54 protein-coding genes and 1 riboswitch (2 of these 55 running past the window's edge) are annotated in these 55,454 nt (G+C 68.1%); of the genes, 26 read left to right on the top strand and 28 right to left on the bottom strand.

Going from position 1 to position 55,454, the window contains the following annotated elements; genetic code table 11:
* Positions 1–52, top strand: partial view of a tripartite tricarboxylate transporter substrate binding protein BugD gene (locus tag ACVN9Z_RS12495; RefSeq protein ID WP_006389021.1) — the final stretch only. 926 nt of this gene lie to the left of the window's left edge; the window shows 52 of its 978 coding nt (coding positions 927–978); its start codon lies off the left edge, out of view; its stop codon occupies positions 50–52.
* A 128-nt stretch (positions 53–180) separates the two neighbouring features.
* On the opposite strand, the gene ACVN9Z_RS12490 is transcribed toward ACVN9Z_RS12495, so the two are convergent.
* The 3 genes from ACVN9Z_RS12490 to ACVN9Z_RS12480 form a co-directional block, all read right to left on the bottom strand.
* Positions 181–1,044 carry an IclR family transcriptional regulator gene (locus ACVN9Z_RS12490; RefSeq protein WP_006389020.1) on the bottom strand — a complete coding sequence of 288 codons (864 nt, stop codon included), beginning with the start codon at positions 1,042–1,044 and terminating at the stop codon, positions 181–183.
* Between the two features lie 157 nt (positions 1,045–1,201).
* Positions 1,202–2,014, bottom strand: coding sequence for a competence/damage-inducible protein A (locus ACVN9Z_RS12485; RefSeq protein WP_020924969.1), 813 nt, complete (start codon positions 2,012–2,014; stop codon positions 1,202–1,204).
* Positions 2,015–2,060: 46 nt separating this feature from the next.
* On the bottom strand, positions 2,061–2,864 hold the full coding sequence (locus ACVN9Z_RS12480) for an EI24 domain-containing protein (protein ID WP_026382629.1): 804 nt from the start codon (positions 2,862–2,864) through the stop codon (positions 2,061–2,063).
* Between the two features lie 63 nt (positions 2,865–2,927).
* Here ACVN9Z_RS12480 and ACVN9Z_RS12475 point away from each other — a divergent pair, with 63 nt between their 5' ends.
* Positions 2,928–3,311 carry a thioredoxin family protein gene (locus ACVN9Z_RS12475; protein WP_006389017.1) on the top strand — a complete coding sequence of 128 codons (384 nt, stop codon included), beginning with the start codon at positions 2,928–2,930 and terminating at the stop codon, positions 3,309–3,311.
* 88 nt (positions 3,312–3,399) lie between these two features.
* Here the strand turns inward: ACVN9Z_RS12475 and ACVN9Z_RS12470 are convergent, their stop codons facing one another.
* Together ACVN9Z_RS12470 and ACVN9Z_RS12465 are read right to left on the bottom strand one after the other, a co-directional pair.
* Complete coding sequence (locus ACVN9Z_RS12470; RefSeq protein WP_006389016.1) at positions 3,400–4,845, bottom strand: DEAD/DEAH box helicase; 1,446 nt, start codon at positions 4,843–4,845, stop codon at positions 3,400–3,402.
* A 244-nt stretch (positions 4,846–5,089) separates the two neighbouring features.
* Positions 5,090–6,040, bottom strand: coding sequence for a helix-turn-helix transcriptional regulator (locus tag ACVN9Z_RS12465; protein ID WP_006389015.1), 951 nt, complete (start codon positions 6,038–6,040; stop codon positions 5,090–5,092).
* A gap of 101 nt (positions 6,041–6,141) precedes the next feature.
* On the opposite strand from ACVN9Z_RS12465, the gene ACVN9Z_RS12460 reads away from it, so the two are divergent.
* From ACVN9Z_RS12460 to ACVN9Z_RS12450, 3 genes are read left to right on the top strand one after another with little or no spacing between them, the layout of a single operon-like run.
* Complete coding sequence (locus tag ACVN9Z_RS12460; RefSeq protein WP_458213427.1) at positions 6,142–8,259, top strand: TonB-dependent receptor; 2,118 nt, start codon at positions 6,142–6,144, stop codon at positions 8,257–8,259.
* 16 nt (positions 8,260–8,275) lie between these two features.
* The gene (locus tag ACVN9Z_RS12455; RefSeq protein ID WP_458213426.1) at positions 8,276–9,526 is read left to right on the top strand and encodes an MFS transporter; all 1,251 of its coding nucleotides are present in this window, start codon (positions 8,276–8,278) and stop codon (positions 9,524–9,526) included.
* A gap of 2 nt (positions 9,527–9,528) precedes the next feature.
* Positions 9,529–10,695, top strand: coding sequence for an FAD-dependent oxidoreductase (locus ACVN9Z_RS12450; RefSeq protein WP_458213425.1), 1,167 nt, complete (start codon positions 9,529–9,531; stop codon positions 10,693–10,695).
* A 6-nt stretch (positions 10,696–10,701) separates the two neighbouring features.
* Here the strand turns inward: ACVN9Z_RS12450 and ACVN9Z_RS12445 are convergent, their stop codons facing one another.
* The gene (locus ACVN9Z_RS12445) at positions 10,702–11,037 is read right to left on the bottom strand and encodes an AzlD domain-containing protein (RefSeq protein ID WP_006389010.1); all 336 of its coding nucleotides are present in this window, start codon (positions 11,035–11,037) and stop codon (positions 10,702–10,704) included.
* Positions 11,034–11,783, bottom strand: coding sequence for an AzlC family ABC transporter permease (locus ACVN9Z_RS12440; protein WP_006389009.1), 750 nt, complete (start codon positions 11,781–11,783; stop codon positions 11,034–11,036). The genes ACVN9Z_RS12445 and ACVN9Z_RS12440 overlap by 4 nt, the downstream gene beginning before the upstream one ends.
* A gap of 186 nt (positions 11,784–11,969) precedes the next feature.
* On the opposite strand from ACVN9Z_RS12440, the gene ACVN9Z_RS12435 reads away from it, so the two are divergent.
* The 4 genes from ACVN9Z_RS12435 to ACVN9Z_RS12420 all read left to right on the top strand — a co-directional run bounded on the left by ACVN9Z_RS12435 (position 11,970) and on the right by ACVN9Z_RS12420 (position 14,751).
* Positions 11,970–12,890 (top strand): branched-chain amino acid transaminase, encoded by a 921-nt coding sequence (locus tag ACVN9Z_RS12435; protein ID WP_006389008.1) that lies wholly within the window; start codon positions 11,970–11,972, stop codon positions 12,888–12,890.
* A 79-nt stretch (positions 12,891–12,969) separates the two neighbouring features.
* Complete coding sequence (locus tag ACVN9Z_RS12430) at positions 12,970–13,182, top strand: zinc-finger domain-containing protein (RefSeq protein WP_006389007.1); 213 nt, start codon at positions 12,970–12,972, stop codon at positions 13,180–13,182.
* Positions 13,183–13,216: 34 nt separating this feature from the next.
* Complete coding sequence (locus tag ACVN9Z_RS12425; RefSeq protein ID WP_006389006.1) at positions 13,217–13,639, top strand: YybH family protein; 423 nt, start codon at positions 13,217–13,219, stop codon at positions 13,637–13,639.
* A gap of 11 nt (positions 13,640–13,650) precedes the next feature.
* Positions 13,651–14,751, top strand: a complete 1,101-nt coding sequence (locus ACVN9Z_RS12420) for a YheT family hydrolase (protein WP_006389005.1) — start codon at positions 13,651–13,653, stop codon at positions 14,749–14,751.
* Between the two features lie 43 nt (positions 14,752–14,794).
* Here the strand turns inward: ACVN9Z_RS12420 and ACVN9Z_RS12415 are convergent, their stop codons facing one another.
* Positions 14,795–16,303: a M48 family metalloprotease gene (locus ACVN9Z_RS12415; RefSeq protein WP_162838330.1), complete on the bottom strand. Its 1,509-nt coding sequence runs from the start codon at positions 16,301–16,303 to the stop codon at positions 14,795–14,797.
* A 72-nt stretch (positions 16,304–16,375) separates the two neighbouring features.
* On the opposite strand from ACVN9Z_RS12415, the gene galU reads away from it, so the two are divergent.
* Positions 16,376–17,221 (top strand): UTP--glucose-1-phosphate uridylyltransferase GalU, encoded by an 846-nt coding sequence (galU, locus tag ACVN9Z_RS12410; protein WP_024067870.1) that lies wholly within the window; start codon positions 16,376–16,378, stop codon positions 17,219–17,221.
* Between the two features lie 28 nt (positions 17,222–17,249).
* Here galU and ACVN9Z_RS12405 read toward each other — a convergent pair whose 3' ends face one another.
* The 5 genes from ACVN9Z_RS12405 to ACVN9Z_RS12385 form a co-directional block, all read right to left on the bottom strand.
* Positions 17,250–18,137 carry a cytochrome c oxidase assembly protein gene (locus tag ACVN9Z_RS12405; RefSeq protein ID WP_458213424.1) on the bottom strand — a complete coding sequence of 296 codons (888 nt, stop codon included), beginning with the start codon at positions 18,135–18,137 and terminating at the stop codon, positions 17,250–17,252.
* Between the two features lie 87 nt (positions 18,138–18,224).
* Positions 18,225–19,331 carry a porin gene (locus tag ACVN9Z_RS12400; RefSeq protein ID WP_458213423.1) on the bottom strand — a complete coding sequence of 369 codons (1,107 nt, stop codon included), beginning with the start codon at positions 19,329–19,331 and terminating at the stop codon, positions 18,225–18,227.
* Positions 19,332–19,385: 54 nt separating this feature from the next.
* Positions 19,386–22,187, bottom strand: coding sequence for a magnesium-translocating P-type ATPase (gene mgtA, locus ACVN9Z_RS12395; RefSeq protein WP_458213422.1), 2,802 nt, complete (start codon positions 22,185–22,187; stop codon positions 19,386–19,388).
* Positions 22,188–22,606: 419 nt separating this feature from the next.
* The gene (locus tag ACVN9Z_RS12390; RefSeq protein WP_006388999.1) at positions 22,607–22,939 is read right to left on the bottom strand and encodes a hypothetical protein; all 333 of its coding nucleotides are present in this window, start codon (positions 22,937–22,939) and stop codon (positions 22,607–22,609) included.
* Positions 22,940–23,383: 444 nt separating this feature from the next.
* Positions 23,384–24,388, bottom strand: coding sequence for a sodium:calcium antiporter (locus tag ACVN9Z_RS12385; RefSeq protein WP_006388998.1), 1,005 nt, complete (start codon positions 24,386–24,388; stop codon positions 23,384–23,386).
* A 78-nt stretch (positions 24,389–24,466) separates the two neighbouring features.
* A riboswitch (yybP-ykoY riboswitch) is annotated at positions 24,467–24,629 on the bottom strand.
* A 134-nt stretch (positions 24,630–24,763) separates the two neighbouring features.
* Between ACVN9Z_RS12385 and ACVN9Z_RS12380 the strand changes: the two genes are divergently transcribed.
* Positions 24,764–26,107 carry an aminopeptidase P N-terminal domain-containing protein gene (locus ACVN9Z_RS12380; RefSeq protein ID WP_020924982.1) on the top strand — a complete coding sequence of 448 codons (1,344 nt, stop codon included), beginning with the start codon at positions 24,764–24,766 and terminating at the stop codon, positions 26,105–26,107.
* Positions 26,108–26,189: 82 nt separating this feature from the next.
* Here the strand turns inward: ACVN9Z_RS12380 and ACVN9Z_RS12375 are convergent, their stop codons facing one another.
* Positions 26,190–26,654: a TM2 domain-containing protein gene (locus ACVN9Z_RS12375; RefSeq protein WP_006384591.1), complete on the bottom strand. Its 465-nt coding sequence runs from the start codon at positions 26,652–26,654 to the stop codon at positions 26,190–26,192.
* A gap of 80 nt (positions 26,655–26,734) precedes the next feature.
* Here ACVN9Z_RS12375 and ACVN9Z_RS12370 point away from each other — a divergent pair, with 80 nt between their 5' ends.
* The 6 genes from ACVN9Z_RS12370 to ruvA all read left to right on the top strand — a co-directional run bounded on the left by ACVN9Z_RS12370 (position 26,735) and on the right by ruvA (position 32,202).
* Positions 26,735–27,904, top strand: a complete 1,170-nt coding sequence (locus tag ACVN9Z_RS12370) for a UbiH/UbiF/VisC/COQ6 family ubiquinone biosynthesis hydroxylase (protein ID WP_458213421.1) — start codon at positions 26,735–26,737, stop codon at positions 27,902–27,904.
* An 83-nt stretch (positions 27,905–27,987) separates the two neighbouring features.
* Positions 27,988–29,013, top strand: coding sequence for a tRNA dihydrouridine synthase DusB (gene dusB / locus ACVN9Z_RS12365; RefSeq protein ID WP_458213513.1), 1,026 nt, complete (start codon positions 27,988–27,990; stop codon positions 29,011–29,013).
* Between the two features lie 36 nt (positions 29,014–29,049).
* Positions 29,050–29,289 carry a helix-turn-helix domain-containing protein gene (locus ACVN9Z_RS12360; protein ID WP_006217670.1) on the top strand — a complete coding sequence of 80 codons (240 nt, stop codon included), beginning with the start codon at positions 29,050–29,052 and terminating at the stop codon, positions 29,287–29,289.
* Positions 29,290–29,392: 103 nt separating this feature from the next.
* A complete protein-coding gene (gene purH, locus ACVN9Z_RS12355; RefSeq protein ID WP_020924985.1) occupies positions 29,393–30,982 on the top strand; it encodes a bifunctional phosphoribosylaminoimidazolecarboxamide formyltransferase/IMP cyclohydrolase in 1,590 nt (529 codons plus the stop codon).
* Complete coding sequence (ruvC, locus tag ACVN9Z_RS12350; protein ID WP_006388993.1) at positions 30,982–31,530, top strand: crossover junction endodeoxyribonuclease RuvC; 549 nt, start codon at positions 30,982–30,984, stop codon at positions 31,528–31,530. Before purH ends, ruvC begins: the two co-directional genes overlap by 1 nt.
* Positions 31,531–31,629: 99 nt before the next feature.
* Positions 31,630–32,202, top strand: coding sequence for a Holliday junction branch migration protein RuvA (gene ruvA, locus ACVN9Z_RS12345; protein ID WP_006388992.1), 573 nt, complete (start codon positions 31,630–31,632; stop codon positions 32,200–32,202).
* A gap of 110 nt (positions 32,203–32,312) precedes the next feature.
* On the opposite strand, the gene ACVN9Z_RS12340 is transcribed toward ruvA, so the two are convergent.
* The 5 genes from ACVN9Z_RS12340 to ACVN9Z_RS12320 form a co-directional block, all read right to left on the bottom strand.
* Entirely contained in the window at positions 32,313–33,233 is a 921-nt protein-coding gene (locus ACVN9Z_RS12340; RefSeq protein WP_006388991.1) for a complex I NDUFA9 subunit family protein, read from the bottom strand.
* Between the two features lie 113 nt (positions 33,234–33,346).
* Positions 33,347–34,312, bottom strand: a complete 966-nt coding sequence (locus ACVN9Z_RS12335) for a threo-3-hydroxy-L-aspartate ammonia-lyase (protein ID WP_024067862.1) — start codon at positions 34,310–34,312, stop codon at positions 33,347–33,349.
* 94 nt (positions 34,313–34,406) lie between these two features.
* Entirely contained in the window at positions 34,407–35,480 is a 1,074-nt protein-coding gene (gene ruvB, locus ACVN9Z_RS12330; protein ID WP_026382640.1) for a Holliday junction branch migration DNA helicase RuvB, read from the bottom strand.
* Between the two features lie 101 nt (positions 35,481–35,581).
* Positions 35,582–37,132 carry a sensor histidine kinase RisK gene (gene risK / locus ACVN9Z_RS12325; RefSeq protein ID WP_020924987.1) on the bottom strand — a complete coding sequence of 517 codons (1,551 nt, stop codon included), beginning with the start codon at positions 37,130–37,132 and terminating at the stop codon, positions 35,582–35,584.
* On the bottom strand, positions 37,132–37,833 hold the full coding sequence (locus tag ACVN9Z_RS12320; protein WP_006388986.1) for a response regulator: 702 nt from the start codon (positions 37,831–37,833) through the stop codon (positions 37,132–37,134). Before ACVN9Z_RS12320 ends, risK begins: the two co-directional genes overlap by 1 nt.
* A gap of 222 nt (positions 37,834–38,055) precedes the next feature.
* Between ACVN9Z_RS12320 and ACVN9Z_RS12315 the strand changes: the two genes are divergently transcribed.
* The gene (locus tag ACVN9Z_RS12315) at positions 38,056–39,360 is read left to right on the top strand and encodes a fimbrial protein (protein WP_081004537.1); all 1,305 of its coding nucleotides are present in this window, start codon (positions 38,056–38,058) and stop codon (positions 39,358–39,360) included.
* A gap of 93 nt (positions 39,361–39,453) precedes the next feature.
* The gene (recQ, locus tag ACVN9Z_RS12310; protein ID WP_006388984.1) at positions 39,454–41,283 is read left to right on the top strand and encodes a DNA helicase RecQ; all 1,830 of its coding nucleotides are present in this window, start codon (positions 39,454–39,456) and stop codon (positions 41,281–41,283) included.
* A 111-nt stretch (positions 41,284–41,394) separates the two neighbouring features.
* Here the strand turns inward: recQ and ACVN9Z_RS12305 are convergent, their stop codons facing one another.
* Positions 41,395–42,450, bottom strand: coding sequence for a cytochrome d ubiquinol oxidase subunit II (locus tag ACVN9Z_RS12305; protein ID WP_006388983.1), 1,056 nt, complete (start codon positions 42,448–42,450; stop codon positions 41,395–41,397).
* Positions 42,447–43,790, bottom strand: coding sequence for a cytochrome ubiquinol oxidase subunit I (locus tag ACVN9Z_RS12300; RefSeq protein ID WP_026382643.1), 1,344 nt, complete (start codon positions 43,788–43,790; stop codon positions 42,447–42,449). Before ACVN9Z_RS12300 ends, ACVN9Z_RS12305 begins: the two co-directional genes overlap by 4 nt.
* Positions 43,791–43,926: 136 nt before the next feature.
* Between ACVN9Z_RS12300 and ACVN9Z_RS12295 the strand changes: the two genes are divergently transcribed.
* The 4 genes from ACVN9Z_RS12295 (at position 43,927) to minE (ending at position 48,094) form a co-directional block, all read left to right on the top strand.
* Positions 43,927–45,693, top strand: coding sequence for a glutamine--tRNA ligase/YqeY domain fusion protein (locus ACVN9Z_RS12295; protein WP_047992557.1), 1,767 nt, complete (start codon positions 43,927–43,929; stop codon positions 45,691–45,693).
* Positions 45,694–45,910: 217 nt separating this feature from the next.
* Positions 45,911–46,828, top strand: a complete 918-nt coding sequence (gene minC / locus ACVN9Z_RS12290; protein ID WP_458213420.1) for a septum site-determining protein MinC — start codon at positions 45,911–45,913, stop codon at positions 46,826–46,828.
* A 189-nt stretch (positions 46,829–47,017) separates the two neighbouring features.
* Positions 47,018–47,833: a septum site-determining protein MinD gene (gene minD, locus ACVN9Z_RS12285; protein WP_045953349.1), complete on the top strand. Its 816-nt coding sequence runs from the start codon at positions 47,018–47,020 to the stop codon at positions 47,831–47,833.
* 3 nt (positions 47,834–47,836) lie between these two features.
* Positions 47,837–48,094 carry a cell division topological specificity factor MinE gene (gene minE / locus ACVN9Z_RS12280; protein ID WP_006388977.1) on the top strand — a complete coding sequence of 86 codons (258 nt, stop codon included), beginning with the start codon at positions 47,837–47,839 and terminating at the stop codon, positions 48,092–48,094.
* A gap of 129 nt (positions 48,095–48,223) precedes the next feature.
* Here minE and ACVN9Z_RS12275 read toward each other — a convergent pair whose 3' ends face one another.
* The 5 genes from ACVN9Z_RS12275 to ettA form a co-directional block, all read right to left on the bottom strand.
* Positions 48,224–48,448, bottom strand: a complete 225-nt coding sequence (locus ACVN9Z_RS12275) for a glycine zipper 2TM domain-containing protein (protein ID WP_006388976.1) — start codon at positions 48,446–48,448, stop codon at positions 48,224–48,226.
* 190 nt (positions 48,449–48,638) lie between these two features.
* A complete protein-coding gene (locus ACVN9Z_RS12270) occupies positions 48,639–49,172 on the bottom strand; it encodes an isochorismatase family protein (protein ID WP_054480708.1) in 534 nt (177 codons plus the stop codon).
* Between the two features lie 67 nt (positions 49,173–49,239).
* On the bottom strand, positions 49,240–49,617 hold the full coding sequence (locus tag ACVN9Z_RS12265) for a type II toxin-antitoxin system VapC family toxin (RefSeq protein WP_049054629.1): 378 nt from the start codon (positions 49,615–49,617) through the stop codon (positions 49,240–49,242).
* Positions 49,604–49,879, bottom strand: a complete 276-nt coding sequence (locus tag ACVN9Z_RS12260; protein ID WP_006388973.1) for a type II toxin-antitoxin system VapB family antitoxin — start codon at positions 49,877–49,879, stop codon at positions 49,604–49,606. The genes ACVN9Z_RS12265 and ACVN9Z_RS12260 overlap by 14 nt, the downstream gene beginning before the upstream one ends.
* Positions 49,880–49,936: 57 nt before the next feature.
* Entirely contained in the window at positions 49,937–51,610 is a 1,674-nt protein-coding gene (gene ettA, locus ACVN9Z_RS12255) for an energy-dependent translational throttle protein EttA (protein ID WP_024067854.1), read from the bottom strand.
* Between the two features lie 151 nt (positions 51,611–51,761).
* On the opposite strand from ettA, the gene ACVN9Z_RS12250 reads away from it, so the two are divergent.
* On the top strand, positions 51,762–52,580 hold the full coding sequence (locus ACVN9Z_RS12250; RefSeq protein ID WP_049054628.1) for an AAC(3) family N-acetyltransferase: 819 nt from the start codon (positions 51,762–51,764) through the stop codon (positions 52,578–52,580).
* Between the two features lie 12 nt (positions 52,581–52,592).
* Here the strand turns inward: ACVN9Z_RS12250 and ACVN9Z_RS12245 are convergent, their stop codons facing one another.
* A complete protein-coding gene (locus ACVN9Z_RS12245; protein ID WP_020924995.1) occupies positions 52,593–53,519 on the bottom strand; it encodes a DMT family transporter in 927 nt (308 codons plus the stop codon).
* A gap of 98 nt (positions 53,520–53,617) precedes the next feature.
* Here ACVN9Z_RS12245 and ACVN9Z_RS12240 point away from each other — a divergent pair, with 98 nt between their 5' ends.
* Together ACVN9Z_RS12240 and ACVN9Z_RS12235 are read left to right on the top strand one after the other, a co-directional pair.
* Entirely contained in the window at positions 53,618–54,406 is a 789-nt protein-coding gene (locus ACVN9Z_RS12240; protein WP_054496818.1) for an AraC family transcriptional regulator, read from the top strand.
* Between the two features lie 110 nt (positions 54,407–54,516).
* Positions 54,517–55,038 carry a hypothetical protein gene (locus ACVN9Z_RS12235; protein WP_006388968.1) on the top strand — a complete coding sequence of 174 codons (522 nt, stop codon included), beginning with the start codon at positions 54,517–54,519 and terminating at the stop codon, positions 55,036–55,038.
* 381 nt (positions 55,039–55,419) lie between these two features.
* On the opposite strand, the gene ACVN9Z_RS12230 is transcribed toward ACVN9Z_RS12235, so the two are convergent.
* Positions 55,420–55,454: the final stretch of an ABC transporter ATP-binding protein gene (locus ACVN9Z_RS12230; RefSeq protein ID WP_458213419.1), read on the bottom strand. 961 nt of this gene lie beyond the right edge of the window; only the last 35 of its 996 coding nucleotides appear in the window; its start codon lies off the right edge, out of view; the stop codon is at positions 55,420–55,422.

Raw genomic sequence — 55,454 nt, 5'->3', positions numbered from 1 at the left:
GGTCCCGCAATGGGCCGAGCTGTTCAAGAAGGCCGGCGTCGAACAGCAGTAAGCCTGGAGTCCCGCCAGGCGGGGCCTGCGCTGCCTATCGCGCCTGGTGGACATCCTGTCCCCGGCAGTGAAAAAGCCCCTCGGTTGCTGAAACCGCGGGGCTTTTTCGTTGGGGATGCGGCTGGCGTATCAGGTGCGCATCGCCTCGGCCGCCATGCCCAGGCCATTGAAGCCGCTGGACACCGAGGGCTCGTAGCCCAGCGCCTCGGAAATGCTGGCGGCGGTATCGACCAGCGCCTTGATCCAGTCGTCCTGCAGGCGTTCGGCCGGCGCCGAGATCGACAGCCCGGCCACCAGCTTGCCGGTGTCATCGAAAATGCCCGCGGCGATGCAACGCACGCCCAGTTCCAGTTCCTCGTTGTCGCGCGCATAGCCATGGCGGCGCACCAGCGCCAGCTCGCGTTCGAGGCGCTCCAGGTCGGTCAGGCTATTGCGGGTGTGGCCGGCCAGGCCGGTACGGAGCGCATAGGCGCGCACCTGGCGGGTGTCGGCGGTGGACAGGAACAGCTTGCCGGTGGAGGTCAGGTGCAGCGGCGCCCGGCCGCCAATGGCGCGCACCACCTGCATGCCGGAACGCTCGCTCCAGGCGCGGTCGATATAGACGATCTCGTCGCCCTGCTGCACCGACAGGTTGACGGTCTGCCCCGTCAGCTTGTGCAGCGATCGCATGGCGGCGATGGCCGCCTCGCGCACGTTGAGCCGTCCCTTGACCAGCGAGCCCAGTTCAAGCAAACGCATGCCCAGCTGATACAGGCCGTTGTCCACCCGCTCGACGTAGCGCCCCACCACCAGGTCGTTCAAGATGCGGTGCGCGGTGGAGGCGTGCAGGCCGGTGGTCGCGGACAGTTCCTTGAGCGTGACGGGATCAGGCTGCGCGGCCAGCGCGTCGAGCAGGCGCATGGCGCGCTCGATGACCTGGATGGCGATGGGACTGCCCGAGGCGCCGTCGGTTTCGGCATCCAGGGCGTTGCGAGTGGAGGAAGGGCGGGACATAGGCGGGGAAAGGGCTCGCGCCGCGCCACCGGAAGACCAAACTTGCGGCAACGCAGCAAACAGTTCTTTCCCGTATTGTGAAATTTACGGAGCCATTTGGCAACCGTTTTTTGGCCGGCCTATCGGGGACACTCCCCGATTCGGCCAGCATCTGTCCTCAGGCCGCGGGCGGCGCCAGCTTGCCGCCCAGGCGCAACACTTCGGCTCGCAGAAACGCCAATGCCTCGGCCGCCGCCTCGGGCTCGCCCTTCACGCCCAGGTCGATGTGCGGCGTGCCGCCGGCTTCGCCGACGCTGGGCAGACTGAAGGCGCGCACGCCGGGCCAGCGTGTTTCCACCATCTGCATGGCCGGCGTGATGCGGGATTCCGGCATGCTGAACACCAGGAAGGAATGCTCGGCGTGGCGGCGCGTATGTTGCAACGCACGATAGCGCGTGTCGAGCGTCCATTCCAGCATCGGCCACGCCATCACCGGGAAGCCCGGCACGAAGGTGTGGTCACGGATGAAAAAGCCCGGAATGCGGTTGTAGGGGTTGGGCACGATCTCGCAGCCCTCCGGGAACACGCCCATCTGCAGCCGCTGCTGGTTTTCGGGCGCGCTCATGTCGGCCGTGCCCTGCCCCTTGGCCGCCATTTCGGCGGTGCGCAGCGCGATGGCCTGTTCGGCCTCGGGATGCAGGGCCAGTGGCAGATCGAGCGCGGCGGCGGCGGCCTGGCGGGTATGGTCGTCGGGCGTCCCGCCGATGCCGCCGCACGAGAACACCACATCGCCGGTGGCGAAGCTGCGCCGATAGGCCGCCACCAGGGTATCGCGGTCGTCCGGCAGGAATTCCGCCCAGCCCAACTGCATGCCGCGCGCGCCGAGCAGTTCCACGACCTTGGAAAAGTGTTTGTCCTGCCGGCGGCCCGAAAGGATTTCGTCACCGACGATGATGAGGCCGATGCGGCGGGAGGCGGGTTCTGCTGCCATGTCCGGTTCCAGAGAGTGGCGGTTGAGGGAGGCGGACGACGCCGCGTCAGGCGACGTCGATGGTGCGATCCTGACGCAGCCGTTGCACCGCGTCCAGTCCGTAGTGGGCATAGACCAGCGCCGAAAACACCGGCAGGATGATCCAGGCCGGCGGCAGCAGGTTGAGCAGCGCGCAGATCAACCCGATGATCCAGAAGCCGCCATTGTTGCGTTCGAGGATGAGTTTGCGCTCGGCCGGGCTGGCATGCTCGACGATGGCGTCGACCCGCATCATGCGCGAGAAGGCGAAGGTCCACCAGAAGACCGGCAGCACCAGGGCCATTGGCGGCACCAGCCACAACGGCATGGTGAACAGCCAGCCGAGCACGAACGCGCCCGACACCCATACCGCGTTCCAGACGCTGACGGTGGTGGCCAGTTTTCCCTGCCGGCTGAGGCCGGCGTATTCGCGCTGGCTGACGTGGCGCAGCACCAGCGGCATGACGAACACCGCGGCGATCGCCAGGCCCAGCACGCCCGACAGCGGCAGCAGGATCGACACGGCGACCAGCGGCACCAGATAGAGCTTGAGCGAGAACAGCCCCATCGCCAGCAGCCATTCGTCGGTGCGGTTGATGAAGTCCCAGTGCGAGGCCTGGGCGGCGAGCCAGTCGGTCAGGGGCGTCCAGAACAGCCAGAACAACAGCAGCGCGCCGACCAGCGCGATCAGGAAGGGCAGCAGCAGCGCGAACAGCATGGTCGGGTGGCACTGCGACACCAGCGCGCGCTTGAAGGCCTGTGCCACACCCGCCATGCTGCGGGTGTAGCGGCTGGCGCCGGGCATCTCGGTATCAGGGCGCAGGACAGGCATGGCAGGAACAATGGAAGGTGATCATCCCGGGTATGATAGTCAAACACGCTTTCCCGCGCTCGTATGACATTACTGGTTCCCGGCTCCGATCTCACTGCCCTGCGCGCCCAACTGGCGGCCTCGCCCAAGGCCTGGCTGGTGGCGTGCTTCTGCGCCGCCTGGTGCGACACCTGCGAAGAATACAAACCCAAGCTGCGGGCCCTGTCCAGTACCCTGCCGCACCACGTCTTCGCCTGGATCGACATCGAAGACCACGCCGAACTGCTGGGCGAGGTCGACGTCGAGAACTTCCCCACCCTGCTGGTCCAGGTCGGCGGGCGCGTGGTCTTCTACGGCCCCATGCTGCCGCATATCGGCCATCTCGAGCGGCTGCTGGAAAGCCTGGACGAACACAGCGCGCCGGTCACCGCACCGTTGCCCGACCTGCCACGGCTGCTCGCCGCCTGAATCCGCACATATGAAAAAAGCGCCCTGCCAGGGCGCTTTTCCGTTGGGCGCGCAGCGCGGCCGCGACGCCGGGGCGGCGATCGTCGCCCTACTTGCGGCTGCCACCCAGCAACACGGCAAGCTGGCGCTTGGGCGCGGACGAATTGCCATTCTGGCGCGGCGCCTGTTCCTCGGCCGGCGCCGACGGAGCCGACGGTTCGTAGGGCTTGAGGAAGAAGTCGTCCACCGGCTGGCGCGAAGCGCCGCCGCCCGAGCGGCGCTCGGAAGAGCGGCCACGTTCACGGCCGCCTTCGCGCGACGACGAACCGCGTTCCTCGCGGCGGCCATGGCTGCGCGCGACCAGTTCGGCCGGCACGTCGAGCGTGCCGCGCGGCACTTCGCGCTTGATCAGCTTCTCGATGTCGAGCAGGAAACGTTCTTCGTCGGCGGTGAACAGGGCGATGGCTTCGCCCGTGGCGCCGGCGCGGCCGGTACGGCCGATGCGGTGCACGTAGTCTTCGGCGTTGTACGGCAGGTCGTAGTTGATGACGCAAGGCACGCCGGCGACGTCGAGGCCGCGCGCGGCCACGTCGGTGGCCACCAGCACTTCGAGTTCGCCGGCCTTGAAGGCCTCGAGCGCCTTCATGCGGTCGGCCTGGGTCTTGTCGCCGTGGATAGATTCGGCCTTGACGCCGTCGCGCTCGAGTTCGCGCGCCAGGCGCGCCGTGCCGATCTTGGTGTTCGAAAACACGATGACCTGCTTGAGGCCACGCGACTTCACCAGGTGCACCACCGCGGCGCGCTTCTGGTCGCCGCTCATCTTGTAGGCGATCTGCGTGATGGTGTTGGCCGTGGCATTGCGCGCCGCGACTTCGATTTCCACCGGGTGATTCAGGTAGGAACGGCCCAGCTTGCGGATCTCGTTGCTGAAGGTGGCCGAGAACAGCAGGCCCTGGCGCTGCGCGGGCAGCAGCCGGATGATGCGTTCGAGATCGGGCAGGAAGCCCATGTCCAGCATGCGGTCGGCTTCGTCCAGCACCAGGATGCCGACCTGGCTCAGGTTGACGTTCTTCTGCTCGACGTGGTCGAGCAGGCGGCCGGGCGTGGCCACCAGCACTTCGCAACCACGGCGCAGCGCTTCCTTCTGCGGCCCGATGTCGACGCCACCGAACACCACGGCGGAACGCAGCGGCGTCTGCTTGCTGTAGCGCTTGACGCTTTCGTAGACCTGGTCGGCCAGCTCGCGCGTCGGCGTCAGGATCAGCGCGCGCACCGGATGGCGCGCGGGCGAAGCGCTGGTATTGGCCAGCGGCATCAGGCGGTGCAGGATCGGCAGCGTGAACGCCGCGGTCTTGCCGGTGCCGGTCTGGGCCGCGCCCATGACATCACGCCCTTCGACCACGACGGGAATGGCTTGCGCCTGGATCGGGGTGGGCGTGGTGTAGCCGGTTTCGGCGATCGATTGCAACAGCAGGGGATGCAGCCCGAAATCGGAAAACGTGGGCGTCGGCGCGGGCGCGGCGGCGGGTGCTGCGGATTGAGTGGATTCAGTCATCAGGGTTTGGCAGATACCGGGACCAGTAAAAAAAGAACAAAACGAGAGTGCTGCGAGCACTGCACTGCATATGCATCAGGACAACCAGAACGCGCGCCACGCTCGCGCGGCCACGTGCGAACCACCGCGAGGCGCAAGCGCATCGCAGGCAATCAGCACCCTGCCTTGCAGGCCAGGTGGCGCATTCTGGTTTCGATACTTATGAGGGCAGTACCAGGCCCGGATTGCTGTGGATAACTTGATTTTAGCGCAGCCGGGCGCCGGGGCGGTCAAGCCAGTGCCGGGGGGCGACTCCTTTGGCCTGGCGAAAGCTCTTGCTGAAATGGCTCAGGTTGGCGAATCCGGTGGCCAACGCGGCGTCGGTGACCCGGTATCCGGCCTCCAGCATGGACGCCGCGGCCTCCAGCCGGACCGACTTCAGGTAGGCGTGGACCGAGCGGCCGGCCACCTGGCGAAAGCCCGCCTTGAGCTTTTTCTCGCTCAGGCCGACCTCGCGCGCCAGCCGCGGCACCGTCCATTCCTCGCCATAGCGGACTTCGATCAGACGCCGGGCCTGGGCCAACTGGCGCCGTTCGCGGGCCGCCACCGGCGGTTCGCCGGCCGCGCCGCTCATGGTTTCCAGCACGATGGCCAGGGCTTCGAGCGCCTTGGCGCGCATGTAGAGGCGACGCGCGGTGGCGTCTTCGTGGCGGCAGTCCAGCACGTCGGCGGCCAGCCGTAACAGGCCCGGCGGGGCCGGGAATCCCGCCATCAGCGAACCGGCCGTCGGCACGCTGTGATCCAGCACGAACGCGCCGCGCAAGGCCGCGAGCGGCCTGCCCCCGGCACGCAGCAGCCCGGCGGGCGAATAACGAATGTCCACCAGACGGACGAGCTGCCCGCCCGACATCTGGAAACGGCCGCGCGCCCCGCGTTCGCCCGTCTGCACCACCGCCATGCCGGGACCGGCGCGCAGCGGCACCCCGCCGTCGATCGACATGCAGGCCTGGCCCTCAAGGAAGACCGCGATGCAGAACATGGGCGGCCCTTCGGCGGCGACATCCAGGTCAACGCCCGGCGCCCCGCTCCAGACCGACATGGTCAGGTCTTCGTCGAACGCTTCCAGGCGGGACAGCGCCTCCCAGGCGGCCGGGATGACCGCGGCCGGCAGGAGCGGATGGCCGCAATGGTGCCCGGGTCCGTGGGCGGTTTGCACGCGCGTGCCAGTGGCGAAATCCAAATTTAGACCCCGAATTGAATAGTGGCGGCACCGAAAGCGTTAGTCCGCGCCCGAACAAATAACAATAATTCTCATTAATGATTCTACTGAAAACCCGCTTCGACGACATGACACTTTCGCTCCCTTTCCGCCACACCGCGCTGACGGCCGCGCTCTGCGCACTGACACTTCCCGCCGTCGCGCAGTCCCAATCCGTCAGCGAGCTCGCTCCCATCACCGTCACCGCCAGCAAACAGGAACAAGCGCTGCGGGATATCAACGGCGCCGCCATCGTGGTGCCGGCCGAAACCCTGCACGCCGCGCAGGTGGACAACACCCTGCAGTTGTCGCGCGTGCTGCCGGGCGTACAGATGTCGGGCAGCGGATCGTTCCTGTTCCCCGTCATTTCCGTGCGCGGCATCACCTCGGCGCAGGATTTCTACAATCCCGCGCTTACGGTGTATGTGGACGGCGTGCCGCAATTGCCCACGTTCGCCTCCCAATTGCTGACCGATGTCGATCGCGTGGAACTGCTCAAAGGCCCGCAGGGCACGCTGTACGGCAAAAGCGCCATGGGCGGCGTGCTCAATATCGTGTCGCGACAGCCGGACGACACGCCTTATTTCCGCGCAACCGCGGGTGTCACCAGCCGCGATGGCTACCTGTTCAAGGCCAGCGGCGGCGGGCCGCTGGTCGACAACCTGCTGTATGGCTCGGTGGCCGCCGCGGTCAACGACGCCCCCGGCCGGCTCGACAGCCCGGTCACCGGCGCCAGCCATATCGGCGGCACCTCGGCCAACGCGGGAACGGCGCGCCTGCGGCTGGCGCCAGCCGGCAGCCCCTGGGAAATGGGACTGGCCGTCAGCGGCGAATGCACCCGCGGCAGCCAGGATGTCTACGTGCCCTTCGATGCCCCTGGCAGCGGACAAGCGGCGATTTCCCCGGACATGCCCGCAACGCTGGCCGATCCCTACCAGAAGCGCTGCAGCGCAAGCCAGGCACTGACGGGCCGCTATGATTTCGACGGCTGGCGACTGGATGCGGTGGCCGCCTGGCAACGCCTGCACTACGACCGCCACTTCTCGCTCGGCTCGACCTATACCAGCCAACCCGAGCGCTGGCGCCAGCAGGTGCAGGAGCTGCGCCTGTCCACCACCGGCACGCGTGCGGTCGACGGCGTCCTGGGCCTGTACCGCCAGCGGGTCACGCAGTCACGTTCCGCACTCAGCCAGATGCAGATGCCCGGGATGCAGCTCGACGCGTTCTCGGCCGGTTCCCGCAACACCAGCGAGTCAACCGCCTTCTACGGCGACGCCACCTGGCATGCCACCCGCGCGCTCGACCTGTCGGCCGGCCTGCGCTATTCCCGCGACAAGGCGTCCACCCGATACGACGGCTCGACGCTCAATGGCACGACCTACGGTCAGGACCCCTTCGGCGGCGCGGGCACGGCCTCCGGCAACACGGTGCTCGGCAAGCTGTCCGCCGGCTACCGCCTGTCGCCCGAATGGCGCGCATACGTCAACGCGGCGCAAGCTTACAAGCCCGGCGGCTACAACCTGGCCCCGTCCAACCCCGCCGATGCGCGCCCCTTCGGCAAGGAACGTGGCGTGAGCTACGAAGCCGGCGCGCGCTTTGACGGCGATGCGTTGCGCGCAGGCGCCGCCCTTTACCGCACCGACATCCGCGACGCGCAGCTCTATGTCAGCGACCAGATCGGCTATCAGCACATCGAGAACGTCGGCAACACGCGCTCCACCGGGGTCGAATTCGACCTGAGCTGGGACGTGACCTCGCAATGGACGCTGGGGCTGGATGGCTTTCTCAACCACACCACGTTCCGCAGCTTCAACAGCAGCGCCGTCTGCCCCGGCTGCGATGGCAACCGCGTGCCGTTTTCGCCGGGCTATGGCCTGAACGCCAGCGCCCGCGGCCATTTCGACCCGGGGGTCGGGCGGCTCTCGCCGGCCCTGATCGTGCGCCGGGTCGGCGCGCAGTTCTTCGACATCGGCAACAGCCTGCGCCAGGACGCCTACACACTGGTCGATCTCAGCCTGGCGTGGCGCATTCGGCCACAGGTCGAGGCCACGCTGTACGTCAACAACCTGACCGACCGGCGCTACCGCACCTACGCCTTCGGCGGTGGCGCGCGCGGCAGCTACGCGCAGGTCGATCCCGGCCGCACGGTGGGCCTGAACGTCGCCTTCGAATACTGACCCGGGACCCAACGCGATGCCGAACGCCTCCCTGGCGCGCCTGCCCACCGCGCGGGTCATCGCCGCCATTGGCGGCATCTGCATGGTCCAGAGCCTGGTCAGCGGCATTGCCTTCCAGGGCGTGCCGACGCTGCTGCGCGACAGCGGCACGCCGCTGGACCAGGTTGGCCTGGCCTACCTGGCCTTCCTGCCCTGGTCCCTGAAATTCCTGTGGGCGCCCTGGATCGAGCGCTATCGGCTGCCCCACGGGCAGGCGGGGCGCCGCACCCGCCGCATCGTGCTGCCTGGCCAGTGGCTGCTGGCCGCCCTGCTGTTCCTGCTGGCGGTCCTGGGGCAACCGACGCTGCCCGCGCTGCTGGCCGTGCTCGGCCTGATCTCGCTTACCGCGGCCACCGTCGATATTGCCGGCGACGCCTTCGCGGTCGAGCAATTGGCGGCGCGCCGGCGCGGCTGGGGCAATGCCACCCAGGTCGGCTCCAGCTACGTGGGCATGTTCCTCGGGGCCGGCCTGTTCGTGGTGCTGGCGGGCAGCCATGGCTGGCGCGTGGCGGCCGCCGCCATGGGCCTGCTGGTCCTGCTGTTGACCCTGCCGTTCGCCGGCTTGCGCGAACCGGCCCGCGCCACCGATGCGCCACCGCATCGGCCCAGCCTGCCGCACGCGTTGGGTCGGTCCGGCGTGCGGCTGGGCCTGCTCATCACCGTGGTGTTCCAGATCGGTTCGCGGCTCGGCGCCGGCATGACCTCGCCGCTGTTGCTGGACCGCGGCGTGCCGCTGGCCTCGGTGGGCTGGATCAACGGCGCTGGCGCGGTCGTCGCGGGCCTGGCGGGCACATTGATGGGGGCGCTGGCGCTGCAACGCTGGCGCGCGCCGCGCGCGGTGGTCGCGGCCATGACCCTGCAGGCGGCCGCGCTGATCCTGTTCGTGGCCGGCGTCGCCGCGCCCGGCCTGGGACTGCCGGCCGCCAGCCCCGGCTGGCTGGTGGCGCTGACGCTGCTCAAGGCAGCCACCGCCGCCACCGGTTTCGTCACGCTGTACGCCTTTCTCATGGGCCTGGCGTCGCCGGCCCAGGCCGGCGTCGATTTCACGCTGTTCCAGTGCGCCGATGCGCTGGTCGCCATGGTTGGCGGCGTGGCCGCCGGTTGGCTGGCGCAGCACCTGGGCTACGGCGCCTGCTTCGGCATCGCCGCCGCACTGGGCGCGGCCGGCCTGCCTGTCCTTTCCGTCCTGATGCGGCGCGCCGCGCCGCTTTCGTCTTCTGGAGAATGAACATGTCTGAACGCACCGTGGTCATCGCGGGCGCCGGCGTCGCCGGACTGGCCTGCGCCTGGTGGCTGGCCCGGCAGGGCTGGCGCGCCGTGATCGCCGAACGCGCGCCGCACCTGCGTGACGGCGGCTACATGATGGGCCTGTCCGGCCCCGGCCTGCTGACCGCCCGCCGCATGGAGCTGGTGCCCGCCCTGCGCGCCGTGGAGCGCGAAATCGGCGAGAACGTCTACCGCGACCGCCGGGGCCGCGAAGTCATGCGGATCCGCTATCGCGAGCTGCTGCGGGAACTGGACTGGATCACCCTGCGGCGCACCGATCTCGTCCAGGTACTGCACGCCGCGGTGCGAGACCGCGCCGAAATCCGGCTGGCCACCACCGTGGCGGACTGTAGCCAGGATGCCCACGGCGTGGACGTGACGCTGTCGGATGGGTCCCAATTGCGCGCGGATCTGCTGATTGGCGCCGATGGCGTGCGCTCGGTGTTGCGCGCCCGGGTCTTCGGCGCCAGCACGGCGGTGCCATCGCCGCTGGGCTACCGATATGCCGCCTATGACGTCGACGACGACACCGGCATGGCGAGCGACTTCGTGTCCTATGCCACGCCGGGCCATCAGGTCGAATACCATGGGCTGGGCGGCGGCCGCAAAGCGGCCCTGCACGTCTGGCGCAGCCATGAGGCCGGATGGGTCGAGGCGCCGCGGCGGCTGGGCCTGCTGCGGGAACTGGCGCGCACGACTCACGCGGAAGTGGGACGGCAGCTGGACACACTGCCCGCCGACGCGCCGATCGTCATGGATGACCTGGCGCTGGTCGAGATGCCGCGCTGGCACCAGGGCCGCATCCTGCTGGCCGGCGACGCCGCACATAGCCTGTCCCTGATTTCTGGCCAGGGAGCGGGGATGGCGCTGGCCAGCGCCTACGTGCTGGCCCAGGAACTGGCGTGCGCGCCCCTGCCGGAGGCCCTGGCCGCTCATGAGCGGCGGCTGCGGCCGGTAATCGACAGCCTGCAGCAGCGCAGCCGCAGGCTTGCGCCCGTCTACGTGCCCGCCTCGGCATTCGCCTTCGGCCTGCGCAACACGGCCCTGCGGTTACTGCCCAGGTTGATCCTGAAGCGCTACTTCCTCAGCGGGCTGAAATCCGAAATGGAGGCTGCTGCCGCGCTTGGCTGAGCGGCCTCAGCCCGCCAGCCAGCGCAGCCCCCACAGCACCAGCATGCCGACCACGATGACCAGCACGGCGCTGCGGGTGCGCAGGAACACCAGGATGGCGATGATGCCTGCCACCAGCTTGTAGTCGAAGATGGGGCCCAGCCCGGCCTTCCAGGGCAGCAGGTCGGGCACCACGATAGCGGTAAGCGCGGCGGCCGGCGCGTAGCGCAGGGCCCGGCGCACGCCATCGGGCAGCGGGATGTAGTCGCCGAACAGCATGAAGCCGGCGCGCGTCAGCACGCTGCACAGCGCCAGCAGCAAAATCGCAGAATAGACGTAGATTTCCGAAGGCCAGAGAGTCATGCGCGCGCCTTGAAGAAGCGTTCGGCCCACATGCCCGCCACCACGCCGGCAATGACCGCGGCCGCCAGGCCCAGGCGCAGCGGCAGCACCTGGCCGGTCCAGGCGACCACGCCCGCGGCCAGCATCGACACCAGCATGGGCTTGGAATTGGCCAGCGGCACGGTGATGGCCAGCAACGCCAACACCGCCGCGAAATCCAGCGACCACGCGGCCGGCACCATGGTGCCCAGGTAGATCCCAACGATCGACGAGGTCTGCCACACGAACCAGCCCGGGGCGATGGTGCCGATGAAATACCAGAGCTGTTCACGGGTGCCGCGCTCGGCCGCATCGCCGAAACGCGGCATGAACAGCACGAAGCCCATGTCGGTGGTGAAATAGCCCAGTCCCAGCCGCTTGGGCCACGACAGGTGGCGGAAATAGGGTTGCAATGCCGCGCCGAAGATCAGGAAGCGCAGGTTGACCACGCAGCCGGCGGCGAAGATCAGCCACAGGGGCGCGCCGGTGGCGATCAGGGGCAGCGAAGTGAGCTGGGCCGAACCGGCGTACAGCAGCAGCGTCATGGCCAGGGCCATGGATTCGGTAAGGCCGGACTTGACCATGGCCACGCCGGTCACCAGCCCCCAGGTGGCGGTGGCGATGAGCGCGGGCACGATGGCATGCACGCCGGCACGGAAAGCGGCGACACGCTCCTGGCGGACCGCCCGTGGGTCTTCGGTTTCGGGAAACGCGGACTCAGAGGACAACGGCAAGCCCCTGGGGAATCGGACAGGACGACATGGAAACTCTGTGGGAAGGAAACTCACGACAACCTGCTCGCCCGCCGGGGCCGCGGGCGCCGCAAGGCACCGCGCCGGTGCGCGAATAGGCCGCTATTGTAACCTCGCCGCTTGATACAATACGGCCCTCGGGTTTAGAGAGGGAGACAGGCCATGTCGATGGCTGACCGCGATGGCTTCATCTGGTATGACGGCAAGCTCGTGCCCTGGCGCGACGCGACCACGCACGTCCTGACCCACTCCCTGCACTATGGCCTGTCGGTATTCGAGGGCGTGCGCGCCTACCGTTCCGAGATCGGCACGGCGATTTTCCGTCTCGAAGACCACACCAACCGCCTGTTCAACTCGGCGCACATCTACCAGATCCCCATGCCGTTCGATCGCGACACGATCAACGAGGCGCAGCGGACGGTGGTGCGCGAGAACCAGCTCGAATCCTGCTACCTGCGGCCGCTGGTGTTCTACGGTCCTGAAAAGATGGGCGTGTCGCCCAAGGGCGCCAAGGTGCACGTGGCGATCGCCGCCTGGCCCTGGGGCGCCTACCTGGGCGAGGAAGCCCTGTCGCAGGGCATCCGGGTCAAGGTCTCGTCGTTCGCGCGCCAGCACGTCAACGTGACGATGCCGCGCGCCAAGGTCGCCACCACCTACGCCAACTCGATCCTGGCCAACACCGAGGCCCTGCAGGACGGCTACGACGAGGCCCTGTTGCTGGACACCGAAGGCTTCGTGGCCGAGGGCTCCGGCGAGAACCTGTTCCTGGTCAAGGACGGCGTGCTGTGCGAACCCGAGATCGCCTCGGCCCTGACCGGCATCACCCGTTCCACCATCCATGCGCTGGCCGCCGATTTCGGCCTGCGCGTGGTGACCAAGCGCCTGACGCGCGACGACGTCTACATTGCCGATGAAGCCTTCTTCACGGGCACCGCCGCCGAAGTGACGCCGATCCGCGAGGTCGACAACCGCCAGATCGGCTCGGGCCGGCGCGGCCCCATCACCGAGAAGCTGCAGAAAGCCTTTTTTGACATGGTGAATGGCCGCAACCCGAAGTACCATCACTGGCTGAGCAAAGTCTGATTCGCGCCGTCCTGCCTGGCGGGACGGCATTACTGCCCCAACCTACCGTCCTACCGGTATTTTTTATTCAGGAAATTCCATGACCGCCGCTGCCCCGGCCGCCGCCCCCCACGAAGTCATCGAAGTCGGCGCCGAAGACCTGCCTGTGTTCTGTCCGGGTCCCAAGGCCCCGCTGTGGAGCATGCACCCGCGCGTCTTCCTGGACGTCGCCCACACCGGCTCGGCGCGCTGCGCCTATTGCGGCGCCGAGTACAAGCTCAAGCCCGGCACCGTGCTGCACGGCCACCACTGAGAATCGCCGCTCAACAGCCATCCGTCCCGCCATCATGTTCGCCACGCCCGAAGAAGCAGAGCACGCGTTCTACGAAGCCCTTGAGCAGGGGGACGCCGTCCGCCTGATGCAAGTGTGGGCGGACGACGAGGAAGTCGTCTGCATCCATCCGGGAGGCCTGCGCATCGTCGGCCACTCGGCCGTGCACGAATCCTGGCAACACGTGCTGGCGAACGGCCCGCTGCACATCCGGCCGCTGCGCCCGCTGGTCATGCTGAGCATGATGTGCGCGGTGCACGTGCTGGTCGAGCAGGTGGCGGTGCGCACGCGGGAAGGCACGCAGTTCGCCAACTGCTACGCCACCAACATCTATCACAAGGGCCCCACGGGCTGGCGCATGGTCATGCACCACGCCTCCTCGGCGCCCACCGAAGCCGGGGTGCTCGACTTGCACGACGTGCCCGACATGCTGCACTGATCGGGTCGACTTTGGCTGCTGCTCGTTTCGATACCACGCCCTGCCCCGTTCCCTCCTGGCTCCCCGGAGGCGATGCCCAGACGGTCTACGCCGCGCTGTTCGCGCAATACCACCGCATCGCTTTCGTGCGCGACCGGGTCGAGACGCCCGACACCGACTTCGTCGACTTCGACTGGACCGGGCCGGGGCTGTTTCCGCACAAGGCCGCCGACGGCGCGCCCGTCAGCGGGCAGCAACCCGTGGCCAACGGCAAGACCGCGGCCGCGCGCTGGATGACCGAGGCCGACTGGAAATCCTTGCCGCAGACGGCCGACACGCCGGCGCTGCTGCTGTTCCACGGCCTGGAGGGCGGCAGCAACAGCCGCTATGCGCAATCCATCGCGCACCACTTCCGGGCGCGCGGCTGGATCGTGGTCATCGCGCACTTCCGCGGCTGCTCGGGCGTGCCAAACCGCCTGGCGCGGGCCTATTATTCGGGCGATTCGGCCGAAGTCGGCTTCCTGCTGAACACGGTGCGCAACCGCATCCCGCACGCGCGCTGGCACGCCGTGGGCGTGTCGCTGGGCGGCAATGCGCTGCTGAAATACCTGGGCGAACACCAGGAGGACACCGGCTGGCTGACCGCCTGCGCGGGCGTCTCGGTGCCGCTGGACCTGGTGGCCTGCGGCAAGACCCTGTCGACCGGATTCTTCAACCGCAAGGTCTACACCAACCACTTCCTCAAGACCCTCAAGCACAAGGTGCTGGAGAAAGCCCATCGCTACCCCGGGGCCATCGACGTGATGCGCATCGCCCACGCGCGCGACCTGCGCGACTTCGACGATGCCTACACCGCGCCCATGCACGGCTTTCGCAATGCCCTCGATTACTGGACGCGCGCCTCCAGCAAGCCCTGGTTGCCGCGCATCTCGGTGCCGACGCTGGTGCTGAACGCGCTGAACGATCCCTTCATTCCCGCCAGCGCGCTGCCCAAGCCCGACGAATGCTCGTCCAGCATCCTGCTGCACCAGCCCACCGATGGCGGCCACGCGGGCTTTCCGACGGGCGCCTTTCCCGCCCACCTGGGCTGGCTGCCGCAGCGCCTGGGCCGCTTTTTCGAAACCGGGCTGTAAACGGCCGCCGTCGGGCGGCTCCCCACGGCGCATCCGGCGAGCGTCAGCCTGACTTGAAGCGCTCCAGCAGCTGGCGCTCTTCGGCCAGCTTGTCCTTGACTTCCTTGATCTGCACGTCGATCTGCGATTGCTCGTAGAAGTCGCTGGACATGCCGCGTGCCTGCTGCAGTTGCGATTCCGCCGCGGCGAAGGCGCCTGTCATCACGTAGTAGCGCGCCAGGTCGCGCCGCGCCTGCACCGGCTTGCCGGTGCGTTCCTCGCTCTGCGCCAGCATCTGGTAGAGGCTGGGCTCATCCGAGCCCCATTGCTTGATCTTGGCGCGCAGGTAGTCCTGCGCTTCGGCGTGGCGGCCGTTGGCCTGCAGGGCCGTGGCGTAGGCGATGCCCAGGGCCCGCTGCTCGGGCCAGCGGCGGGTGGCGGCCTGGGCCAGGTCCTGCGCGCGCCGGTTGTCCTTGCGGGCCAGCGCGATGTCGACGGCAAGCCTGGCCATCTGCGGCGAATCGCGGCCATCGGCCTGGGCCTGCGCGAGCTGGCGCTCGGCCTCGTCCAGGCTGTTGCGCTGGAAGGCCTGCAAGGCCAGTCCGTAGTAGGCCGCCGAGCGGCGCACGCCGGACAGGGCCTGGGCCTCGTCCTGCAGCTGCTGGCCGGCCGTGCGCAGGCTGACCGCGTCGCGGCCCTGCACCACGCGCATCTTGGCGCGGATGTACCAGAAGTCGTCGCTGTCGACATGGCGCGACACGGGCAGCGATCGCACGCGGTTCTGCACGTCGGACATCCGCTCGATCGACAGCGGGTGGGTGCTGGCCCAGGAACCGCCGCCCGCCCCTTCGTTCAGGCGCGAGGCGTTCATCAGGCGCGAGAACATCTGCGCCATGCCCTGGGCATCGTAGCCGGCCTTGGTCAGCATGGTGAAACCGGCCCGGTCGGCCTCGCGTTCGGCGTCGCGCGAGAAGCCGAGCTGGCGGTTGATGGCGGCGGCCTGGCCGAACGCGGCCACGCCCATCGCCAGGTTGCCGCCGCCGCCGGCCAGGGCCGCCAGCAGCGCGCCCGCCAGGCTCGCCAGCATGACCATGCTGTTCTGGCTCTGCTGCGTCATGCCGCGCGCGATATGGCGCTGCACCACGTGGCCGATTTCGTGCGCCAGCACCGCCGCCAGTTCCGATTCGCTGCCCGAGGAGACGATCAGCCCGGTGTTCACGCCGATGAAGCCGCCCGGCATGGCGAAGGCGTTGATCTCGGGATCGCGCACGCCGAACATCTCGACGTCGGGCACCGCCCCGGGCGAGAACGCCGCCAGCTTGCGCCCCATGGTGGTCAGGTACTGGCTGAGTTCGGGATCGTCGACATAGGTCGGATCGCGGCGCCCCTGTGACATGATGGCTTCGCCGAGGCTGCGCTCCAGCGCGGGCGAGAGATCCGCGGAGGATGCGGCGCCCATCGAGGGCAACCCCACCGGCTGGGCCCAGGCCGTCGCCGGCAGGGCCGGCACGGCCAGCGCGGCACAGATTCCGAAGATCGCGCCCCGCTGCGCAATCGAGCAAATGGATGGCATTTTCCTGCGGTTCATGAGCCTATGATAGCGATGCGCTTAAAATGTTTCATCGATACCCCCAACGAGGTTTCAATGCGTCCCGTCCGTAAAGCCGTTTTCCCCGTCGCCGGCATGGGCACGCGCTTCCTGCCCGCCACCAAGGCGATGCCCAAGGAAATGCTGCCCGTCGTCGACAAGCCGTTGATCCAGTACGCCGTCGAAGAAGCCGTGGCCGCCGGCATCACCGACCTGATTTTCGTTACCGGTCGCAACAAGCGGGCCATCGAAGACCATTTCGACTCCGCTCCCGAACTCGAATCCGACCTCGAAAGCAAAGGCAAGCACGAGCTTCTCGCCATGGTGCGGGGCATTCTACCCGCCCACGTCAATTGCCTCTATATCCGTCAATCGGCGCCGCTGGGGCTGGGCCATGCCGTGCTGTCGGCCGCGCCGGCCGTGGGCGACGAGCCGTTCGCCGTGCTGCTGGCCGATGACCTGATCGACGCCGACACGCCGGCCATGAAGCAGCTGGTCGATATCGCCATGGCCCAGAACGCCAGCGTGCTGGGGGTGCAGGACGTGCCGCGCGAAGACACGCGCAAGTACGGCATCGTCGCCACCCGTGATGGCGAAGGCGATGGCCGCACCGAACGCGTCACCCACATCGTTGAAAAGCCCGATCCCGACGCCGCCCCCTCGACCCTTGCGGTGGTGGGACGCTACGTGCTGGAAGCCGCCATCTTCGATCACCTGCGTTCGACCAAGATGGGCGCCGGCAATGAGATCCAGCTGACCGACGGCATCGCCTCGATGATGCGCGAACGCGCTGTCTATGCGCACCGCTACGACGGCACGCGCTACGACTGCGGCAACAAGGCCGGGATGTTCCAGGCCACCGTGGCGCTGGGCAGGAAGTACCACGGCCTGCTGCCGGAATGACGACGAGGCGGCCGCACGGGCCGCCTGATCACTCGCTTGCGTGGGCGCGGCCAATCGGCCGCGCATGACGCGCCCGCGCCAGGGCGTCGCGATCGGCCTTGCGCAGGCGGCCCTTGGCCGACAAACGCATCAGCGTCCCCAGGGCCACCATCAACCCGATCACCTCGACCAGCGCCGCGGGAATCCACATGGTCAGGCCGCCGATGGTCTGGTCGGTCTGCGCCGACATGGCGATGGCCCGGCCGCACAGCTCGAACAAGGGATAGATATCGCTTTCGGTGAAGGCGATGACGGCGCCCGCCACCATCTGCGGCAACATGGTCAGGATCGGCGAAATCACCCGGCCGCCCGGGGTCATCGCGGCCGGCGGGGCGGGCCGGCGGTCCAGGATCAGGTTCCAGTACATGAAGCCGCTGATCACCACCGACCAGTTCATCAGGCGGTAGAGCCGCCAGTCGAGCATCGAATAGAACTGCACCGACGGGATCAGCCAGACCAGCACCAGGAACACGAACAGCGTCGGCACGAAGATCTTGTTGGTCAGCACCGCCACGGTCAGGCGGCCGGCGCCGGTGCGCAGGAAGTCACGCAGCCGGATGCGCCAGGCCATCGGCAGGCCGGCGCGCATGACCTGCCCGGGAAATGCCGCCATCACCAGTAACGGCCCCAGGTGGTGCAGCACCAGATGCTGGATGCGGTGGATGAAGAACATGCGTTCGGCGTAGTAGTCCAGGCGGGTGTGCATGGACAGGTACAGCAGCACCATGCCCGTCCAGAACAGCACGCGGCGCGCGCCCGTGACGTGATGCGCGCGCTGGCCGCGCACGAACAGCACGATGACCACCAGGAAGGAGGCCACCAGCGTGGGAGAGAACTCCCAGGGTATGAGCCATTCGAGACTGTCCATGCGGGTCATCCGGAAAATGCCGACGGGGGCGTGGCGGGTTCGGGCCGGAACACGCAGCCGGGTCGATTGTAGTAGACCCGGCCGCCCCCGTACGGCTCAGAACCGGTGCGAAATGCCCGTACCGAAGCACGAGGTGTGGGAATGGCCAGGGTCGAACTGGTTGTCCAAGGTGTAATTGGACGCGTAGCCGGCGAACGCGTAGAGCGTGGTGCGCGGCGACAGGTCATACGTATACCCCAATGTCACCAATTGCGCATTGCGCGCTGTCGAACCGTCCTCCCATTTCCAGTCGGGCCGCGCCAGCGACCACTGCGCCACCACGGCGCCGTGGCCCACGGGCACGCTGGCGCCCAGCAGCCAGGCGTTGACGCTGCCGCCGCGCGCAAAGGCCGCCGGCCCCAGGTTCTGCCCCAGGCTGTCCGGATCGCCACCATCCAGCCCGACATAGCCATTGCGCTGGCGCGACCAGGCGACCGACACCTTGACGACTTCGAAATCGTAGGACGCCCCGAGCTGCACCGCCCGCGGCCGCCCCGCCTGGCCCGCCGGCGGCTCGGCCAGGCGCAACTGGTCCCAGGTGGCGACCGCCAGCAAGGGACCGTCCTCGTACTTCAGGCCCAGGCTCAGCGCGCGATTGTTGGCCGCGGTCTTGAAGCGGTCGCGGCCGTCGGCGTCGAAGGAATAGCCGATGCCCGCCTGCAAGCCCAGCCAGGTGGGCGTGTAATAGTTGACCAGGTTGCTGAACTGGTAGTTGTCGGAGGCCTTGAAGGTGGCGCCCATGCCCATTTCCTTCCATGACGCCAGCTCCAGCGCGTTGCCGTAGGTCTTGCCGACCGTGTACTGGCGCCCCAGGCGCAGGTCGCCATAGTTATCATGGGCCAGCCCGACCCAGGCGCCGTAGTTGAACAGGCGGTCGTCGTCGGCGCGCTTGCCGGTGGACGGATCGAAACCGCTTTCGAGCTGGAAACGGCTGCTCCAGCCGTCGCCCAGGTCCTCGGAACCGCGCAGGCCCCACAGGGAGTCGGTCAGGCCGCCGTTGAGCAGGCCGTTGTGCGTGCCCTGGCCGGAGGTATGGGTGGTGGCCACGCCCGCGTCGACCACGCCGTAAAGCGCTACGCCCGACGCCCCGCCGGCCGCACAGGTGGCCAACGGCCAGCTGGCCGCGCCCGCCACCAGGGTGGTGGCAACAGTCGAGATTTTCATGCACATCTCCTGAACCCGGCGGCGGGCCCTCCGCCGCCGGACATATCGAATTGACTATTGCCAGCCGTAGCGACGCACCCAGATACCCTTGAGCATTTGGGTCAATACGCAGTAGCTCAGCAGGATCCCGGCCAGCCAGGGGAAATAGCTCCACGGCAGCGCCTGCAGCTGGAAGTAGCCGGCCAGGGGCGAGAACGGCAGGAACAGCCCCAGCCCGACCACCATCACCGTCATCGCCATCAGCGGCCAGGCGGCGCGGCTCTGCAGGAACGGAATCTTGCGTGTGCGGATCATATGCACGATGAGCGTCTGCGACAACAGGCCTTCGACGAACCAGCCGGACTGGAACAGGGTCTGGTGCTCGGGGGCGTTGGCCTGGAACACGTACCACATGAGCGCGTAGGTGGCGATGTCGAAGATGGAGCTGATCGGGCCGAAGAACACCATGAAGCGCCCGAGTCCGGCCGGATCCCACTGCTGCGGCTTCTTGAGCAATTCCTCGTCGACATTGTCGAAGGGAATCGCGGTCTGCGAGATGTCGTACATCAGGTTCTGCAGCAGCAGGTGGATCGGCAACATCGGCAGGAACGGCAGGAAGGCGCTGGCCACCAGCACCGAGAAGACGTTGCCGAAATTGGAGCTGGCGGTCATCTTCAGGTACTTGAGCATGTTGCAGAAGGTCTTGCGGCCTTCGATCACGCCATCCTCCAGCACCATCAGGCTCTTTTCCAGCAGGATGATGTCGGCGGCCTCCTTGGAGATATCGACCGCCGAGTCCACCGAGATGCCCACATCCGCGGCGCGCAGGGCCGGCGCATCGTTGATGCCGTCGCCCATGAAGCCGACGGTGTTGCCCTGGGCGCGCAGCATGCGCACGATGCGCTCCTTGTGCGCCGGGGTCAGGCGGGCGAACACATTGGCCTCGCGCACCGCCGCGGCCAGCCTGGCGTCGTCCATGGCCTCGATCTCGGCGCCCAGGTACACCTTGCGGACTTCGAACCCGACTTCGCGGCATACCTTCTGGGTCACCAGTTCAACGTCCCCGGTCAGGACCTTGACCTCGATGCCGGAATCGCGCAGCGCGGCCAGGGCCGGGCCGGTGGATTCCTTGGGAGGGTCGAGGAAGGCGATGTATCCGACCAGCACCAGGTCGGCCTCGTCCGCCACGCCATAGGCCTGCTGGGTGGGCGGCAGCTCGCGCACGCCCACCGCGATCACGCGCAAGCCGTCGCGGTTCAGTTCGGCCGTCACGCGACGGATATCGGCGCGCCGCGCATCGGTCAGCAGATGCACCTCGCTGCCGACCCGCAGGCGGGTGCAGACGGACAGCATTTCCTCCAGCGCGCCCTTGCAGATCAGTTCATGATGCTCACGCCCGTTTTCGGTTTCGCTGACCACCACCGACATGCGGCGGCGCGAAAAATCGAACGGAATCTCGTCGATCTTGCGGTAGCGGGCGGCCAGGTCCAGCTTGCGTTCGACCTCGGCGTGGCGCAGCACGGCCACGTCGAGCAGGTTCTTCAGGCCGGTCTGGTAGTAACTGTTGAGATAGGCGTAGGCCAGCACGTCGTCGCTGGTGGCGCCGTACACATCGGTGTGGCGCTCGAGCGCGATGCGGTCCTGCGTCAGCGTGCCGGTCTTGTCGGTGCACAGCACGTTCATCGCGCCCAGGTTCTGGATCGCGTCGAGCCGCTTGACCACGACCTTGCGCCGGGACATCCTGACCGCGCCCTTGGCCAGCGTGGCGGTGACGATCATCGGCAGCATCTCCGGCGTCAGGCCGACGGCGATGGCCAGCGCGAACAGCAGCGCCTCGAGCCAGTCGCCCTTGGTGAAGCCATTGATCAGCAGCACGATCGGCGCCATCACCAGCATGAAGCGGATCAGCACCCAGCTCACCCGGTTGATGCCCTGCTGGAACTGCGTCGGCACGCGCGAAGCCTGGGTCACGCGCCCGGCCAGTTGGCCGAAGTAGGTGCCGGAGCCGGTCGCCACCACCAGCGCGCTGCCAGAGCCGCTGACCACGTTGGTTCCCATGAAGGCCATGTTCTCCAACTCCAGGGCGTTGCCCGTCGCGGTGCGCTGCACTGCGTACTTTTCCACCGGCAGCGACTCGCCGGTCAGGGCTGCCTGGGCCACGAACAGGTCCTTGGCGCCCAGGATGCGGCAATCGGCCGGGATCATGTCGCCGGCGGAAAGCAGCACCACATCGCCGGGCACCAGTTCCGCCAGCGGCATCTCGATCTGGCGCGAACCGCAGGCGTGCAGCGTGGCGCCGAAGAAGCGGCGGGCATCGCCCTCGGCCATGCCCGCGGGGTCGCTGCGCAGCACGGTGGCGGTGTTCTGCACCATCGCCTTGAGCGCTTCCGCGGCGCGGTTGGAACGGCGTTCCTGCACGAAACGCAGCAGCGTCGAAATCGCCACCATCGAGCCGATGATGATGACGCCCTTCCACGACTGGTCGTCGGGCTCGGCCATGTACACGTCCGTGACCCAGGACAGCGAAGCCAGGCCGGTCAGCAGCAAGTTGAAGGGATTGCGGAACGATTGCCAGAGATGGGCATACCAGGTCAGCGGCTTTTCGTGGTCGACCTCATTGGCGCCGTAGCGCGCGCGGGCCTCTTCGGCCTGGATCTGGGAAAGGCCGCCGCGGCCGCTGCGGAACAGGGCGAACAGCGCGTCGAAATCCTGTTGCGCCACATCCAGCATGCGGCGGTTGGCGCGGCGCGCTGCATCGGAAGTGTCGGCCGCGGCCTGCCCGCCGCCCTGCTCCAGCATGGGCGAACGCCGGAAGTGCCGGCCAGAGCGCCGCAGCCCGGCCGCGGACGAGAAAAAAGTCTTGAGGAATTTGAACATCGTAGTGTTCCCGTTATTGGTGTTGTTATGGAAGACACGGACGACAGGCGCCAGGCGCCGCGCGCGGGCAGCACGGGGCCGCGACCCGCCCGGGCGGGTCGTGGTCGCCCCGTACGGGCGTGCGCAGGCACCGGGGCGATGTTGCCGGTGTCCGGATCGCGTCGAGGCGCGCCGGGTGCGTGAAAGCGGAACGGGAAACTAGCGGGAGAACCGGGGCCGGCGGCAGTGGCGCGCGAGGAGCGGGCCTGGCCGGAGGTTCGGGGCTGCGGATTCCGTACTAGACCGGGTGACTATCCGGCCAGTCGGCTCGCAAGGGAGAAGACGGGTCAGACAGGCATGCCGGCGCCGCGCACGTGGCGCAATCGAGGCTCGGGGTCTAAGGCACTGGGCATGGTCTCTCCTGGGGGTGACGGGCGGCTTCAGGCCGCCAGCGGTTGCGCGCCGAAATGCACGTGGCGCACGGCGGGATTGGCGCTGAGCCGACGGGCTTGCGACATCAGTTCGCCACGCAGTTCGGGCGGGCAATTGACGGTGATGCAGGCCGAAGCCAGGCCGGGGTCGCGCCCCTGGTCGATCTGCACTTGCGACACATCGAGCCCGGCGGCGCTGAAGTCCAGGCAGATCTGCTTGCGCAGGGCGCCCAGTTCATCGCGCGGGCAGATGACCGTCAGGCGCGACGTGCCGCGGCGGCGGCCCATGGCGGTGGCACGATCGACGCCGGCGCGGCGCAGGAACAAGTCGAAGAAACGCATAGCGACCTCCATTGCGTAATGGGAGCGGCTTTCGCGCATACGCGCGCACGCGAGGCACACGGCGCCAGGCGAACGGGCACGGAAAGACGTGCGCGCGCGTTGACGCTGCGACTAGCGGCGGTTCTGGCGGTTTATGTTGGGAAGAATCCCCGCAAGCCGTGGGCTTGCGCTGCTGCCCGGCACGAGACCCGGGGCGGGGGATACAACCGCAACCTGTTCAACAGGTTGCGGCAGACGGAGTTCTGCGTGGACCTGTCAAACAGCGGCGTCGATGCAAGATCGACTACTTTCGCCGGAATCGGTATTCACGAAGACTGCTCCTGGGATGGATAACGGGCAGAATTTTACGCGGGTTTCCACTGATGGACAAGGTTTGCCGGCATAAAAATTGCTTTTGCGCGCAAAAAAAGGCGCGAGGCCGCGGTGCCTCGCGCCCTTGCCCGGTCACGCGTAGAAATGCCAGCCCAGATAGGCCGCGAACAGGGCATAGAAGCCGCCCACCGCCGACAAGGCCGGCACGCTCATGCCGGCGCGACGGAAACGCAGCCACAGCAGGCTGATGGACAGCATGGTGAACAGGCCGGCGGCCAGCAGCGGGCCATCGAGCAGCCAGGGCGTCAGGAAGATGCCGAGCGCGCTGGGAATGGTGGCCTGGATCATCATGGCGCCCGAGATGTTGGCCAGCGCCAGGCGTTCCTTGCCCTGGCGCACCCAGATCAGCGCGTTCATGATTTCCGGCAGTTCGGTGGCCACGGGCGCCAGCAGCAGCGCGGCCACGTGCGGCGAGGCGCCCATGGCGATGCCCAGCAGTTCGATCTGGTTGACGAACACGTGCGAGGCGCCGGCAATCACGACCAGGGCCAGCAGCGTCTGGGTCGCGGCCCAGAACATCGACGGATTGTCGTCGCGCGGGCGCAGCTTGAGCGGTTCCAGGTCCTCGCAATCGATGCAGTCCTCGTCGTTGCTCAGTTCGCGCTTGATGTACAGGCCGTAGGTGGCCAGGAACAGGATGCCGAGCCAGGGTTTCCAGGCGAAGGCCAGCAGGCCCAGGCCGACCTTGAAGACGAAGATGCCCATGAACCAGGCCTGGTCGCGGGCCAGCCGGCGCTGGTCCGCGTTGATACAGTTGGCTTGCGCGGGCTGGCCGCGGCGCGCGCGCCACAAGGCCAGGCCGACCACGGCATAGGCCAGCGTCGCCAGCACCAGCGGGCCGCCCATGGCCGCGCCGACGCCGATGTCCTTCTGTTCGGGCGTGTCGCCGAACACCACGGCCATGAAGGTCACGGCGCTTTCCGGCAAGGCGGTGCCGAAGGCGGCCAGCACCGTGCCGGTCGCGGTGGCGCCGAGCTGGAAGCGATGTCCGACCCATTCAACGCCATTGACGAAGAATTCGCAGGCGAGATAGATGACTGCCGCGGACAGGAAAAACAGGAACAGGGTGAGCAACATATAGGCGAGCCGGACGAGCAGAAACCAATTGGCGCGACGCAGCGGCTCGCCCGGCCAGGGTGAACGCTACGCGGCCAAAGGTCTCGCCTGGCTGATCCATGCGCGGGCGGACCGCGGCATGGAGACCGTTAGCGCCATGGAGTCCTGGAAACCGCGGTGCGGCACCGAACCACCAAGTCTGTTGACGCTAACTCCTTTGGGGACAAAGGATGGCTACTCCCCAATGACAGAGCCGCGATTGTAGCAGTCCGCCGGTGACAGTCCAGTGAATCCGCACGCCGCGCGCGGGAATGGCGCCGGACTGTCGCATCGGCGGCACGACGGGTAAAGTAAGTGGCACCACAGCTTCCCGCCGGGCCTTGCGCCCCTTTGCCCATGAGCCTGCCTCCCACCGATATCGCCCCCTTCGCCGCCCGCCGCCAGCGCTTGATGGACCGGATGCGCGCCGATGGCGGCGGCATCGCGATCCTGGCCACCGCGCCCGAAGCGATCCGCAACCGCGACGCCGAATACCCGTACCGGCACGACAGCGACTTTTTCTACCTGACCGGCTTCACCGAGCCCGGGGCCTGGCTGGTGCTGATCGCCGGCGCCACCGACCGCGCCCTGCTGTTCTGCCGCCCGCGCCACATCGAACACGAGATCTGGGAAGGCCGGCGCTTCGGCCCGGAAGCCGCGGCCGAGCATTTCGGCTTCGACGACGCGCACGCGCTGGACGCCCTGGACGAACTGGTGCCGCAGTTGCTGCAGGACCAGCCGACCCTGTATGCGCCGCTGGCGGGCGACAAGCGCGGCGACGGCCGCCTGCACCGCTGGCTGGCGGCCGCGCGCGAAGCCAGCCGCGGCGGCCACCAGCCGCCCGCGCGCCAGCAGGATATCCGGCCAATCCTGGCCGAGATGCGGCTGGTCAAGGACGCCAGCGAAATCGCCGCGATGCGGCGGGCCGCCAAGATCTCCGCCGGCGCCCATGCGCGCGCCATGCGGGCCACGCGCGCCGGCATGCGCGAATACGAACTGGAAGCGGAACTGCTGTACGAGTTCCGCCGGCATGGCGCTCAGGCGGTGGCCTACAACAGCATCGTGGCGGCCGGCGCCAATGCCTGCGTGCTGCACTACCCCGCCGGCGAAGCGGTGCTGCGCGACGGCGACCTGGTGCTGATCGACGCCGGCTGCGAGGTCGACAGCTATGCCAGCGACATCACCCGCACCTTTCCGGTCAACGGCCGCTACAGCGGCCCGCAGCGCGCCCTGTACGACCTGACGGTGGCGGCCCAGGAAGCGGCGGCGCAGGCCACCGCGCCCGGCCGCGGCTGGAACGACGGCCACGAAGCCGCCGTCCGCGTGCTGGCGCAGGGCATGCTGGACCTGAAACTGCTCAAGGGTTCGCTGGACGGGGTGATCGAGTCGGGCGACTACAGCCGCTTCTACATGCACCGCACCGGCCATTGGCTGGGGCTGGACGTGCACGACGTGGGCGACTACCGCCAACCGGGCGCGGCGCCCGGCGCCGAACGTCCGTGGCGCACGCTGGAGACCGGCATGATGCTGACGATCGAGCCCGGCATCTATGTGCGCCCGGCCGACGACGTGCCCGAGGCCTACTGGAATATCGGCATCCGCACCGAGGACGACGCGCTGGTGACGGACGAAGGCTGCGAGCTGATCACGCGCGGCGTGCCGGTGCAGGCCGGCGAGATCGAGGCGCTGATGCGCGAATGATGGCGCGGGCGGACGCCGCGCCAGGCCCGCCCGCGGGGGGCCGGGGGGATCTGCCCACTACGGGGGACCTGCCTACAGGTGTCTACAGGGTCAGGCCGTCCAGCCAGCCCATCGCCACCCAGACGTAGACCACCACCATCGCGATGGCGAACATGGACACGGTGGCGCCGACCAGGCAGGCCAGGATGGCGACCAGCACCGGCCCCCAGCCGGTCTTGCGGGATGGCGGCAGCCCGGGGTTGTAGAGGCGGTCGAACTTCTCGTCGGGCATCAGCGAGAACACCGCGCTCTCGATGAAACCGTCGATCATGGGAATGAACAGCAGGAAGAAGGCCGGGTTGTCGTACCAGACCGGGAAATAGCGGAACGCACAGAACAGGCTGAGCAGCGCCAGCACGGTCACCAGCCAGGCATGGCGCCGGCCCAGGTACCACCAGTGCGCCCCGAGCCAGCCGAACAGGCAGGCCAGCAGGCCGACGGCGACCTTGCCGCGCGGACGGCGCGGGATTGCGGCGGACAGCGAAGATGAAGCCTGGAGCTGCGTCATGTCAATCAACCTGTGCAGGGGGCGCGCACGCCAAGCCGCGCCGGCAGACCCGGATTGTAGTGGACGGGTAAAATCCCGGCATGCCTATCTCCGCCTTCGACATTGCGATTCTCGGCGCCGGCCCCGTGGGGCGTGTCCTGGCGTTGATGCTGGCGCGCGTGGCGCCGGACCCGTCCCGCATCGCCCTGCTGCAGGGCGCGTCGCCGGCGCCCGTCACGCCGGCCGCCGCCGTGCCCGCGGCCGATCCGCGCGTGCTGGCCATGAACCACGGCAGCCGCGTGCTGCTGGAATCGCTGCACGCCTGGCCCGCCAAGGCGGCGGACATCCTCAACATCCACGTCTCGCAGCGCGGCCGGCTCGGCCGCAGCGTGATCCGCAATACCGATTTCGACGTGCCGCAGCTGGGCTGCGTGGTCGCCTACTCGGCGCTGCACGCCCGCCTCGAAGAATGCGTGGCCGCCAGCGGCGTCACGCTGCTGTCCGGGCCGCCGGCCGTGGTGGACGGCCAGGATGCCGACGGCGTGCGCATCAGCCAGGGCGATGCCGCGCTGAGCTGCCGCATCGCCGTGCAGTCCGACGGCGCCGGGGGCAGCGACGTGCGCCGCGAGTACGGCCAGCACGCCCTGCTGACCACCGCCCACGCCAGCCTGCCGCGCCGCGGCTGGGCCTGGGAGCGCTTCACCACCGAAGGACCGCTGGCGTTGCTGCCGCACCCGCAGACGCCGGACGCCTATTCGGTGGTCTGGTGCAGCGCGCCCGAGCGCGCGGCCGAGCTGGCGGCGCTGGACAACACCGCCTTCTCGCAGGCGCTGAGCGCGGCCTTTGGCGACCGCCTGGGCCGCCTGACGTGCCAGGCGCCGCGCCATGTCTTCCCGCTGGCGCTCAGCGCGCGCCGCGCCCTGGTGCAGGGCCGCGTGGCCGTGATCGGCAATGCGGCGCAGACCCTGCACCCCGTGGCGGGACAGGGGCTCAACCTGGGGCTGCGGGACGCCGCCAGGCTGGCCCAGTCCCTGGGCGGCTGGCTGGCCCAGCCAAACGCCACCCCCCACCCCGCGCTGCACGACTTCGCCCGCGCGCGCCAGGTCGACCGGGTCATCACCGCGGGAGTCACCGACCTGATGCCACGCATCTTCGCCACCGGCCTGGCGCCGGTCGAACACGCCTGTGGCCTGGCATTGCTGGGCCTGGACCTGGCCGCGCCCCTGCGCGCGCCGCTGGCGCGCCATCTGCTGCAGGGTTTCCGGGCCTGATCTCGCCCTTTTTTTGCCCGCCTGTTACCAAGCGGTTGCGGAGCAAAAAATGGGGGTTCGATCGAGCCGGTTAAAATGTGACCATGCGCATAGGCCCGTGGACTCTTCCCAACAACGTTCTGGTCGCGCCCATGGCGGGCGTGACGGATCGTCCTTTCCGACAGCTCTGCAAGAAATTGGGGGCCGGTTACGCCGTGTCGGAAATGGCCGCCAGCAACCCCAAGCTGTGGGACAGCGTCAAGACCTCGCGCCGCCTGAACCACGACGGCGAGATCGCGCCCATTTCGGTGCAGATCGCCGGCGCCGACCCGGCCATGATGGCCGAAGCGGCCGTGTTCAATGCCAACAAAGGCGCGCGCATCATCGACATCAACATGGGCTGCCCCGTGAAGAAGGTCTGCAATGTGGCCTCGGGTTCGGCCTTGCTGCGCCACGAAGACCTGATCGCCCGCATCCTGGACGCCGTGGTCGAGGCCTGCGCGCCGCTGGGGGTCCCCGTGACCCTCAAGACCCGCACCGGCTGGGACCGCGACAGCCGCAACGCGCTGCGGGTGGCCAGGCTGGCCGAAAATGCCGGCATCGCCGCCCTGACGCTGCACGGGCGCACCCGCGCCGACCTCTATACGGGCGAGGCGGAATATGACACTATCCGCGCCGTCCGCGCCGAGCTGAAAATCCCGCTGATCGCCAATGGCGATATCGACTCGCCCGAAAAAGCCAAACGCGTCCTGGATTACACTGGCGCCGATGCGGTCATGATCGGCCGGGCGGCCCAGGGCCGTCCCTGGATTTTCCGCGAAGTCGACCACTACCTGCGCACGGGCGAAACACTGGCCCCTCCCGGCTATGGGGAAATGCGCGAACTGCTGCTCGAACATCTCGACGACCACTACCGCTTCTATGGCGAACACACCGGCGTACGCACGGCGCGCAAGCACATAGGGTGGTATCTGGACGGCCTGCCGGACGCGGACTCGTTCCGCGACCGCATGAACCTGATCGACAACACCCGCGACCAGTGGCGGGCGGTGTCGGATTGGTTCCTCAATCTTTCCCGCGACGGCAACCCCAACCCGGCGCGTGTCGCGAAAGCCCTGCTGGCGGCATGACCGCCTCAACACCAACATAAAAATATCTGTACTCCGATGAGCAAGAAAGATGTCCTGGAAGAATGCGTGCGCGCCAGCCTGGAGCGCTATTTCGAAGACTTGGGCGAATCCGAGCCCCACGACATGTGGGACATGGTGATGCGCTGCGTGGAGCGCCCGGTCCTCGAAGTGGCGTTGGAACGGTCCGGCGGCAACCAGTCGCGGGCGTCCGAAATGCTGGGCATCACGCGCAACACCCTGCGCAAGAAGCTGCTGGCCCACAACATCCAGGTATAGCGCATTGCCGCGCGGGCGGGCCGGCTGGCGCGCCCCGCATGACAGATTTCCCATCCCGACCTGAAGCGAGACAGGCGCACGCGCCCCACTCCCGTCCCTCACCATGAAAATCGAAACCGCCCTGCTTTCGGTGTCCGACAAGACCGGCATCGTTGAATTTGCCCGCGCCCTGGCCGCGCGCGGCGTGCGCCTGCTGTCGACCGGCGGCACCGCCAAGCTGCTGGCCGAATCCGGCCTGACCGTCACCGAAGTGGCCGCCCACACCGGCTCGCCCGAGATCCTGGACGGCCGCGTCAAGACGCTGCACCCCAAGATCCACGGCGGCCTGCTGGCCCGTCGCGACAGCGCCGAGCACATGGACACCATCAAGGCGGCCGGTATCGATCGCATCGACATGCTGGTGGTCAACCTGTACCCGTTCCGCGAAACCGTGGCCAAGCCGGATTGCACCTTCGCCGACGCGGTCGAGAACATCGACATCGGCGGCCCGGCCATGCTGCGCGCCGCCGCCAAGAACCACGGCACCGAAGCCGGTGGCGTGACGGTGGTGATCGACCCGGTCGACTACTCGCGCGTGCTGTCCGAAATGGACCAGGGCGGCGCCACTTCCTACGGCCTGCGCCTGGCGCTGGCCGCCAAGGTCTACGCCCACACCGCGGCCTACGACGGCGCCATCGCCGCCTACCTCACCAGCCTGACCGAAGCCGAACCGGCGCAGGACGCCGTGCCGGCCCGCCAGGAATGGCCCGGCACCCTGACCCTGCAGGTCAAGCAGGAACAGGCCCTGCGCTACGGCGAGAACCCGCACCAGACGGCCGCCTTCTACGTCGACGCGCAGCGTCCGGCAGGCCTGCTGGGCAACTACCGCCAGCTGCAGGGCAAGGAACTGTCGTACAACAACATCGCCGACGCCGATGCCGCCTGGGAATGCGCGCGCAGCTTCGAGGCGCCCGCCTGCGTCATCGTCAAACACGCCAACCCCTGCGGCGTGGCGGTCGCGGCCGACACGCTGGGCGCCTACCAGCAGGCCTTCAAGACCGACCCGACCTCGGCCTTTGGCGGCATCATCGCCTTCAACCGCCCGGTCGACGCCGCCACCGCCGAAGCCGTCAGCGCCCAGTTCCTGGAAGTGCTGCTGGCGCCCGCCTATGACGGCGCCGCGCTGGCCATCCTGGCCGCCAAGAAGAACGTGCGCGTGCTGGAAGTGCCGATGGGCACGGGCCAGAACGCCTTCGACGTCAAGCGCGTCGGCGGCGGCTGGCTGGTGCAGAGCCCGGATGCCTACAACGTGCCGCGCGACGCCCTGAAGGTCGTCACCAAGCGCCAGCCCACCGAGCAGGAAATGAACGACCTGGCGTTCGCCTGGAAGGTCGCCAAGTACGTCAAGTCCAACGCCATCGTGTTCGTCGGCGGCGGCATGACGCTGGGCGTCGGCGCCGGCCAGATGAGCCGCATCGACTCGGCCCGCATCGCCTCGATCAAGGCCGAGAACGCCGGCCTGACGCTGAAGGGCTCGGCGGTGGCGTCGGACGCCTTCTTCCCGTTCCGCGACGGCCTGGACGTGGTGGTGGCCGCGGGCGCGACCTGCGTGATCCAGCCCGGCGGCAGCGTGCGCGATGACGAAGTCATCGCCGCTGCCGACGAGCACGGCATCGCCATGGTGCTGACCGGCACCCGCCACTTCCGCCACTGATGCGCGTCCTCGGCATCGATCCCGGCCTGCGCCGCACCGGCTTCGGTGTGATCGATGCCGACGGCCCGCGCCTGCGTTATGTCGCCAGCGGCACCATCGTGGTGCCGCCGGCGCTGACGCTGTCCGAACGCCTCAAGGTCATCCTGGACAACCTGCGCCAGGTGGCGCGCGACACGCAACCCGACGTGGCCGCGCTGGAAATCGTCTTCCTGAACACCAATCCGGCCTCGACCCTGCTGCTGGGCCAGGCCCGCGGCGCGGCGCTGTGCGCGCTGGCCGACAGTTCGCTGGCGGTGCACGAGTACACCGCGCTGCAGATCAAGAAAGCGGTGGTGGGCACCGGCCGCGCGGCCAAGGAACAGGTGCAGATGATGGTGCAGCACCTCCTGGCGCTGGACGGCACCCCCGCCCCCGACTCGGCCGACGCGCTGGCCTGCGCCATCTGCCACGCCCACGTCGGCCCCTTGCAGGACCGGCTGACGGAATTGGGCACGCGCCTGAGCCTGAGCGGCAAGACCCGCATCCGCAACGGCCGCCTGCTGGGCTGAAAACGCCGCGGCCCACGCCACGCGGCGCGCGGACCCGTATAGAATCCCCGCATCCGCCGCGACTGACGCGGCCTCTTCTTCTGCCAGGCCACTGCCACCATGATCGGACGCATCACCGGAACCCTGATCGAGAAACTGCCGCCCACCGTCTGCGTGGACGTCAACGGTCTGGGCTATGACATCGACGTGCCCATGAGCACGCTGTACTCGCTGCCGGAAACCGGCGCCCGCGTCACGCTGTACACGCACCTGACCGTGCGCGAAGACGCCCACATCCTCTACGGTTTCGCCACCGCCGGCGAACGCAGCGCCTTCCGCGAACTGATCAAGGTCAGCGGCATCGGCGCGCGCACCGCCCTGTCGGTGCTGTCGGGCCTGTCGGTGGCCGACCTGGCGCAGGCCATCACGCTGCAGGAATCAGGCCGCCTGACGCGGGTGCCCGGCATCGGCAAGAAAACCGCCGAACGCCTGCTGCTGGAAATGCGCGGCAAGCTGGGCGCGGACATCGGCGCCACCGCGCACGCGGTGCACGACAACCAGTCCGACATCCTGAACGCGTTGCTGGCGCTGGGATACTCCGAGAAGGAATCGCTGTCGGCCCTGAAGACGTTGCCCGAGGGAGTGGGCGTCTCCGACGGCATCAAGCAGGCATTGAAAGCCCTGGTGCGCTGAAGGGGCGCCACCTGGGCCGCGCCGCCCGCAGATCATTGCGACCAGGGCTGGTCGCGGCGACAGGCGCGATACGCCCCAGGGCTGCCCCCGTCGACGGCAGGCTTCGCGCACTAGCGCGCCGGCGCCAGGTAGCCGGGCGCCACCGCCTCCAGGCCGGTCGGCACCACATTCAGTTCGGGCGCCATCGGCGCCCCGCAGATGTTGTCGCTGCGCAGGGAATCGAGGTTGTCGCGCGACATCAGCGGCCGCCCCGGCAAGCATTCGAACAGCAACGCCTGCATCCGGCCCACGCCCATCGGCACGCTCATCACCGGACGCGGATGGCCGCTCCAGCCCGCGCACAGGCGCGCGATCTCGCCCAGGGTGTAGACCTGCGGTCCGCCCAGCTCGTAGGTCTTGCCGCAGGCATGCGTGTTGGCCAACGCCGACAGCATCGCCGACACCACGTCGCCCACGTACACCGGCTGCATGCGCGCGTGCGCGCCGGCCAGCGGCAGCACCGGCAGCCAGCGCGCCAGGCGCGCGAACATGTTGGTGAAATTGTCGTCCGGCCCGAACACCACCGAGGGGCGGAACATCGTCCACCCCCCTTCGCGCCAATCGGCCAGCTCCTGCCGGATGGCGGCCTCGCCATCGCCCTTGGAACGCTGGTACATGCTGCCGCCATTGGAATCCGCCCCCAGCGCGCTAACATGCAGCAACCGGCGCACGCCCTGGCGGCGGCAGGCCCGGGCGATGCGTTGCGGCAGGTGCACGTGCGCCTGCGCGAAATCGGAGCCATAGGGGCGGCCCGCATTGCCGTGCAGGATGCCGACGAGATTGACGACCACGTCGCAGTCGCGCGCCAGGCGGTCGAGTGCGTCGTCGTCGTGCACGTCGCTGGCGAGCAGGGTGACGGTGGGCAGGATCTGGAGTTCTCGTCCCTGGCCGTAGCGGCGGGTGGGCACCAGGATCTGGTGCTGTCCACCCGAAAGCCGGGCGATGAGATGACGGCCGATGAAGCCAGTGCCGCCGATGACAAGGATACGCATGGAGCAGCCCCTGTTCTTCAGGATTCAGGCCCGATTCTGCCCTGCACGGGCCGCATCCGCAAGCGCGCGGCCAAAGCGCCGGACGATATCCCGCCGACGCCCGGCGCCGACCCTCAGCTTGCCAGCAACTTGCCGTAGGCCGGAAGGTCGACGTTGCCGCCGCTGATGATCACGCCCACGCGCGCGCCGCGCACCGGCACCACGCCCTGCAGCACGGCCGCGGACGACAGGCAGCCGGTCGGTTCCACCACCATCTTCATGCGCTCGGCGAAGAACTTCATGGTCGAGACCAGCTGGTCATCCGTCACCGTGACGATGTCGCGCACGTGCTTCTGGATGAGCGGGAAGGTCAGGTGGCCCAGGTGGGTGGTGGCGGCGCCGTCGGCCAGGGTCTTGGGCGCGGGGATGCGGACGACTTCGCCCTTGCGCAGCGATTGCTGGCCGTCGTTGCCGGCCTCGGGCTCGACGCCGTAGACCAGGCAGCGCGGGCTGAGCGCGTACGCCGACAGCGCCGACCCCGACAGCAGGCCGCCGCCGCCCAGGCACACGAACAGGTAATCCAGTTCGCCGACGTCCTCGAACAGTTCCTTGGCCGCGGTGCCCTGCCCCGCGATCACGTCCTCGTGGTCGTAGGGCGGGATCAGCGTGGCGCCGGTCTCGGCCTGGATGCGGCGCGCGATCTCTTCGCGATCTTCGGTGTAGCGGTCGTAGGTGACGATCTGGCCGCCATAGCCTTCGGTGGCGGCGCGCTTGGCCGCCGGCGCGTCCAGCGGCATGATGATGGTGGCCTTGACGCCCTGCAGCTTGGAGGCCAGCGCGATCGCCTGCGCGTGGTTGCCCGACGAAAACGTGACCACGCCGGCGGCGCGCTGCTCGGGCGTCAGGCGCGCGATGGCGTTGAAGCCGCCGCGGAACTTGAACGCCCCCATGCGCTGGAAGTTCTCGCACTTGAAGAACAGCGAGGCGCCGGCGATGGCGTCGGCCGTGGTCGAGGTCAGCACCGGCGTGCGGTGCGCGTGGCCGGCCAGGCGCTCGCTGGCGCGCGCGACATCGTCGAAAGTGGGCAGTTCGGGCAACATGGAAACAGTCCTTTGAACGCGGAAAGAGTCGGAAGCGAAACCTCCGGATCATAAACCCGTGGCGGCGTTCCCGCCGCCGCCACGCCCGGACGGTTTACTTGCCGAACAGCTCGCCGCTGGTGCTGGCGGCGCCGGCGGGCGGCGTCAGGCCCAGGTGGCGCCAGGTGGTCAGGGTGGCCGTGCGGCCACGCGGCGTGCGCTGCAGGTAGCCGTGCTGGATCAGGTAGGGCTCGATCACGTCCTCGATGGTGTCGCGCTCTTCGCCAATGGCCGCGGCCAGGCTGTCGACGCCGACCGGGCCGCCGTCGAACTTGTGGATGATGGCCTCGAGCAGCTTGCGGTCCATCAGGTCCAGGCCTTGCGGATCGACTTCCAGCATGGCCAGCGCGCGGCCGGCGACATCGGCGTCGATGGTGCCGCCGGCCTTGACCTCGGCGTAATCGCGCACGCGCCGCAGCAGGCGGTTGGCGATACGCGGCGTGCCGCGGGCGCGGCGCGCCACTTCGGCGGCGCCATCCGGCGTGATGACCGCATTGAGCAGGCCGGCGCTGCGGGTGACGATGCGACCGAGGTCGTCGGCGTTGTAGAACTCCAGCCGCGACACGATGCCGAAGCGGTCGCGCAGCGGGTTGGTCAGCATGCCGGCGCGGGTGGTGGCGCCGACCAGCGTGAACGGTTGCAGGTCGAGCTTGACGCTGCGCGCGGCCGGACCTTCGCCGATCAGGATGTCGATCTGGAAATCCTCCAGCGCCGGGTAGAGGATTTCCTCGACCACGGGCGACAGGCGGTGGATTTCGTCGATGAACAGGACGTCGTTCTTTTCCAGGTTGGTCAGCAGCGCCGCCAGATCGCCAGGGCGTTCCAGGACGGGGCCGGACGTCTGGCGCAATTGCACGCCCATTTCGTGGGCGATGATGTGGGCCAGGGTGGTCTTGCCCAATCCGGGCGGACCGAACAGCAGCACGTGGTCGAGCGCTTCGCCGCGCTTGCGGGCGGCGGCGATGAAGATCTCGAGTTGTTCACGGGCGCGCTGCTGGCCGACATATTCCTCCAGCGCCTTGGGGCGCAGGGCGCGTTCGATCGACTCCTCGTTGGGCGACGCCGGCTGGGGCGCCACGATGCGAGGCGCGTCGGGACGGGAGGAAAGCGAATCGGACTGGATGGCCATGGTGCGGAAAACGACTGGATACTGAGCGGGATGCTGCATCGTACCGTAACCACCGCCCCCGGGACCGGATTCCGCCCCGCCACGCCCTGGCGGGGGCGGGGTCAGGCGCCTTCCGCCACCGGCAGCTTGACCCGCACGCACAGGCCTCCGGACTCGGCCTGCAGCAATTCCAGCGAGCCGCCATGGGCGCGGGCGATGGCTTCGGCCAGCGCCAGCCCCAGGCCGACGCTGCCGGTACGGGTCCGGGCATCGTCCAGGCGGCTGAACGGACGCAGCGCTTCCTGGCGGCGTTCCGGCACAATGCCGGGGCCGTGGTCCGCCACGTCCAGCACCGCCTGGCGGCCTTCGCGCCGCAGGCTGACGTCAACCGGCGGCGCGCCGTGGTTGAGGGCATTGCCGATCAGGTTGTCGAGCAGGCGGCCCAGCGCGACGGCATCGCCCTGCACCACCAGGGCGTCGTCGCTGTCGGCGGTCTTGAGGTGGATGTCGGTGCCCGCGCCGCGCCAGGCGTTGACGCGCTCGGTGAGCCAATCGGGCAGCACCATCGACGCGTAGCGGTAGGCTGCGGGATCGGTGCCGCGCACGAAGCCGATGAACTGGTCGACCATGTGCTGCATATCCTGCAGGTCGGTGCGCAGGCCCTCCTTCAGGGCCGAATCGTCGGCCAGCTCAATGCGCAGCCACATGCGCGATAGCGGCCCCTTCAGGTCGTGCGGCAGGCCCGACAGCAGCGTGCGGCGCACCGAGTCGGATTCGGCCAGCGCATCCAGCATGGCGTTGAAGCGCTCGCCCAGCACGCGGGTTTCGTGCGGGCCTGAAGGTTCGACCCGTTGCGGCTGGCCGGCGGCCAGGCGGTCGGCGGCGTCGGCCAGGCGGGTGATGGGACGCGTGATGTGCCAGGAGAACCCCACCGCCAGCAACAGCAGCAGCCCCAGCCCGCCCAGCCAGGCGGCGATCAGCGGCGTGGCCACGGGCGGGTCGAGGCGGTCCAGCGGAATCACCAGCCATTCGCGCAGGCGCGGCGCGTCCTCGCTGGCCGGATTGGGCGCCAGCGAGATGAAGATCTCGGGCGTGGGGCCGCGCGACAGCGCCACCCGGGTGCCGTCGTTCAGGCGTTCGTTCAGCTGCTGCACCAGCCCCTTCAGATCGCGCCGGATATCGTCGGGTTCGGGCTTGTAGCGGCGCATGTGTTCTTCATGCTCGCGCTGGCGTTCGCGCTCGGCCCGCTCCTGTTCGACTTCGTGTTCGTCGCGCATCTCCGGCGGCAGTGGCGGGCCCTGGATCTGCGCGCTCGGCGGTGGCGGCGGCGGCGGCGGTGGCCGTTGCGTGCCGCGCGGCGGCGGGCGGCGGCCGTTGAAACGCTGCAGCTTGGCTTCGGCCGGCAGCACCCGCGACCACAGGCGCCATTGGTTCTGCGAGGCCGCGCGCACGAAATCGGCGCGGTCTTCGGCGGGGACCTGCGACACGGCGGCGCGCAGGGTGCGGATGGTGGTGGTGATGTAGCCGATGGCCACGTCTTCCATGAACTTGTGGCGGAAGTACGAAACCGTGACCAGCGTGGCCGCCTGCGTCAGCAGCACCGACCCGAGGATCAGCAGGATCAGCCGCGCCCGCAGCGAGCGCGGCACCAGGGAACTGGCGGAGAAGCGCATCAGGGCGAGAACCGGTAGCCGATGCCCCAGACGGTCTGGATCCAGCGGGGTTGCTTGGGATCGTCCTCGATGACGCGGCGCAGGCGCAGGATGGCGATGTCGATGGCGCGGTCGTTGCGTTCGCCGGCGTCATCGTCGCGCGCCAGCGCCAGCAGGCGTTCACGCGACAGCGGCTTGCCGGCGTTGCGCACCAGCGCTTCGAGCAGGTTGATTTCGCCGCCCGTGAGCTTGACCACCGTGCCGTCGCGCGACAGCTGGCGGGTGGACGGATCGAACAGGAACGGGCCGAACGCGACCGGCGCGTCCTTGGTGAGGGCCGAGGGGCCGCGCTTGCGGCGCAGCACGGCTTCGATGCGGGCCAGCAGCTCGCGGGGATCGAAGGGCTTGCCGACGTAGTCGTCGGCGCCGGCCTCCAGGCCGATGATGCGGTCGACGGCCTCGTCGCGGGCGGTCAGCAGGATGACGGGGATGTCCTCGCCCTGCTCGCGCAGGCGGCGACAGGCATCGGCGCCGTCCCCGCCCGGCAGCATGCGGTCCAGCACCAGCAGGTCGGGCGCGTAGCGGGTGATGCGCGACGGCAGGTCGCTGGCGTCGGGCGCCAGCAGCGTGTCATAGCCGTGACGGTTCAGGTAGTCGGCCAGCAACTGGCGCAAGGCCGGATCGTCGTCGACGACCAGCAGCTTGGTGTGGTGATTGTCCATGGATGCCATAGTGGAGCCGTCCGCCCGCGGCGGCAAGAGCCGGGAAATCATCTGAAATATACCTGTTGCACGATGTTTGCCGGCGATGCCGGCCCGTTGGCGCCAGCGTCACCCGCCGGCCACGACTGGCCCTAAAATGTCGCCATTGCCTCGCATACGCTGGTGCGGTTTGCTAAAGATCGTTTACAGCAGGGGCAACGCCCCCTTTTTACACTGTCGGTTATGGTCGCCCCTGCATCCTGGCGCAGGCGGCTGCTGCACTCGGCGTTGACGGCTGGCCTGGCCTGCCCGTTGATGCCGGCGTTTGGCGGCACGCCCGCTGCGCTCTCTTCCTCCCCGTCGGCTCCGGCCTACGTCGCGCGCGGTATCGGCGTGCTGGCGCCGGTGCAGCCGATACCGGTGCGGCCGGCGCCGTCGATGGCGTCACGGGCGGTGCCGCTGGATCCGACGCCCTGCGACCTGCAGACCAGCGAACCGGCCATGGACACCAGCGTGGCCGGAGGCGGCGCCGAAGCCATACCGGGGACGGGTTCGACCCTGTCCGGAGACGCCGCCACGGGCCCGCTGGCTTGCGACGACACCCAGGCCGCCACGGCGTCGACCGACGCCCCCAGCTACTCGTTTGACCTGGAAAGCGGGGACATACCAAGAGTGCCGGTGGTGGTGATCTCCGGCGTGTCGCGGCCAAGCCGCCCCTGGTTCGCCTCGGTCAGCGGCCAGGACGGCCTGCGCTATGGCGGCGACCGCAACTGGATCTACCGCAATACCGGCGGTCCGTCGTTCGCGGTGGGCAACATCAGCGCCAATGCCCCCACCTGGGGCAGCAGCGCGCCGGTGGGCGGGTTGCAGATATCCAACCTGCAAAGCACCACGGCGCCGCTGGCGGAAGGCACTTTTGGCTATTCGTCGTCGCTCGGGCGGCTCAACCGCATGGACCCTTCCGCCACTTCCGGCGCGGTCGACTACGGCGCCTCGGTCGGCAACAGCACCGTGCGCTACGGGCTGACGCCGGTGCTGACGCTGGAGGGCCAGATGCAGAGCGCGCCATCCCTGACCACCCGGGGCATGGGCACCACCTACACCGCGGGCGAGTACGGCACGTTCCAGGCGGGAGCCACCCAGAGCTCGTTCGATGCGGCCAGCGCCTGGCGCTACCGCTTCGGCTACAGCGTGGACGTGGCCGACGCGGTCAACCTGGGCTACACCAACGAACAGATCGGCGCCGGCTTCGGCGACCTGTCCACCTATTCCGGTGGCGTGGCCGCGGCGCCGCAGACCCGCAACACCCTGACCGCCGGCGTGCCGATCACCGGCTGGGGCACGCTCAGTGGCACCTATTCCGGCCTGCATGAAGGGTCGGCGCTGGCCGAGCAGCGGCTCGGCCTGTCGCACAGCATGTTCGTGGCGCCCAAGGTCAAGCTGGCGGTGGGGGCCGACCGCGACATCATCTCCGGCAATTACGAATGGCGCGCCAATCTCAGCATGCCGGTCGACACCTTCATGCGCGGCACCTGGCTGAGCTGGTGAGCCGGCCCGCCCACGGACGGAAATGTCCGCCCGCGCCCGGGCGGTCCGATTTGCGGCTTAAAATCCCTGCCATGATGCTCACCGCCTACCCCCATGTCTGACGCGCGCGCCCTCGGAGTCCTGCAGCGCGTTTTCGGTTACGAATCCTTCCGCGGCGACCAGCAAGCCATCGTCCAGCAGGTCATCGACGGCGGCGACGCGCTGGTCCTGATGCCCACCGGCGGCGGCAAGTCGCTCTGCTACCAGATCCCGTCGCTGGTGCGCGAAGGCACCGGCATCGTCGTTTCGCCCCTGATCGCGCTGATGCAGGACCAGGTCGACGCGCTGACCGAACTGGGCGTGCGCGCCGCCTTCCTGAATTCGACCCAGGACTGGCGCGTGGCGCGCGACGTCGAACAGGCCTTCCTGGCCGGCGAGCTCGACCTGCTCTACGTCGCGCCCGAGCGCCTGCTGACCGACCGCTGCCTGCAACTGCTGGAGCGCGGCAACATCGCCCTGTTCGCCATCGACGAAGCCCACTGCGTTTCGCAATGGGGCCACGACTTCCGCCCCGAATACCTGGGCCTGTCGATGCTGCACGAGCGCTGGCCGGACGTGCCGCGCATCGCGCTGACCGCCACCGCCACCGCCGAAACCCGCAACGAGATCGCCCAGCGCCTGTCGCTGACCGACGCGCACCACTTCGTCTCCAGTTTCGACCGCCCCAACATCCGCTACCGCATCGTCGAAAAGAACGAGGTGCGCAAGCAGTTGCTGGACATGATCCGCACCGAACACGAAGGCGAATCCGGCGTGGTCTACGCGCTGTCGCGGGCGCGCGTCGAGGAAACCGCCGAATTCCTCTGCAACCAGGGCATCGACGCCATGCCGTACCACGCCGGGCTCAGCCCGCAGGTGCGCGCCGCCAACCAGGCGCGCTTCCTGCGCGAGGACGGCGTGGTCATGGTCGCCACCATCGCCTTCGGCATGGGCATCGACAAGCCCGACGTGCGCTTCGTGGCCCACATCGACCTGCCCAAATCGGTCGAGGGCTATTACCAGGAAACCGGCCGCGCCGGCCGCGACGGCCTGCCCGCCACCGCCTGGCTGGCCTACGGCCTGCAGGACGTGGTGCAGCAGCGCCGCATGATCGACGAATCCCCGGGCGACGACGCCTACCGCCGCCGCCTCGGCCAGCAGCTGGACGCGATGCTGGGCCTGTGCGAAACCGTGGAATGCCGCCGCGTGCGCCTGCTGGCGTATTTCGGCCAGCAGATCAGCGCCTGCGGCAATTGCGACGTCTGTCTCGATCCGCCCCAGGCCTGGGACGGCACCGTGGCGGCGCAGAAGGTGCTGTCGGCCGTGTACCGGCTGTGGAAGGAACGCGGCCAGCGCTATGGCGCCGGTCACATCATCGACATCCTGCGCGGCAAGGTCACCGACCGCACCAAACAGCACGGCCACGAAACCCTGAGCGTGTTCGGCGTGGGCGAAGACCTGAGCGACACGGCCTGGCGCGGCGTGCTGCGCCAGTTGCTGGCGCAGGGCCTGCTCACCGTCGACAACGAAGGCTACGGCACGCTGGCCCTGACCGAAGGCAGCCGCGCCGTGCTCAAGGGCGAGCGCCAGCTGATGCTGCGGCGCGAATCCGAAAAGAAGGCCCGCTCCGGCAAGAGCGGCGGCAGCCGCGCCAAGGCCGCGGCGATCGACCTGCCCGCCGAACTGCAACCGGTATTCGAGGCGCTGCGCGCCTGGCGCGGCGAAGTGGCCAAGAGCCACGGCGTGCCGGCCTACGTGATCTTCCACGACGCCACGCTGCGCGAGATCGCGCTGGCCCAGCCCGAGTCGATGGACGCGCTCAGCCACATCAGCGGGGTCGGCGCGCGCAAGCTGGAAGCCTACGGCGAGGAAATCCTGCAACGGGTGGCGCGGCCGGTGCTGTAGCGCCGGCCCCCCGCTCCCGGGAGCCGCGACCGGAGCGGCCGCGGTGGCCGACCAGGGCGGCCCGGCACGGCGGATGACATGGCCATCCGCCGGCGCCTGCCGCCTCGGACCTCAGGGCGACGGCGGCGGCAACAGCGGCACGGGCGCGCGCTCCTTGCCGAACACCGAGCGGTAGGCCAGGATGTTGAACACCAGCACCACCGGTATTCCCACCACCGCTCCGGCCATCACCAGCCGCATCGAGCCCAGCGCGCCGGCGCCGTCCCAGAGCGTCATGTCGTCCAGGATCAGGAAGGGGAACAGGCTGTAGGCCAGCCCGCTCAGCATCAGCAGGAACAGCGCCACGCACAGCACGAACGGCAGCCAACTGAAGCGGTCGGCGCGCCCCGGCAGTCGCGCCAGCAGCATTTCGGCGGCCACGAAGCCCGCCAGCATCAGCACCCATACCGTGGCCGCCAGGCTCAGGTGGGCGATGTTGCTCCACTTGTAGAAGATGCCGGCGTTGGCCAGGCCCAGCGTGACGGCAATGGCCACCATGCCGACCGCGGTCCAGCGGATCGCATGGCGCGCCCAGTTGGCGGCGCGGCGCTGCAGGTCGCCGTCGACCCGCATCACCAGCCAGGACGCGCCCAGCAGCACATAGGCGGCCACGGCGCACAGGCCGACGAACAGCGCGAACCAGCCATAGCCGGCGTCGGATTGGTAGCCGGTGGCGATACGACCGAGCAGCATGCCCTGGCCGAAAGCGGTCATCAGCGACCCGGCCCAGAAGGCGAAGATCCAGCGCGGCTTGGCCTCGTTGCGGGCACGGATGCGGAACTCGAAGGCCACGCTGCGCAACACCACGCCCAGCACCATGAAGGTCAACGGTCCGTACAGCTTGCCCAGCACCGCGCCCCAGGCGAACGGAAACGCGGAAGCGAACAGGCCCATGCCCAGCAGCAGCCAGAACTCGTTGGCGTCGCGCCAGGGACTCAGCAGGCTCATCATGCGGCCGCGCTCCTGTTCGGGCGCCAGCTGCAGCAGGATGCCCACGCCCAGGTCGAAGCCGTCCAGCACCACGCCGGCGGCGATGACGACGAACAGCAGGCCCATGAACGCCAGCGGCATCCAGAAGGAAGGATCATCGGGGCTCAACCCCTGCGAAGCGGCCAGCATGGCGATCATGGCGTGCCTCCGCCCAGTTTGCGCACCGGCACCACGCCGTAGCGGGCCGCGTGGAACAGCATGCCGGCAAACGCCGCCAGCAGCAGCGCGTACAACAGGCCATAGCCGACCAGCCCATACAGCACGGTGCTGGAGGACATGGTGCCCAGCACCTCGGTCTGGGTGACGGTGCCGTTGACGACGAAGGGCTGCAGGCCGATCACCGAGACCCACCAGCTGGCCACGACGGCGATACCGCCCGAGAACATCATGCCGCAGAGCACGCGCTGCCACCATTGCGGCAGCACCGAGACGTCCAGGCCGCGGCGCCAGGTCCAGAGGAAGGTGATCCAGGAGACGGCCAGCATCAACAGGCCCAGCCCGGCCGCGACCCGCAGCGACCAGAAAGTCAGCGCCACCGGCGGCAGCATGCCCGAATACTTGTCCAGGCCGAGATAGGTGCCGTCGTCATTGCGATGCAGCCACATGCCGCCGGCGTTGTTCCAGGTCCAGTCGGCCACGTTGGCATGGGCGCGGGCGTCCGGCCAGCCGAACAGAACCAGGCGCGGTTCGCTGCCGCTTTCCCAATAGCCCGCGGCGGCGGCGGCCTTGGCGGGCTGGTACTTGGCCACCATCTGGCCGGCGCCGGTCGCCACCGGCACCTGCAGCACCGCGGCCAAGGCGGCAATCACCAGGCCGGTCTTGAAGGTGGCGCGTTCGCCATCGCCCAGCGGGCGGCGTAATGCCTGCAGCGCGGTCACGCCCATCATCAGGAAGGCGGCGGCGAGGGCCGATCCCACCACCACCACGGCCATGCGCCAGCCGACGGAGGGGTTCAATACCACTGCGGTCCAGTCGTAGACCTGGTAGCGGCCATCGACCAGCACCGCGCCATCAGGCGTCTGCATCCAGGATTGCAGCGCCAGCACCCAGAACAGCGCCACCAGTTGCCCCACCGCCACCATCAGCACCGCCAGGGTATGGGCGCCGTCGGACACGCGGCGCTGGCCGAACAGCATGACGCCCAGGAAGCACGACTTGAGGATGAAGACCGACAGGATGCCGTAGCCCAGCAGGGGACCGGCAACGTTGCCGATCTTGTCCATCAGGCCGGACCACAGGCTGCCAAGCTGGATCAGCACCGGTACACAGGCGGCCAGGGTCAGCACGAACGACAGGGCGAAGATGCGGACCCAGAAGCGGTAGGCGGCGGTCCAGCCGCCCAGGCCCGAGAACCGGGCCCGGAGTTTGAAGAACAGCAGGACCCACGCAAGCGCCAGGGCCACGGCGAGAAACAACGCCAGGAAGCTCAGGCTGGCCACGAATTGCGCGCGGGCCAGGGAAAGGGTGGAAATATCCATGATGGCCCGTAGTGTAGAGCCAGTTACACGACAATGGGGGCCGGTTTGAAACCGCTTGCAGCGAGCCAAAAATGGCTTGTCCCGGGAACGTGGCAAAATTGACGCTTTGTCGCTGCTTTTTCCTATTCTTTCAAGAATGACCTCCGCCACGACGCCGACCCCCGCCGCATCCAATTTCCTGCTCAACATCGTCGAGGACGACCTGCAAGCCAACCGCTTCCAGGGCAAGCGTTGGGCCGGCAAGCCTGGCCCGGCCGCCGTGCAGCAGCAGGGCGAGCCCGACCCGGCGAAGATCCGCACCCGTTTTCCGCCGGAGCCCAACGGCTACCTGCACATCGGCCACGCCAAGAGCATCTGCGTGAACTTCGGCCTGGCGCGCGACTTCGGCGGCGTCTGTCACCTGCGCTTCGACGACACCAACCCCGAGAAGGAAGACCAGGAATACGTCGACGCCATCATCGAGGCCGTGCACTGGCTGGGCTTCGACTGGAAGGCCGACGGCCGCGACAACCTGTATTTCGCCAGCGACTACTTCGGCTATATGTATGAGTTCGCCGAGGCGCTGGTCGAGGCCGGCCATGCCTACGTCGACGAACAGAGCCCCGACGAGATCCGCGCCAACCGCGGCACCCTGACCGAACCCGGCACCGACTCGCCCTGGCGCAACCGCCCGGCCGCGGAGTCCATCGCGCTGCTGCGCGAGATGCGCGACGGCAAGCATCCGGATGGCAGCCTGGTGCTGCGCGCCAAGATCAACATGGCGTCGCCCAACATCAACCTGCGCGACCCGGTCATGTACCGCGTGCGCCACGCCACCCACCACCGCACCGGCAACCAGTGGTGCATCTACCCGATGTACAGCTGGGCGCACCCGGTGGAAGACGCGCTGGAAGGCATCACCCACAGCGTCTGCACGCTGGAGTTCGAAGACCAGCGGCCGTTCTACGACTGGATCCTGGAACGCCTGGCGGAACTGGGCAAGCTGGCCCGGCCGCTGCCGCACCAGTACGAGTTTTCGCGCCTGAACGTGAGCTACGTGGTCACCAGCAAGCGCAAGCTGCTGCAACTGGTGCGCGAAGGCCACGTGGATGGCTGGGACGATCCGCGCATGCCGACCATTTTCGGCCTGCGCCGCCGCGGCTACACGCCGGCCTCGATCCGCCTGTTCTGCGACCGCACGGCGGTGTCGAAGTCGGATTCGCGCATCGACTACAGCCTGCTGGAACAGGCCGTGCGCGACGACCTTGACCCGATCGCGCCGCGTTCGGTGGCGGTGCTGGACCCGCTCAAGCTGGTCATCACCAACTATCCGGAAGGCCAGACCGAAATCTGCACGGCGCCGCGCAATCCGCACGATCCGGAGGCCGGCTTGCGCGAGTTCCCGCTGTCGCGCGAGCTGTGGATCGAGCGTGACGATTTCCGCGAGGAAGCGCCGAAGAAATACTTCCGCCTGTTCCCGGGCAACCTGGTGCGCCTGAAATACGGCTACGTGGTGCGTTGCACCGGCTTCACCAAGAACGAGGCCGGCGAAGTGGTCGAGGTGCAGGCCGAATACCTGCCGGAAACGCGCAGTGGCACGCCGGGCGCGGACAGCGTCAAGGTCAAGGGCAATATCACCTGGGTCAGCGCGGCGCATGCGGTGCCGGCGCAGATCCATCTGTACGACCGCCTGTTCGCGGATCCGCGGCCCGATGGCGGCGACAAGGATTTCCTGGCCTGCCTGAATCCGAATTCGAAGGAGACGGTGACGGCCTGGCTGGAACCGGGCACGGTGGCGACGCCGGGCGCGACCTGGCAGTTCGAGCGGCTGGGCTATTTCACGGCCGACATCAAGGAATCGACGGCGGAAAAGCCGGTGCTGAACCGCATCGTGACCTTGCGCGACTCCTGGGTGCAGGGCTGATCGTCGGCGGGACCGGCTGCCAGGGCTGGGACCCGCATGAAAGACCCGCCGGATGGCGCCGCGTCCGGCGGCGCCTGCGCCATCCGCCGCGATTCCGGGTTTTTTCCCCCTTGCCGAATCGATTGAACGGGCCCGGGGCGGGTTATCATGCCCGACATTCCGCAGCCGGTTGCGCGCGCCCCTTCCAGGCGCCCGGAACCGCCAGCCCCCGATCAAGATGAACACTGAATCCCTAGCCCTGGACTTCAAGAGCGCCACCCTGTATGCCATCCGGGTGGTCCTGCACAGTGCCGATCCCGAACGCCTGAACGCCGCGCTGGCCAAGCGCATGGCGGACGCGGGCAGCTTCTTCGAGAACGAGCCCGTGGTGATCGACGCCAGCCGTGTCGAGGAAACCATCGACTGGCCCGCCCTGGTCGCGGCCTTGCGCGGGCACAACCTGCCCACCATCGGCATCGTGGCCGAGGGCGCCAACCTGGCCGCAGCCCGCGCCGCCGGCCTGACGCCGGTGGAGCTGTCCACCCCCGCGGCCCGGCCGGCGCAGGTCATCGATACGGCGCCGCCCAACGATGTCGCCACGCCGGTGCCGTCGGTGCCGGCCGCCGCCGTCGAGATCGCCCCCGCCCCCACGCCCGCCGCTGAAGCGCAGGTCGACAAGGCTGCCGGCAAGACCGCCGATAAATCCGCGGACAAGGCCACCGACAAGCCCGCCGACAAGGCGGCCGCCGAGCCGCTGCCCGAGCGCGCCGCCGCCAGCACCACATCGGCGCCCAGCCCCACGCCGGCCGCGCCGCAATCGTCATCGGCCCTGGTCATCACCAAGCCGCTGCGTTCGGGCCAGCGCGTCTACGCGCGCCATACCGACCTGGTCGTGATCGGCATGGTCAGCCAGGGCGCCGAGGTCATCGCCGACGGCAACGTGCACGTGTACGGTCCGCTACGCGGCAAGGCCATGGCCGGCGCGCGCGGCGACACGTCGGCGCGCATCTTCACCACCCACCTGGACGCGGAGCTGCTGGCCGTGGCCGGCGTGTACCGCGTGGTCGAAGACAAGCTTGACCGCTCTCTGCAGAACCAGCCTGCGTTGGTACGCCTGGACGGCGACACGCTGCGCATCGAGGCCCTGAAAGCCTGAAATGCCCCGCCCGCGATCCATGCCAGCCAGGCTGGCGCGAGCCGGCGCCGGACGCGGAATGGTCCTGCAACGCAATACTCTGTCAGTCTCGAACGGGCCGTGCCCGTTCAACACATTCTGTAAGAAGCCTTACACGGGCTTTTTGCTTTACGATAACGCGATTTATTCGAACATAAGGGTTTGATCGTCATGACACGCATTGTTGTGGTGACTTCCGGCAAAGGCGGCGTGGGCAAGACCACGACGAGCGCCAGTTTTTCCGCGGGCCTCGCGATGCGGGGCCACAAGACCGCTGTCATCGACTTCGATGTCGGCCTGCGCAACCTCGACCTCATCATGGGTTGCGAGCGGCGCGTGGTGTACGACTTCGTCAATGTGATCCAGGGCGAAGCCACGCTGAACCAGGCGCTGATCAAGGACAAGCAGCTTGAAAACCTGTTCATCCTGCCCGCCTCGCAGACGCGCGACAAGGACGCGCTGACGCAGGACGGCGTGGAAAAGGTCATCAACGACCTGAAGGAAATGGGCTTCGACTACATCGTCTGCGACTCGCCCGCCGGCATCGAGACGGGCGCGCTGATGGCGGCCTATTTCGCCGACGACGCGCTGGTCGTGACCAACCCGGAAGTCTCGTCGGTGCGCGATTCCGACCGCATCCTGGGCATCCTGGCCGCCAAGTCCAAACGCGCCGTCGAAGGCGGCGAGCCGGTCAAGGAATTCCTGCTGCTGACGCGCTACAACCCCAAGCGCGTGGTCGACGGCGAAATGCTGTCGCTGGGCGACATCGAGGACATCCTGCGCATCAAGCTCATCGGCGTCATTCCCGAGTCCGAAGCCGTGCTGCAAGCCTCCAACCAGGGCCTGCCCGCCATCCACCTGAAAGATACCGACGTCTCCGAGGCCTACAAGGACGTCGTGGCCCGCTACCTGGGCGAAGACAAGGCCCTGCGCTTTACCGACTACGAAAAGCCGGGTTTCCTGAAACGCCTGTTCGGAGGCAAGTAAGCAATGTCCTTCCTGTCGTTTCTGCTTGGTCAAAAGAAAACCTCCGCTTCCGTCGCCAAGGAACGGTTGCAGATCATCCTGGCCCACGAGCGGGGCCGTGGCGATTCGCCCGACTACCTGCCGCAATTGCAGCAGGAACTGATCGCGGTGATCTCGAAGTACGTGAAGATCAATCCCGAGGACATCAAGGTGCACCTGGAACGCCAGGACACGCTCGAAGTGCTCGAGGTCAAGATCGAGATGCCGCAAAGCGAAACCTGATGTCCGCGCGCGCCGCCCGCCGGCGCGCGCCTCGTTCTGCGCCACCAAGCAAAAACGCCCGGCAATGCCGGGCGTTTTTGCGTTTGGCACGGTACGCCAGCGCATGCTGGCGACTGCCTGGTTCGCGGCTTAGTGCTTGCCCACCTGATCACCGATGACGCCGCCGATCGCCGCGCCGCCCACCGTGCCGAGGATGCCGCCGTTGGTGATGACGGCACCCGCCACACCGCCGAGCGCCGCACCGCCCACCGTGCTTTTCTGGCGGTGGCTCATGCTGTCCCACGACGAGCAACCGGCCATGGCGGCGGCCATGGCGACAGCGACACAGATTTTGGAAAGAGATGCGATTTTCATGATGAGGCTCCTATTCTTGTACCCGGGGCCGCACCTAGATCCAGACGCGAGCGCACGATACCCCTTATGGGTTTAGAGCCTTCAGGATCGCAAAATATCCCGTCCCGCGGTGTTAGGTTTGCCCAGGAATTGTGTCAAAGGGCGAGGGAATCTTTGCGACTCCCAGGGACGATGTTGCAGGCGCGGCCGGCTATTTGACCAGACGTAACACGTCGCGGAAGCGCGGATGCTCGCAGGTCTCCATCCACTCGAAAATGGCCATTTCCGTGGTGACGATCTCGGCGCCGTGGGCGCGCGCGCGGCGCAACGCGGCATGGTGGTCGGACGATTTGCGCGAACCGGCCGCATCGGCCACCAGCACCGCCTTGTAACCCAGCCCGGTCAAACCGATGACGGTCTGCAACACGCAGATGTGGGCTTCGCAGCCGGTCACCAGCACCGTTTTTCGCGCCGCCGGCAGCCAGGCATCGAAGCCGTGTTCGCGCGCGGCCGAAAAGTGCATCTTCTGGAAAGTGGACTGCACCAGCTCGGCGAGCGGCGCCACGGTGACGCCCAGCATCTTGCTGTGATGCTCGGTGGCGACCACGGGGACATCCAGCAGCCGCGCGGCCCGCGCCAGCTTGGCGTTGGCCGCCACCACCGCGTCGCCGTCGTGGATCGCAGGCATCAGGCGGCCCTGCATGTCGACGATGAGCAGCGTGGAATCGGAGGCTTGCAACAACATGGGAGGTCTCCTGAGGTTGAAGGCGGTATCGACGATACGGTACGACCATCACGCCAAACCGCTTCATTCAATGATATCTCGGGGGATCAACCGCCAGGCTCAAGGTGGTGGCGAGTGCCTGCAGCCGTTTGTCCCTGGTCCATAGCGCCGCGCCAGGTGTCAGTCGCGTGGACGCCAACAAGTGTAAATCCACATAACCAATGCCCTTTCCAAACAATCTCTCGCTATGAAGAAAGTGCATGACTTCGTCATGACTCGCACGCACGACTTGAGGCAATAGCGACATCGCACCCAATACAACGTCACGCCGGCCCAACGAACCCAGCGCCAATTCACCCGCGATGAACGGGTGCATCAATACACTTTCTTCCTCCAGCAAGCGCACCAGACATGGCTCGCCGTCGGATAAATGATCTATCCAGATGGAAGTGTCAACCAGGATCATTGCAGGTTTCCGTCTGCCGCCGCGGGATAGGCTTCAACTTGGGCGAACTACCACCAAGCTTGGCCAACCGCTTCGCGGCCTCTTTCTGCACGAGCTGGGTCAGCGCTCGCGTTACGAGCGCCGATGTCTCCTGGACGCCCGTATAGGTACGGGCCAATTCGAGCAGGTCGTCATCGAGCGTCACAGTCGTACGCACACTGGCCTCCTTGAAATGATTGGAGCAAAAATTCGCATCAAATGATGAACTTTTTGATTCTATCATCCGAAAAAAATCCCGGCGCGCAATGGCCGGGATTTTCGCACCGCCTGACAGGCCGGCTTACTTCAGCGCCTTGTAGCGCAGGCGCTTGGGCTTGGCGCCCTCTTCGCCCAGGCGGCGCTTCTTGTCGGCTTCGTACTCCTGGTAGTTGCCGTCGAAGAACACCACCTGCGAATCGCCCTCGAAAGCCAGGATGTGCGTGGCGATACGGTCCAGGAACCAGCGGTCGTGGCTGATGACCATGACGCTGCCGGGGAACTCCAGCAGCGCGTCTTCCAGCGCGCGCAGCGTTTCGACGTCGAGGTCGTTGGACGGTTCGTCCAGCAGCAGCACGTTGCCGCCGGCGATCAGCGTCTTGGCCATGTGCAGGCGGCCGCGTTCACCGCCCGACAGCTGGCCGACCACCTTGTTCTGGTCGCCGCCCTTGAAGTTGAAGCGGCCCAGGTAGGCGCGCGAGGACATTTCGAACTTGCCCACGGTGAGCAGGTCGGCGCCGTCGGCGACCGCGTCGAACACGGTCTTCTTGTCTTCGAGCGCGTCGCGCGATTGGTCGACGTAGGCCAGCTTGACGGTCTGGCCGATCTTCACTTCGCCCGAATCCGGCTGCTCGCGGCCCGCGATCATGCGGAACAGCGTCGATTTACCGGCGCCGTTGGCGCCGATGATGCCGACGATGGCGCCGGCCGGGATCTTGAAGCTGAGGTTGTCGATCAGCAGGCGGTCGCCGTAGGCCTTGCTGACGTTGTTGAATTCGATGACCTCGTTGCCCAGGCGCTCACCCACCGGAATGAAGATTTCCTGGGTCTCGTTGCGCTTCTGGTATTCGTAGGACGACAGTTCCTCGAAGCGGGCCAGGCGCGCCTTGGCCTTGGCCTGGCGGCCCTTCGGGTTCTGGCGCACCCACTCCAGTTCCTTCTTGATGGTCTTCTGGCGGGCCGATTCGGACGCCTCTTCCTGCTTGAGGCGATCTTCCTTCTGCTCCAGCCAGGAGCTGTAGTTGCCCTTCCAGGGAATGCCGTAGCCGCGGTCCAGTTCGAGGATCCATTCGGCGGCGTTGTCCAGGAAGTAGCGATCGTGGGTCACGCCGACGACGGTGCCCGGGAACTTGTGCAGGAACTGTTCCAGCCATTCGACGCTTTCGGCATCCAGGTGGTTGGTGGGTTCGTCCAGCAGCAGCATGTCGGGCTTGGACAGCAGCAGGCGGCACAGCGCCACGCGGCGCTTTTCACCGCCGGACAGGTTGCCGACGATGGCATCCCAGGGCGGCAGGCGCAGCGCGTCGGCGGCGATTTCCATCTGGTGTTCGATGTCGTCGGCGCCGCTGGAGGCGGCGGCCGCGATGATTGCTTCCAGCTCGGCCTGCTCGGCGGCCAGCGCGTCGAAGTCGGCGTCCGGCTCGGCGTAGGCGGCGTAGACCTCGTCCAGGCGCTTCTTGGCGGTGACCACCGCGCCCAGGCCTTCCTCAACCGCCTGGCGCACCGTGTGCTCGGGGTTGAGCTGCGGTTCCTGCGGCAGGTAGCCGATGTTCAGGCCCGGCATGGGGATGGCTTCGCCTTCGATCTCGCGATCCACGCCCGCCATGATCTTCAGCAGCGTCGACTTGCCCGAGCCGTTCAGGCCCAGCACGCCGATCTTGGCGCCAGGAAAAAACGAAAGCGAGATGTCACGCAGGATCTGCCGCTTGGGCGGCACGATCTTGCCGACGCGGTTCATGGTGTAGACGTATTGGGCCATGGGCTCGTATAGGGTAAGAAAGCTGATGAATCGTTGATTGTAGGCCGGAACCCGGACAGGCGCGCGGGCGGGGTCCGCGCGCCGGCGGCAAGGCTATATTTACGGCTTGTGTCCGTTCCATGACGCCCCTCGCGGCACCCTGCCCACCCCCATGACCGAAGCCGACCTGCTGGCCCGCACCCCGTTTCCCGCCACCCGCGACAGCCTCGCGGCGCAATTGCGCGACGGCGGCCTGCGCCCCGGCGCCACGGTGCTCGTGCACACCTCGCTGCGCGCCCTGGGCTGGATCGCGGGCGGTCCCGTGGCGCTGATCCAGGCCTTGCTCGACTGCGTCGGCTCCGACGGCCTGGTGGCGATGCCGGCGCACTCCTCCGACCTGACCGATCCCGCGCAGTGGCAGGCGCCGCCGGTGCCGGCCGCCTGGCTCGACACCCTGTACGAGCACATGCCGGCCTACGATCCCGCCATCACGCCCACGCGTGGCATGGGCGCGGTGGCCGAGCTGTTCCGCACCTGGCCCGGCGCCGTGCGCAGCCTGCATCCCACCTGTTCGTTCGCGGCCGTCGGCGCCGGCGCCCAAACGCTGACCGCCGGCCACCAACTGGAGGACCCGCTGGGCGAAACATCGCCGCTGGCCAAGCTGTTGCGCGCCGACGCCGAGATCCTGTTGCTGGGCGTCGGCTTCGATGTCTGCACCATGCTGCACCTGGCCGAACAACGCGCCTGGCCGGCGCGGCCGCGCCAGCCCGAAGCCTCGCCCATCATCGAGCACGGCCGGCGTGTCTGGAAGCGATATGACCAGCCCGCCTTGCTCGACTCCGATCATTTCCTGCCGGTCGGCCAGTCGTTGATCGACGCCGGACTGGCGCGGCGCTTCCCGCTCGGCGCGGGCCACGGCCTGCGCGTGTCAGCGCGGGTCGCCGTCGAACACGCCGCGCGCTACTGGCAAGGCCAGCCCGCGCCGGGCTGAAGCGGAAAGCCCCTACGAGGCAACCCGCGCGCGGCGCGCGCCGGCGAATGGCGCGCGCATCTGCGCCAGCATCACGCCGGCCAGCGCCATCGCGCCGCCAACGATGTGGAACAGGTGCGGTTTCTCGTCCAGGAACAACGCCGCGATCGCCACCGTGGCCACCGGCATCAGGTTCAGGAACACGCTGGCGCGGGCCGGCCCCAGGTGGCGCACGCCCTGCATCCACAGGAACGGCGCGAACAGCGACGGGAACAGGCCCGCATACAGCACCAGCGGCAGGTTCTCGGCATTGAGCGGCGAGGCCGGCGCCATCAGGAAGGTGGGCAACTGGAACAGCACGCCGAACGCCACCTGCACGTACAGCGACACCCACGGTCCGGCCGGCAGGCCCCAGCGCCGCAGCAGCACGCCGTACAACGCATAGGCCAGCGCGGCCACGCCCATCAGCACGTCGCCATGGTTCGCGCCCACCGACAGCAGGCGCGCCGGATCGCCTTCGCCGATCAGCAACGCCAGCCCCGCCAGCGACAGCAGGCCGCCCAGCAGCGCCATCAGGGAGGGACGCTCGCGCAACACCACGGCGCCGACCGCGATCGTCAGCAACGGAATCATCGCGGTGATGATGCCCATGTTGGTGGCGGTGGTGCTGCTGGCCGCCACATAGGCCAGGCCCTGGTACAGCGCCATGCCCAGGCCGCCCAGCACCGCGAACTTGGGCAGGTAAGGCCACAGCGCGCGCCGCTGGCGCCAGGCGGCCGGCAGCGCGAACGGCGTCAGCAGCAGCCCGGCCAGCGCCCAGCGGTAAAAGCCGATGGCGGCCGGCGCGATCACGCCGGCCGCCATCTTGGTCACGATCATGTTGACCGACCAGATCAAAGCCGCCAGCAGCGGGAACAACAAATAGCGAGCCGGGGTGGGCGAAGCATCTGCGCGCGTCATGGAACAACTGCCAAAACAGGATTACGGCTGGCCAGTGTAGGATTTGTCCGACTTGATGTATATAATGAAAAACCGACAAACGCCAGTGAACTTCGGACATGGACCTCGCCGTATCCCCGCCCAGCCTTGGCCCGGGCCGGCCCTATCCGCTGGCCTGCCGCATCCTGCACTTCCTGCCGCACTCGCGCGTCCAGCGCCACAGCTCGCCCTGGGGCGAACTGAATTTCGCCCTGTCCGGCATCATGGAAATCGGCATCGAGGACAGCACCTACCTGTCGCCGCCCCAATACGCCATCTGGATACCGCCGCGCGTCTCGCACTGCTGCCAGAACCAGGGGGAAGTGCACTACGCCTGCATCGACATCCCGGCCGCCGCCTGCGCCGACCTGCCCGCCAGGCCTTGCACACTGGAGATCAGTCCCGTCATGCGCGCCATTCTGGCCGACTTCGAACGGCGCGGCATCGCCTATCCAGATACGCCGGAAGACCGGCGCCTGGCGCAAGTGGTCATCGACCAGGTCCGCGTCGCCCCCGCCTACGCCAGCTACCTGCCGTCCGCGACCGAACCCGTGCTGGCCCCCATCCTGACCGCCCTGCAACGCCAGCCTGGCGACAAGCGCGGCGCCGCCTACTGGGCCGCCACCGCCGGCATCACCGAACGCACCCTGCTGCGCCACTGCCAGCAACACCTGGGCATGTCGTTCAACGAATGGCGCCAACGCTTGCGCGTGGTCAGTGCGCTGGAAATGCTCGACGCCGGCCAACCGGTACAGGCCGTATCGCGCGAACTCGGCTACAGCACGCCGTCCGCCTTCATCGCCATGTTCCAGCGCCTGACCGGCCAGTCCCCCGACAGCGCCCGCAAGCGCGCCGCCGCGCCCGCCTGAAACGCGCGTAATCCAAGCGCCCGATGCACGCCGCGCGCGATCGCGAGACAATAGCGTCTGCATTTTTTTCGTAACGCCGTCCCCGCGGCATCATCGCGCCAGGAACCCCCATGTCCGCCTCCGCCACGCCCCCGCCTTCCCTGACCCACTTCAGCGCGACCGAACTGGACATGCTCGCCAAGACCGCCGACGCCCTCAGCGCCTACCTGGGCAAGCCCGTCCTGGCCGAAGTCGTGCTGGGCGAAGAAGGCACCGAATGGGTCACCTATGGCGTGCCCATTGACGAAAACGCCGAGCCCGACGAAGACCAGACCCACGTCCAGCTCGGCGGCCCCGGCGCCCGCCTGCTCGGCAACCGTGGCGGCCTGCCCCCGACCGGCGACGACACCTACGACTGCCTCTACCTCTGGGCCATCCAGATCTCGCTGAACGAAGGCGAACGCTTCATCAAGCTCGACCACGACGGCGAAGAGTCCGCCTGGTCCGACAACCTGGAAGATGTCCTGCCCTTCGCCCTGACCGAGGAACCCCTGCCCGACCCGGATGAGGAAGACGAGGAAGACGACGACGAGGACGAGGACGACGCCCACGACCACGCTCACGACCACAACGATCCGGGTCATCGCCACTGAACCAGCAGGCGGGCAAACCAGCACCGCCTCGACGCCCCACCACCCAGACGCTGCAACGGGCCGCCCGCGCGGCCCCGTTGCAGCAGCCCCGCAAGACGCTCTCCCCCCCCTCACGACAGTGTCGGCAAAAACGCCAAGCACACCACTCCCCCAAGCACCCGTCATGAGCCACCGACGCGAGTCTGTCGTGGCGCGGGGCGGGGTGCGCGGGGCGTGTAGATGCGCCCGACGGAATCTGAAGGGAAGGCCGAAGGCCTGGACGAAGATGAGGAAGGGGTAGTCCGGAGCGAAGGCTCCGGACCGCAATCGTAGCCCCGCGCACCCCGCCCCGCGCCGCGACAGGCGCCTCAAGAACCCCTTACAAGGCCAGCAAGCAAAAGATCACCCCGCAATCCGCCCCTCCTCCACCGCATGGC

The sequence above is a fragment of the Achromobacter sp. KK8 genome, from assembly GCF_054188005.1.
This window is presented reverse-complemented; position numbering and strand designations above follow the sequence as displayed.

Coding starts and splice junctions, on each gene's coding strand:
- ACVN9Z_RS12490 (WP_006389020.1), bottom strand. CDS start 1,044: ATGTCCCGCCCTTCCTCCACTCGCAACGCCCTGGATGCCGAAACCGAC.
- ACVN9Z_RS12485 (WP_020924969.1), bottom strand. CDS start 2,014: ATGGCAGCAGAACCCGCCTCCCGCCGCATCGGCCTCATCATCGTCGGT.
- ACVN9Z_RS12480 (WP_026382629.1), bottom strand. CDS start 2,864: ATGCCTGTCCTGCGCCCTGATACCGAGATGCCCGGCGCCAGCCGCTAC.
- ACVN9Z_RS12475 (WP_006389017.1), top strand. CDS start 2,928: ATGACATTACTGGTTCCCGGCTCCGATCTCACTGCCCTGCGCGCCCAA.
- ACVN9Z_RS12470 (WP_006389016.1), bottom strand. CDS start 4,845: ATGACTGAATCCACTCAATCCGCAGCACCCGCCGCCGCGCCCGCGCCG.
- ACVN9Z_RS12460 (WP_458213427.1), top strand. CDS start 6,142: ATGATTCTACTGAAAACCCGCTTCGACGACATGACACTTTCGCTCCCT.
- ACVN9Z_RS12455 (WP_458213426.1), top strand. CDS start 8,276: ATGCCGAACGCCTCCCTGGCGCGCCTGCCCACCGCGCGGGTCATCGCC.
- ACVN9Z_RS12450 (WP_458213425.1), top strand. CDS start 9,529: ATGTCTGAACGCACCGTGGTCATCGCGGGCGCCGGCGTCGCCGGACTG.
- ACVN9Z_RS12445 (WP_006389010.1), bottom strand. CDS start 11,037: ATGACTCTCTGGCCTTCGGAAATCTACGTCTATTCTGCGATTTTGCTG.
- ACVN9Z_RS12435 (WP_006389008.1), top strand. CDS start 11,970: ATGTCGATGGCTGACCGCGATGGCTTCATCTGGTATGACGGCAAGCTC.
- ACVN9Z_RS12430 (WP_006389007.1), top strand. CDS start 12,970: ATGACCGCCGCTGCCCCGGCCGCCGCCCCCCACGAAGTCATCGAAGTC.
- ACVN9Z_RS12425 (WP_006389006.1), top strand. CDS start 13,217: ATGTTCGCCACGCCCGAAGAAGCAGAGCACGCGTTCTACGAAGCCCTT.
- ACVN9Z_RS12415 (WP_162838330.1), bottom strand. CDS start 16,303: ATGCCATCCATTTGCTCGATTGCGCAGCGGGGCGCGATCTTCGGAATC.
- galU (WP_024067870.1), top strand. CDS start 16,376: ATGCGTCCCGTCCGTAAAGCCGTTTTCCCCGTCGCCGGCATGGGCACG.
- ACVN9Z_RS12405 (WP_458213424.1), bottom strand. CDS start 18,137: ATGACCCGCATGGACAGTCTCGAATGGCTCATACCCTGGGAGTTCTCT.
- ACVN9Z_RS12400 (WP_458213423.1), bottom strand. CDS start 19,331: ATGAAAATCTCGACTGTTGCCACCACCCTGGTGGCGGGCGCGGCCAGC.
- mgtA (WP_458213422.1), bottom strand. CDS start 22,187: ATGTTCAAATTCCTCAAGACTTTTTTCTCGTCCGCGGCCGGGCTGCGG.
- ACVN9Z_RS12390 (WP_006388999.1), bottom strand. CDS start 22,939: ATGCGTTTCTTCGACTTGTTCCTGCGCCGCGCCGGCGTCGATCGTGCC.
- ACVN9Z_RS12385 (WP_006388998.1), bottom strand. CDS start 24,388: ATGTTGCTCACCCTGTTCCTGTTTTTCCTGTCCGCGGCAGTCATCTAT.
- ACVN9Z_RS12380 (WP_020924982.1), top strand. CDS start 24,764: ATGAGCCTGCCTCCCACCGATATCGCCCCCTTCGCCGCCCGCCGCCAG.
- ACVN9Z_RS12375 (WP_006384591.1), bottom strand. CDS start 26,654: ATGACGCAGCTCCAGGCTTCATCTTCGCTGTCCGCCGCAATCCCGCGC.
- ACVN9Z_RS12370 (WP_458213421.1), top strand. CDS start 26,735: ATGCCTATCTCCGCCTTCGACATTGCGATTCTCGGCGCCGGCCCCGTG.
- dusB (WP_458213513.1), top strand. CDS start 27,988: ATGCGCATAGGCCCGTGGACTCTTCCCAACAACGTTCTGGTCGCGCCC.
- ACVN9Z_RS12360 (WP_006217670.1), top strand. CDS start 29,050: ATGAGCAAGAAAGATGTCCTGGAAGAATGCGTGCGCGCCAGCCTGGAG.
- purH (WP_020924985.1), top strand. CDS start 29,393: ATGAAAATCGAAACCGCCCTGCTTTCGGTGTCCGACAAGACCGGCATC.
- ruvC (WP_006388993.1), top strand. CDS start 30,982: ATGCGCGTCCTCGGCATCGATCCCGGCCTGCGCCGCACCGGCTTCGGT.
- ruvA (WP_006388992.1), top strand. CDS start 31,630: ATGATCGGACGCATCACCGGAACCCTGATCGAGAAACTGCCGCCCACC.
- ACVN9Z_RS12340 (WP_006388991.1), bottom strand. CDS start 33,233: ATGCGTATCCTTGTCATCGGCGGCACTGGCTTCATCGGCCGTCATCTC.
- ACVN9Z_RS12335 (WP_024067862.1), bottom strand. CDS start 34,312: ATGTTGCCCGAACTGCCCACTTTCGACGATGTCGCGCGCGCCAGCGAG.
- ruvB (WP_026382640.1), bottom strand. CDS start 35,480: ATGGCCATCCAGTCCGATTCGCTTTCCTCCCGTCCCGACGCGCCTCGC.
- risK (WP_020924987.1), bottom strand. CDS start 37,132: ATGCGCTTCTCCGCCAGTTCCCTGGTGCCGCGCTCGCTGCGGGCGCGG.
- ACVN9Z_RS12320 (WP_006388986.1), bottom strand. CDS start 37,833: ATGGACAATCACCACACCAAGCTGCTGGTCGTCGACGACGATCCGGCC.
- ACVN9Z_RS12315 (WP_081004537.1), top strand. CDS start 38,056: ATGGTCGCCCCTGCATCCTGGCGCAGGCGGCTGCTGCACTCGGCGTTG.
- recQ (WP_006388984.1), top strand. CDS start 39,454: ATGTCTGACGCGCGCGCCCTCGGAGTCCTGCAGCGCGTTTTCGGTTAC.
- ACVN9Z_RS12305 (WP_006388983.1), bottom strand. CDS start 42,450: ATGATCGCCATGCTGGCCGCTTCGCAGGGGTTGAGCCCCGATGATCCT.
- ACVN9Z_RS12300 (WP_026382643.1), bottom strand. CDS start 43,790: ATGGATATTTCCACCCTTTCCCTGGCCCGCGCGCAATTCGTGGCCAGC.
- ACVN9Z_RS12295 (WP_047992557.1), top strand. CDS start 43,927: ATGACCTCCGCCACGACGCCGACCCCCGCCGCATCCAATTTCCTGCTC.
- minC (WP_458213420.1), top strand. CDS start 45,911: ATGAACACTGAATCCCTAGCCCTGGACTTCAAGAGCGCCACCCTGTAT.
- minD (WP_045953349.1), top strand. CDS start 47,018: ATGACACGCATTGTTGTGGTGACTTCCGGCAAAGGCGGCGTGGGCAAG.
- minE (WP_006388977.1), top strand. CDS start 47,837: ATGTCCTTCCTGTCGTTTCTGCTTGGTCAAAAGAAAACCTCCGCTTCC.
- ACVN9Z_RS12275 (WP_006388976.1), bottom strand. CDS start 48,448: ATGAAAATCGCATCTCTTTCCAAAATCTGTGTCGCTGTCGCCATGGCC.
- ACVN9Z_RS12270 (WP_054480708.1), bottom strand. CDS start 49,172: ATGTTGTTGCAAGCCTCCGATTCCACGCTGCTCATCGTCGACATGCAG.
- ACVN9Z_RS12265 (WP_049054629.1), bottom strand. CDS start 49,617: ATGATCCTGGTTGACACTTCCATCTGGATAGATCATTTATCCGACGGC.
- ACVN9Z_RS12260 (WP_006388973.1), bottom strand. CDS start 49,879: ATGATAGAATCAAAAAGTTCATCATTTGATGCGAATTTTTGCTCCAAT.
- ettA (WP_024067854.1), bottom strand. CDS start 51,610: ATGGCCCAATACGTCTACACCATGAACCGCGTCGGCAAGATCGTGCCG.
- ACVN9Z_RS12250 (WP_049054628.1), top strand. CDS start 51,762: ATGACCGAAGCCGACCTGCTGGCCCGCACCCCGTTTCCCGCCACCCGC.
- ACVN9Z_RS12245 (WP_020924995.1), bottom strand. CDS start 53,519: ATGACGCGCGCAGATGCTTCGCCCACCCCGGCTCGCTATTTGTTGTTC.
- ACVN9Z_RS12240 (WP_054496818.1), top strand. CDS start 53,618: ATGGACCTCGCCGTATCCCCGCCCAGCCTTGGCCCGGGCCGGCCCTAT.
- ACVN9Z_RS12235 (WP_006388968.1), top strand. CDS start 54,517: ATGTCCGCCTCCGCCACGCCCCCGCCTTCCCTGACCCACTTCAGCGCG.